Raw genomic sequence first — 57,671 nt, 5'->3', positions numbered from 1 at the left:
GTTATCATATCCAGCATCGGCAGTAACGGTTAAGGTTTCTCCAGGGCAAATAAACACCTCATCTGCGATAGTTAGTACTGGAGATGCTCTTTTTAAGATGTTAAACGAGGTGGTTTGATAACAAGAAGAATTTCCAATGTTTTCTATTCTGGCAAAGATAGTAGTAGAAGTCTGTGATGTTTCTTGATTTAAATCTAATTCATTTGTTCTTGCATCTGCATCTGTTTGTGAGTTGTAGAAACTAATATCAAATAGAGCAGCATCTTGTGTTTCTAAAATTTCAGGAAAACTAAAACTTAAATCATAGTTAATCACATCTGCATTAGTATCGCATAATTCTAAATCTGTTACTGTTCCTGCTGTGGGAATTTCAAACACATTTAAAACAAAACTATCAGTAGCAAAACATGCGGTATTAGTATTACTTTCTATACGAATAAAAATTTCTTCTCCGTCTTGTTGACTCGTATAGTTTTCTGGCGTAGTGATAGCATTGGCATCATTAATAGCATCATCACTTGAAGTATGATAGGTTATAGTTACTGCTATAGTTGATTGATTACCTAATATGTCATCATCATTTTCAGTTAAATTAAAAGTAGCTACTCCCATTGTCCCACAGTTATCCAATGCCAAAGAAGTCGAAGCTATTATTGGAGTAGGAGAAACTGTTAAATTAAAAGAAGATTGATTAAAACAATTAACATCATTGATAGGGTGTATTCTTACAAATATTTGCTCTTGAGCTTGTGTGTTTTGGTAATCAGAAGGTAGTGCGTTAGCATTATTATCTAAATCGGTTTGAGAAGCAAAATATAAAACTTGATAAACTGTAGGATCTTGACCACCTAATGCTTCACTATCTTTAGAAGATAGATCAAAAGTAACAGTACCATCATTATTATCATCACAAACAGTAACATCAGTCAAAGTACCTATAGATGGACTATTGTTAACAATTAGCGTTAATGTAGCATTGATATAGCAATCTGTATTTAAATTATTTTCAATACGGTAAACAATTTGTTCTCTGGTGTTTGTGGTGGAAAAAGCATCCGGAAGTGGATTTTGATCGGCATCAGCATCATTTTCATTAGCGTGATAAGTGACAGTGAAATCAGCAGGGTTTTGAGCACCTAGAATTTCAAGAACATAATCAGAAAGATCGATAGTTACAGTATTATTAACAGTTGGATCTTTACAGACAATAACATCTTGAGGATTTACCGAGAAAGGAGAGTAACTAACACCAATCATGAACGAAGTTTGTTCAACGCAGTTAGGATTAGAAGTATTCTCAATTTTAGCAAATATTTGTTGTTGTGGTTGCGTATTTTGATATACAGTAGGTAGTGGGGTAGCGTTGTTATCTAGGTCATTTTGCGAAGCAAAGAGCGTCACAGAAAAAACATTAGGATCTTGTCCATTCAAAATATCACTAATGGTAGTTGTAAAATCGAAAGATTCCACTCCATCATTGGTATTGTCATCACAAACTATAATATCGTTAGGTGTGGTAACTGTAGGCGCTTGAGAAACAATAAGATTAAAGCTAGTGGTGTCAAACTGAGTAGGATCACTAACAGCTTCTAATCGTGCAAAGATAGGAAGCGGCATAGAAGTATCAGTATATGGATAAGGAGATGTTAAAGGATTAACATTAGTATCAGCATCATCCTGAGATAAATGATAAGAGATATTAAAATCGGCAGGATTTTGTCCATCAAGAGCTTCATCATTCTTAGAATCCAGATCAAAAGTAGCAGTATTAGGAGTTAAGTTACAGATGGAAAAATCAGAAACAGTTCCTATAGAAGAGCTACTTATTACTTCTATTTGAAAAGAACCAGTTTGAAAACAGGTAGTATCGTTAAGATTATGAATACGACTAAAAATAGTTTGAGGATTAGACGTATTAGTAAAAGGAGATGAGATAGGATTGGTATTATTATCAGCATCATCTTGAGTTAAAAAATAGAATACCTCAAAATCAGATGAAGCTTGTCCGTTTAGGATTTCAGTATCTCTAGAAGTTAAATCAAAATCAGCAATACCATCAAAAGGAATCTCTTCGATTTCATAAGTAGCTACAGTATTATGGATAGGAGTTTGATTAATGGTAACCTCAATTTCTTCGTCTATAGGTGATCCTCCTAATGTTACTGTTGCTATCACATTATAGGTGCCTGGATTAGTATACGTATGAGATGGATTCATTTCTGTGGACGTATTTCCATCTCCAAAATCCCATAATATACTATCTATCGTTCCTGTAGGATTTATAGTAAATTGTGTTGGTTCTCCAGAACAAAAACCTTCAGCTTCTAAAGCACTACTAAAAAAAGATTGTACAAAAGTGGGTAGTCCTGCACGAGAGATTCCACCATTTAAAAAAACTCCTTGGCAATCAAATGTTGGTGTTGAAGTGTTAGGGTTTGTAATTATTCCTAAGTATTCATACATAAATAAATTTTCTAGCCCTTGAGCTACATAAATATTACCATCAGGTGCTAATTGTAATGCTGCAAAACTTAAATCATCTTCACAAGAAGATATACTAGTTAATTCAATTCTTGATGCTTCTATTGTAGTCGCATTTCCTGAAGAAATATCATACCTATATAGGTAACCGCTACCTCCGGACCTTATTTCTGAGATATATAGATATCTTGAATTAGGAGAGAATTCAATTCCGTATGGATAATATCCACTTCCATTAACTTCAGGTATAGTAATTAAGTTACTTAGTTCTCCTGTAGTAGCATTAAAATCATAAATTTCTACAGCATCATCTATAGTATTTCCAATTTTAGTACCATTTGGAGATACTTTTAAATAACCTACAGCATTATTGTTATCTGTACTTCCGGCACTATTATTAGTTCCTATACCTGTTGTACTTCCTATTGAAGAAATAACAGGTGTTGTGTCAACTCCACTATCGTTTACCAAATATGCTGTAAAATTATTATTTCCTCTTTCGTGAGCTAACACCCAGAAATCTTTAGTGTTAGTATGTTGTACTGCTGTGACTTTTTCTGTTGATTGTTGATGTAATAAGGTGTTTTTTATAGCAACATTACCTAAACCTCCATTAGCAGTCATGTCTATAGTACTATATCTTAATCCATTAGTTCCACTCCAAGCATCTACTGTAAAAAGGTAATAGATTTCATAACGAATATGTTCATTAAACCTTGGATGAGGGATTACGATACTTGATTGTGTACTAGAAGAATCTCCAAATAAACCTGTTCCATTAGACATTATATTATGATTACGATCCCATACAGTAGATCCATCAGAATATAAATGTAAGTTTCCATCTTTGTCAGAAATAGTACAAACTCCTTCTAAAGTATCAACTTCCCCATCTGTAAGAACTTGTACAGTTCCTCCATTGAAATTAAGCCCTGCATTACTTCCAAAATACCAAATATTGGCTTCGCCCTGTCCAAAGCTAAAGTAGTGTGATAGTAGTAAGAGAAAAATTAGTGTGCGTTTAAGCATTATAAGTTTAATTTTATTATTGGTCAAGCCGACAAAATATGATGCGTTTTTCTTTAAAGCAATAAAGCAGATCACACTTGAGGATGTAATCTGCTTTATTATGGCTATTATAATAAAGAATTAATCTTTTTTAATTATTGAGTTAATGTTTAAGTGGTTGGTTTTTATGGGGATATGTTCAGTGTGTTATGAGTGTGTTTAAATGATATTATTTTTTATCGCTTTAGCGAAAAATGACCTGTTGCAGTTTTTCCATTCTTATGTTTCATTTTAAACCAATAATCTGTGGCAGGCATTTGTCTACCATTATAGGTTCCATCCCAACCCGTATCTTTTGAAGTAAAATGAGTTAATAATCTTCCATAACGATCAAAGATATATACGGTATTTTCAGAATCATTATTTGAATTAAGAATTTGCCAATATTCGTTAAACCCATCTCCGTTAGGCGTAAAAAATGAAGAATATCCTGAAATAGAAATTTCTTGAGACAAAGTGAGACATTGCCCTTGATTTCTAACAAAAATAGTATAATTCCCAGGAGGAATATTAGTAAAAATATTACTTTCTTGAAACGTAATTCCGTCAAGAGAATATTCGTAGGCTTCATCTTCTTGAATAACAACTTCAATGGAATTTCTTGAGTCGGCCATAAAGTCAGTTGTAATTATGTCTATAATTTGTGGAGTTGTCGAATGTTGAACAACAAAAGTTTTAGTGGTAGCACAGGATATAGTGTTATGCATTTCGGTTACAGTAATACTAAATTCTCCAGGAGTAGTGATGTCAATACTTTCTGTGGTTTCTCCTGTAGACCATTCGTAACTATCATATCCATTATCGGCTGTAACGGTTAGTGTTTCTCCTGCACAAATAAAAAAAGTATCTGCTAAGGTTAATATTGGAGGTGTTTTTGTTAAGATGTTAAACGAAGTAGTTTGATAACAAGAAGAATTTCCAATGTTTTCTATTCTGGCAAAGATAGTAGTAGAAGCCTGTGATGCTTCTTGATCCAAATCTAATTCATTTGATCTATTATCAGCATCAGCTTGTGAATTATAGAAACTTACATCAAATAGAGCAGCATCTTGTGTTCCTATGATTTCAGAGAGACTAAATCCTAAGTCATAATTAACTGTTCCAGTACCACATAATTCTAAATCAGTTACTGTTCCTGCTGTAGGTGCTTCAAATACATTTAAAATAAAACTATCTGTGGTAAAACATGTCGTATTAGTATTACTTTCTATACGAATAAAAATCTCTTCTCCATCTTGCTGACTAATATAATTCTCTGAAGTAGTGATAGCATTGATATTATTCATGGCATCATTACTAGAATTATGGTAGGTAATGGTTACGTCTGTAGTTGACTGATTACCTAATATGTCATCATCATTTTCTGTTAAATTAAAAGTAGCTATTCCCGCAGTTCCACAATTATCTAATGCTAGAGGAGTCGAAGCAATTATTGGAGTAGGGGAAACCGTTAAATTAAAAGAAGATTGATTAAAGCAATTAATTTCATTAATAGGATGTATTCTAACAAAGATTTGCTCTTGAGCTTGGGTATTTTGATAGTTTAGAGAGAGTGAGTTAGTATTATTTTCTAAATCATTTTGAGTTGCATAATATAAAACTTCAAAAAGAGAAGGATCTCGACCAGCCAATACTTCAGTGTTTTTTGAAGATAGATCAAAAGAAATGATACCATCATTATTATTATTATTATCACAAAGTGTAATATCTGTAAGAGTACCTATAGTTGGGCTATTATTAACAATTAGCGTTAATGTCGCATTGATATAGCATTCAGTATTTAAATTGTTTTCAATACGGTAAATAATTTGTTCCCTGTTGTTTGTTGTAGAAAAAGTATCAGGAAGCGGATTTTGATCAGCATGAGCATCATTTTCATTAGTGTGATAGGTGACAGTAAAATCAGCAGGATTTTGAGCACCTAGAATTTCAAGAACATAATCAGAAAGATCAACAGTTACCGTGTTGTTAACCACTGGATTTTTGCAAACAATAACATTTTGAGGATGTACAGAAAAAGGAGAATAACTAACGCCAATCATAAAAGAAGTTTGTGCTGTACAATTAGGATTGGAGGTATTCTCAATTTTAGCAAATATTTGTTGTTGCGGTTGTGTATTTTGATAAATAGTAGGTAAAGGGTTAGTATTGTTATCTAAATCATTTTGCGAAGCAAAGAGCGAAACCGAAAAAACATTAGGATCTTGTCCATTTAAAATAGTTCTGATAGCAGTTGTAAAATCAAAAGATTCTATCCCATCATTGGTATTGTCATCACAAACTATAATATCAATAGGTGTGGTAATAGTAGGAGATAAGAACGTAATCAAATCAAAACTAGTAGTATCAAAAACAGTGGGTGTACCAATCATTTCTAATCTTGTATAAATAGTTTGCGGATTAGAAGTATTTGTAAAAGGAGAAGAAAGAGGATTAGTGCCATTAATAGCATCATTATGGGTAGCATAATAAGTAACTAGATGATCGGCAGAATTATGTCCATTCAGTGCTTCTATATCTTTTGTTCTTAAATCAAAAACATCTAAACCATTACTGTTTGAACTACATTGAATAAAATCTGAAATCACACCTATTCTAGAACCTTCAACAACTTCGAGTTGAAAACTTTTTACATCATAGCATAGAGGTACTAAATTATTATGAATACGACTATAGATAGTTTGAGGATTAGAAATATTAGTATAAGGAGAAGATATAGGATTGATATTATTTTCAGCATCATTTTGGGTTAAATGATAACTAATATCAAAAAGAGTATTAGATTGATTTCCTAATATTTCAGTGTTCTTTAACGAAAGGTCAAAGTTGGTAATGCCATCAAAAGGGATTTCGGGAATAACAAAGTCTGTAGCGATATTATTAGATGGCGATTGATGAATAGTAACATCCATAGTATGCTCAACTATAGCACTTCCAGCTGTAATAGTGATCTGTACAGGATAGGTACCTGCATTTGAAAAAGTATGCATGGGATTTTCTTCGGTAGAAGTAGAACCATCAGCAAAATCCCATACTATAGAATCTACAGGACCAGCAGGTAGTAACGTGAAATTTGTAGGATGGTCAGAACAAAAACCTTCAACAGTAAACGTATCTCTAAAAAAATCGGAATAAAAATTAGGCAGCCCTTCTATAGAACCACCAGTGGCAAAAGAAATTACATTACAATTATAACTAGGAGTTGTAGTATTGGAGTTTTCTATAACACCTAATTGATCATGACTATTTCGACTTCTTAATGATTGTGCAACATAGATATTTCTATCAGGAGCTAATTGTAATGCTGCTTTAACAAGAGTAGCACAAGAAGAAGCATCTATTTCTGATCTAGAATTAATAATGACTAATTCATTATTAGAACTAATATCAAATTGATATAGTACAGAAGTACCAACTGTACTATTGATTTCTGTTGCATATAGATAATTAGAATTACTAGAAAAAGCGATACCATAAGCTATCGAATTGTTATCTATATTAGAGATTTCTATAGGAGAACTTAATATTCCGGTTTCATTATCAAAATCCAAAAGTTCTACTTTATCAGATAAAGCAACGGCTATTTTCTCTCCATTAGGAGAGGCTTTCATATATCCCATGCTATCAGTAGTTCCTACTCCAGAGAAAAAACTTCCTACATTAGAAAATATAGGAGAAGTATTTAATCCACTAGGAGTAATCAAATAGCTTCGATATCGATTAGATCCTCTCTCATGAGTAATAATCCAGATGTCCCTACCATTGGCATGTTGAATAGCAGCGATTTTTTCTGAAGGAAAAGAATCAAGTAGTCTATTTTTTGTAGAGGTAATTCCTCCTAAACCATTATCTAATCTCATATCTATAAGGTTATAACTTAAGGGAGCATTGAGAAATCTAGAACTAATAGTAAATAAATAATACAAATTTTCATTTTCTGGATAAGGAACTATAAGAGCAGATTGTGTCGTAAAAGATTGTCCGTTTAAGTTATTTCCATTTTGCATTACTTGGTGATTTTGATTCCAAGCAACTTCACCATTGGAATAAAAGAGTAAGTTACCATCACTATCAGATATAGATGAAGATCCTTCAAGAGAATATAATTGACTATTAGGTAAAGTAGTAGAAAAACTATTACCATTAAAAGCAATTCCAGCATGATCTCCAAAATACCAATTATTGGCTTCTCCTTGAGCATAAGATTTATAAGAATAAAGTAATAATAGAATAAAAGCGATTGTGTGTTTAACCATGGGGGGTATTTGTGTTAAAAAAAAGCAAATATAATGTTAATATAATATTAAGAGTTTGTTCGGAGATAATGTTAAAACCTAACTAATCTTTAAAAAAGTGTTGCAGAATATTTTATTAGCATATTTTTAGAATCGCTAGGGGATTAGTATCTTACCAAAGAATGAGTTAATATCAATGATATGAAAACAATCCAACATGAAGATTTTAAGGTAGATAGTGCTATTAAATTAGAAGTATTACCTACTCATATTGATTTAGAAGCTGATAAAGAAACTATCGAAGATGAATTAAAAGAAGTCAGAAAGAAACTGGGTAAATTTCAAGATAAACTTTATGCACATGGTAAATATGGAGTGTTGATCTGTTTACAAGGAATTGATACAGCAGGAAAAGATAGTTTAATTAGAGAAGTCTTTAAAGATTTTAATACAAGAGGGATTGTAGTTCACAGTTTTAAAGTTCCTACATCATTAGAATTAGGACATGACTATTTATGGAGGCACTATATAGCATTGCCACAACGAGGTAAATTTTCAGTATTTAATAGAACACATTACGAGAATGTATTAGTAACAAGAGTACATCCAGAATATATTTTGGGAGAAAACCTGCCTAATGTTAATAATGTGGCAGATATAGATGATGCATTTTGGGAACAACGATTTGAACAGATTCGTAATTTTGAAAAGCATATAGCTCAAAATGGAACATTGATTTATAAGTTTTACTTACATTTATCAAAAGACGAACAAAAAAATAGACTGTTAAGACGATTAGAGAAAGAAGAAAAGAATTGGAAATTTTCTCCAGGAGATTTAAAAGAACGAAAGTTTTGGGATAAATATCAAGAATATTATGAAGATGCAATAAATGAAACATCAACCCCAGAAGCACCTTGGTATGTGATTCCAGCAGATGATAAACCAACAGCAAGGTATATCGTAGCAAAAACTATTTATGATACTTTAAAAGAATACAAAGACATTAAAGAACCAGAATTAGCACCAGAGATAAAAGCAAATATTGAACTATATAAAAAAGCCTTAGAAAACGAATGAAAAAGATTTTAACAGCATTATGTATACTCTTAACTATAGGAGGAAATGCTCAGCAAGAAGAAGATAAAGCAATTCTTGAAAAAATATATAAAAATGCACTAGTTAACGGAAAATCATACGAATGGTTAGATTATTTATCTAATCAAATTGGAGGGCGATTATCAGGATCACTTAATGCACAAAAAGCTGTAGAATGGGGAGAGAAAGAATTAAAAGCATTAGGCTTAGATCGTGTATGGTTACAACCTGTAATGGTGCCTAAATGGACTCGAGGAGTTACCGAAATCGCTTATATAGAAACAGAGCCAGGTAAGACAACTAGTTTTCCTATCTGTGCTTTGGGAGGATCTGTACCTACACCTATAGGTGGCTTAAAAGCTGAAATTATTGAGGTGAAAGGTTTAGAAGAATTGGCAACTTTAGGAAAAGAGAAGATAGCAGGGAAAGTAGTTTTTTATAATCGACCTATGCAAGCAGATCTTATTCAAACTTTTGAAGCATATGGAGGTTGCGTAGATCAACGTTATGCTGGAGCTGCCGAAGCTGGTAAATATGGAGCAGTAGGAGTAATAGTGAGATCAATGAATCTTAGATTAGATGACTACCCACATACGGGTTCTATGAGTTATGGTGATTTAAAAGATACTCAAAAAATTCCCGCAGCAGCAATTAGTACTAATGGAGCAGAGTTATTAAGTACGTTATTAGCATTGAACAAAAAGGCTAAGTTTCACTTAAATATGAATTGTAGAACATGGAAAGATGTACAATCCTATAATGTAATAGGTGAAATTAAAGGGAGCGAATATCCTAACGAATATATGGTTGTAGGTGGACATCTTGACTCATGGGATTTAGGTGATGGTTCACATGATGATGGAGCAGGAATAGTACAATCTATGGAAGTATTAAGATTGTTTAAAGAAATAGGATATAAGCCTAAACGCAGTATACGCGTAGTAATGTTTATGAACGAAGAAAATGGTTTAAGAGGTGGTAAAAAATATGCAAAAGTAGCTAAGCAAAAAGGAGAAAATCACGTTTTTGCTTTAGAAAGTGATGCAGGAGGATTTACGCCTAGAGGATTTTCTTTTGATTGTAATGATGCTACCTTTACGCAAGTAGAAAGCTGGAAACCTTTATTCGAACCGTATTTAATTCATTATTTTGCTAAAGGTGGAAGTGGAGCAGATATAGGACCGTTAAAAAAAGAAGGAATAACTTTAGCAGGATTACGACCTGACTCACAACGCTATTTTGATTATCACCATGCAAAGAATGATACTTTTGATGCAGTTAATAAAAGAGAGTTAGAGCTAGGAGCAGCTACTATGACAAGTTTGATGTATTTATTTGATAAATACGGAACAAAATAAGATGGAAACCCGATTGTTACAAATACATCCTGTATTACCTGTTGAGGATATTTATAAAACAATAACATTTTATGAAGAGAAATTAGGCTTTAAAAAAGTCTTTGAATCAACACAATACGAAGCAGGAGAAATGAATTATGCTGTAGTAGCACTACAAGAAATACAAGTTCATTTTCAGGTTTTTGAGACAATTAAAGATATAAAAATGCCTCAATTTAGAGTTCAGGTGATTCAAATTGAAGCTATTTATGAACTATATAAAACAAAAGGTGTTTTGCAATGGAATGCGGCACTTATTCAAACTCCTTGGGGAACTAAGGAGTTTGCTTTTTATGATTGTAACCAAGTAGGATGGACTTTCTTCGAAAACAATAAATAAAGCAATAATGGGAATAAAATTAGAAGAAGCATTAAAAACTACTTTTCAAGGAGAGAAATATAAAGGATTACTCAATGTAATGTATACGGCCAATTGGGTTAAAACATTACACGATGATACTTTTCAACAGTATCATATCACGGTATCTCAATTTAATATTCTTAGAATTCTTAATGGAGCATCTAAGAATGGAGAACAATTGACGATGAATCAAGTAAAAATGCGAATGATTGATAAGACACCTAATACAACAAGATTAGTTAAATCTTTATTAAGCAAAGCATATGTTAAACGTAAACAGAGTGAAGATGATCGTAGAGTTGTTTATGTAGACATAACTCCTCTAGGAGTAAAACTTGTAGAAGAAATGACAGTTAAGCTAGAAAATACAATAGCTACTGTTACAACACTTAATCAAGAGGAATATAAACAACTTAACAAACTATTAGATAAACTAAGACCTAATGAATAATACCCGATTTAAATAGGCAATATAGTTTGATCTTTGATTATATAACCATGTTGTAATAAACGTTCTTCCCATTTAAGTTTAGTACCAATATAAGATGCACGATCAAACAGATTGCGATCTTCACAAAAGGTTGTAGTTTTTGCAAAAACAGGAACTCTAGGATCATCTGGGGCTAACATTAACTCTTTTCTATGTAATACAGGCGGATTTTTTCTTGATTGATAATCAATATATTTAAAAGAAGAGTTTTTAAGATTTACAATAGTAGCTTCTAATAAACAAGGGAATAAAACACTATCAAAATTTTCATAATTTAATAACGAGACAGTAGTTAAATCTTTAGCTATTTTAACAAGATTCCAATCATCAAGAGTAGTAATGTCTATTGCTTTTTTTAAAGTTTTCTTTTGATCATCATTGAGATAAGAAATAGCCGATCGATGGATATAATGCATATTTCCTAATTTTCGCCCAACAATTTTACGAGAGTACTTTTTCATGTCAAAAAATAAATTACTTAAAAGATGAGGCAAAATAAAGAATAAATATTTATTTTACGTGTAAAATAAATTAAAATGAGCTATACTTTTAATCCAGAAAAAATAGCAGCTTACTTAAAAGGAATCAAAGCTAATATTACCAAAGTATATAAATGGACAGCAAACATCGAAGGGCTAGTACGTTTAAAAGTAATTACAATTGAAGAATTCTATGAATTAAATCAGCAAACATTATACGATAAAGAAGTAGCTATAAAATTTAAGATAGAAGAAAAATTGAATGAGTATTTCAAAACAGATCTTAAACAATTTGAAGCTTTATCTATGTGGATTATACAAGAGTGGGGCGGAATTAAAGGAGCAAAACCACATACAACCATGCCCAGAATTTATGAGTTTATCAAATCAGAAAAACCTAAATATGAGGCTTTACCTAGTGTATCAAAAGTAGGGATGTTTATGTTTTTGCAAAAGAACATAATATACGATACTAGAGTTATATATGCCCTTAATTGGATCTTATTATCTCAAGAAGCAGGAAGTCATTTTTTTCCGCTTCCAGGAGGGCGTAATAGTAGAATGAATGCTTTTGATATGGAAGTACTCATACGTATAGCGCACTCAAATCAGTATAAACCAGAGAAACGATCAGATCTTAATAAACGAAATTATATAGCAACAATAGATCAAGCTTTTTTTGTAAAAGAAGAAGATGCTTATGCAGAAGCTATTCAATTGATAAAAGCAGTAAATGAATTATTATGGGAAGGAGAGAAAGCTAAATACCCTTTTTACACAGAAATGCTATTGTTTTCGAGTGCAGATATAGAAATCTTTCATGATATAACAAATACACTACAATTGTCTTTTAAAAGTAGAAAAGAGTAACGGTATAAAAAATCCCTAGTAAACTAATTAGCTAGGGATTTTTTTATATGCTGTTATAATTTATAACGCCATCCAAAAGGATCTTCGTTTTTATTATATTGAATTTCCATTAAGGCATTTTTAAGACGAGTAGCATAAGAATCTTCTTGTTTATCGATAGTATAATGCTCCCCTTGATGGCCTAATCCACCAATAGGGCTTACCACAGCAGCTGTACCAGCTCCAAAAGCTTCTTTTAAACTACCATCTTTGGCAGCAGCTATAATCTCGGCTACTTTGATAGGTCTAACCTCTACAGCAATACCTAAATGCTCTGCCAATTGAATTAAGCTTTTTCTAGTAATACCATCAAGGATACGATCACTTACAGGAGCAGTCAATAAAGTATCATTAACTCTAAAGAAAACATTCATAGTACCAGCTTCTTCCATATATTCGTGAGTACTAGCATCTGTCCATATGATTTGTTGGTATCCATCTTTTTTAGCAAGATTAGTAGGATAGAATTGACCAGCATAATTTCCAGCAGCCTTAGCATATCCCGTACCACCATTTGCCGAACGACTAAACTTTTCTGCAACTAATACATTAACATCTCCACTGTAATAAGCAGCAGCAGGTGAACAAATCACCATAAAACGATATGAGTTAGCTTCAGACGCTTGAACACCAGTTTCTGTAGCAATTACAAAAGGGCGGATATATAGAGAATTTCCAAATCCTGGCTGAATCCATTCTTTTTCAAGCTCTAATAAAGCATGAAGCCCATCCATAAAAAATCCTTCAGGTAAAGCAGGCATAGCCAAACGCTCTGAAGATTTATTTAAACGATGAAAGTTTTCGTCAGGTCTAAACAAGAAAATTTCACCTTGATCATCTTTATACGCTTTCATTCCTTCAAAGACGGCTTGCCCATAGTGAAAAACCCGAGTAGAAGGATCTAATGTAAGAGGTCCATAAGGAACAACCTCTGGGTTTTTCCATTTTCCATCTTCATAATCACAAATAAGCATGTGATCAGTAAATAATTTACCGAAGTTTATATTTTCAAAATCAACCTGTCCAATCTTTGAGTTCTCCGCCTTTGTGATTTTGATAGCAGTCTGAAGTGTTTTCTTCATCCGTATATGTTATTTAATAGGTGAAACATAACAATTCAAAATAATTGCTAATCTATAAGAAGTATCATTAGTAGCTTTTTTTGAATTGCAGTGCAAAAATACCGAATTAGATTAAAATAAAAATCTTAAAAATGCTTAATTTTGAGAAAATTAAAGGACTATTGTTTTTTTAGCTTATACCTCTATATAATAAGCCTTTTATTAGACTAAGAAAAGTAATAAAAGTCTGTTAAAATGTTATGAGGTTTATCGTGTAGATCCCCAGAAAATACCAAACTAATAATAAACAACAAATCATGAAGAAAACTTTATTATGCGTCATAGCAATAGCGACGTTATTGAGTTGTAATACTAAAAAGGAAACCCCAAAAGAAGTTAAAGAAGAGGTAAAAGAAGAAGTAGTAATAAAAAAGGAAACAAAAGAAATAAAAAATGCTTTTGGAGAACCGATAACAGCGACATCTTTTTTGGATAAAAATGCCATTGCAGAAAAATACAATACACTTAAAGCTGGAGATACATTATCTATTGCATTTGAAAGTACTGTAAATAGTGTTTGTCAAGCAAAAGGATGTTGGATGAAACTTGCATTAGAAGACGATAAGCACGTAATGGTTAAGTTTAAAGATTACGGCTTTTTTGTGCCTAAAGATATAGCAGATAAGAATGTAGTTGTACAAGGAAAAGCTTATGTTTCTGAAATGTCTGTAGATGAACAAAAACACTTTGCAAAAGATGCAGGAAAAAGTGAAGAAGAAATTGCAGCTATTACAGCACCTAAGCGTACATATTCATTTATGGCAGAAGGAGTATTAGTCAAGTAACATTGACAAAGAGATAAGATATAAAAGCATAACTATTCTAGAATGGTTATGCTTTTTTTAAATTAGCACTATGAAGAGAGAAATAATAACAACAGGAGATGGATCAACAACAATTCACTTACCAGAATGGGAGGAACAATACCATTCAAAACACGGTGCAATTAATGAAGCAAAGCATGTCTTTATTGAAACAGGGCTCTATCCGTTATTAGAAAAACATTCTTTAGAAAAAGTAAAGATTTTAGAGATAGGTTTTGGTACAGGTTTAAATGCATTAATCACAGCATTAGAAAATCAGAAATTGCAAAAAGAGATGCAATATGTAGGTATAGAAGCTTATCCTGTAACGGTAGCAGAAGCTTTAAAAATGAATTATGCAGATGAACTAAAGCAAGAAGAGGCAGAAGAAGTATTTAAAGAATTACATCAAATACCATGGGAAGAAGCTAAACCAATAACACCTACATTTACATTAACCAAGCGAAAACAACTATTTGAAGAAATACAAGATCAAAATGAATACGATTTGATTTATTTTGATGCTTTTGGAGCAAGAGTACAACCAGAGCTTTGGACAGTTGCTATTTTTGAAATTATGTACAAGGCATTAAAACAAGAAGGAATATTAGTGACTTACTCCGCTAAGGGAAGTGTGAGAAGAGCAATGCAAGAAGTTGGTTTTGAGGTGGAACGATTACCAGGGCCTCCGGGGAAAAGAGAAATGTTAAGAGCAACAAAAAAATAAGAGCCTAGAATATTAAAAAAGTATAAAGGAGTGTTAAACCTATAATAAAGAGGTTGTGAATTTGTATTATAGATAATTACCTTTGTAGCATAAAACAATAAAGAACTAGGTGAAAGTTTTAATCACAGGAGGAACAGGATTAATAGGAAGAGAGATTGTATCCTTATGTCATAAAGAGGATATAGTTGTTAATTACTTAACAACAAGCAAAGAGAAGATTAAAAATGAATCTAACTATAAAGGATTTTATTGGAATCCTCAAAAAGGAGAGATTGATAAAGAAGCTTTAAAAGATGTTGAGGTAATAATTAATTTAGCAGGAGCAACTATCGCTAAGCGATGGACAAGAAGCTATAGACAAGAAATACTAGAAAGTAGAGTACAAGCTTTAGCAACACTTTATAAAGGACTTAAAGAAACAAAACACCAAGTAAGACAGCTGATTTCTGCAAGTGCTGTAGGTATTTATAAAGATTCTTTTCAGAATTATTGCGAAGAAAAAGATACGATTTATGGAGATGATTTTTTAAGCGAAGTTGTTCAACAATGGGAACAAAGTGCATTTGAGTTTAAAACTATAGGAATAGAAGTAGCCATACTACGTATTGGTTTAGTATTATCTCCTAACGGAGGAGTATTACCTACCATTGTAAAACCAATAAAATATGGATTAGGGGCTATTTTTGGAACAGGAAAACAATGGCAAAGTTGGATACATATTAAAGATTTAGCAAAAATGTTTATGTATGTATTACACGAAGAACTTGAAGGCGTATATAATGCAGTAGCACCCAATCCAGTATCAAATAAAAAAATGACACAACTTATAGCAGAATACTATAAAAAACAGTTGTGGCTACCTAATATTCCTAAAAATACAATGCGATTACTTTTAGGAAAAATGCATATACTGCTATTCTCAAGTCAGCGTGTATGTAGTGAAAAAATACAAGAAAGAGGGTTTAATTATACATTTGAAAACCTAAAACCAGCATTAATAGACTTATTAAAAGAAGAGCAATAGAATAAATAATCATATATAAAAAGCTTCCGATTTTTATCAGAAGCTTTTATGGGAAAAAATGAACCATAGTATAACTATGGAAAGCGAATCAATATATGATAAAACATCAATAGAATTGGTTAGTTTATTTAATAAACCAAATTCAATGAATGTTCTTGATCAATAGCTTTAGGAAAAAGAATATTATTCTCTAGATGAATATGCTTATGCAAATCCTTTTCAAACTCACTTAGCATTGCATAAGTAACACGATAGGTGGTACAAGCATCTACTGGAGGTGTAAATTGATTTGATAAAGCTGCAATTTTTCTAAAACGTTCCCCTTCATTATCATGTTCATGTTGCATCATTCTAATAGGATTTTCTACTGTACCAAAATGAGGTAACGGAATCTCTGTTTGTTCTGTTATAGCTTGATGCATAGCCCTAACAAAAGGAAATAAAATCATTTCCTCTTTTTGCATATGTTGCATTAGTTCATTTGCAGCCTGAATAAACAAATTATTAATTTGAAATAACTCAGGATGACGCTCTCCATGTACCTTACATAATTTATTGAGATACTGTAATAATACAGGGATTGTTTCTTCTACATAAGAGTGATGCTCGTTAAGAATATGATCTATTAAAACTACAGGAGACCAATCTTTATAAGGTTCTTCTTGTTCATCATAAGAAGTGGAATTTACAACACTTTTTAGACGAAAAATTAATTCTTCTATAGGGACGTTTTGAGTAGTACAAGCATCAAATAATGTACGTTGACCTTTGCAACAAAAATCAATATTATAAGAAGAGAATATAGCAGCTGTTTTATAATTTAAAGCTACAATATCTCCAATTTTATGAGTTGGAAGTATGTCCATAAATATACGATTATGAAGCTTGAACCTCTAACGCCAAAGTCCAAGCTTGGGTTAGAAAATCTACTTTTGTTTTTTATAACGTAAAGCCCCGATTTCGATTTGTATAGCTGTTTTTGATAGAATGGTAAAGATAAAAGCGCCCAAAGCCCAAATACCTAGAGTAACTCCGATTTCAATACCAGAAGGAGTATATTCTGAAATTTTACCATAAGAACCAGGAATAAAACCAGGTACGATTAATCCAAAACCTTTTTCGATCCAGATGGCAAGAAATAGAATAGTACAGGCAAAGAACAGTACTCTAAAATTATTTCTAAGCTTATGAAATGTAAGTAATAATGTAGCGATAACATTCATAGAAATGGCAGTCCAAATCCATGGAAGTAATGCCTTCTTCTCACCTAAACCAAAGAATAAATAATAAGCACTTTCACTATGATGTGTAGGAGCATAAAACTCTTTAAACAATTCAGACACTAACATGATAAGATTAATTTGAGCAGCAACAGTAACTACCAAACTGATCTTTTTGATTGTTTTATCTTCGATTGAGAATGGAGTATAAGCACGAATTACTGCCAAAACTAAGATGATAAGTGCTGGTCCAGCTGCAAAAGCAGAAGCTAAGAAGCGAGGACCTAATAAAGCGTTGTTCCAGAATGGACGCGACTGTAAACCTTGATATAAAAATGCAGTAACTAAATGAATTCCTACAGCCCAAAAAACAGACAATAAAGCTCCAGGAATATACACGCTAGATTTAGCTTCTTTTCCTTGATAATGGCGAAATAAAATGTAAAAAGGAATACTAATATTGATAAACAAATAACCATTAAGAGCAATAACATCCCAAGTTAACATAGAATCAGGAAAGTTAAAAACCCCAATAACAGGAATCATGTGCCATAATACAGAAGGCCCTCCCATATCGGCTATTACAAAAGCAAGACACATAACCAAGGCAGCAACAGCTAAACCTTCACCAATTAAAACGGCGCGTTTAAAATCAATATCTTTTAAAACATAAGTAGGCATTACTAGAATTACAGCTGCAGCAGCAACTCCTACCAAAAACGTAAAATTAGAAATATACAATCCCCAACTTACACTATCATTCATCCCTGTAGCACTAAGTCCTTGATCTAGTTGTATACCATAACAATACATCCCGACTAGCATAACAAAAGTCAAGAACCCCATCCATAGATGATATCCCTTAGACCCTCGAGTAATAGTATCTAAGCTATCTTTAATTAAATTTATAAAAACGAATAATCTCTTCATGAGTATATGATTTATAATGCACGGTAATCTTATTAGAACCGAACATATTCTTTATTTAGATAAAAATCTTTATAGGGCGTGTCCCTTCGGGTCAGGCTTTACACGGTATCTTTTTATAGCTAGAACGTAATAGACATCTAAATGAGTAGTAGATAATGATAGCTATAAAAAGGATGCTGTTGCAATCCTTCACGCATTAATCCATAAAATACCAGAACTTTGGTTCAGTACCCAAATCCTCTTTGAGTCTAAATACTTTTTTGTTCTCTAGAACCCATCTTATAGTACTATCTGGATCTAATAGATTACCAAAAATACGAGCACCTGTAGGGCAAGCTTCTACACAAGCTGGATTCTTACCTGCTCTTGAGCGTTGTACACAGAATGTACATTTTTCCATAACCCCTTTTTTGCGCATACGATTACCTAAGTAATGTTGGTTTTTGTTGATCTCTTCTTCAGGTACTTCAGGTTGAGACCAATTAAATCTACGACCGTCATAAGGACATGCAGCCATACAGTAACGACAACCTATACACCAGTCATAATCAATCACTACAAGACCATCATCTTCTTTCCATGTAGCTTTTACAGGGCAAACTTTGGTACAAGGAGGATTATCACAATGAAAACATTGTGTACCCATATAAAAATGTCCTTCAGCAGGAACTTCGTGATAGTAATTATCATCTGCCTCTCCAAAATTAAACCCATTACCTTCTTTCATTTCATGAATACGTATGTATTGCATTTGAGAATTACGGTCTTGGTTATTTTCTTCAACACAGGCATTGACGCAATCCATATATCCCTGACATTTAGAAATATTAAAGGCATAACCAAATAATACATTTTCCTCTGCATTTTTAGAAGACATATTAATCGTTTTACCAGTACGCAATTGATAAGAACGAACTAAGCGTTCAACTGTAGCTTGCTTTTCTTCGTCAGTCATCAATCGGTAATTACCTTTAAACTGTTCTTCCCAGTCAATTTGTGCTTTTTCTTTTGATTCATCACTAGAAATCACACTACAAGAAGTACTAACTGCTCCCGCACCAATCATTAAGCTAGCTGTCAGTTTTTTAAAAGCCGTACGGCGATCCATCGTTACATCAAAAACCTGTTCAAATCCATCTTTATTTTGTTCGTTATCAATAACCTCAGGTGTTTGTTGAGAAGCACATTGCCCAGAGGTATTACCACAACTACAAGAAGAGGATTGCTCTTTTTTTCGATTAGAAAGGTTGAGCGAAAACCATTTTTTATTATTGCTACTCATACTCATTTAGAATTATATTGTTGTTTCCTAATTTTTATAGGAATTAATCTCTTTCAATTTCTTTTTGGGTGTTATACCTCACAGGCCACTTAGATTTAATTTGTGGTTGATGTGGGTTATGGCAATTTACACAAGTAAGTGAAGCTCTAGGTGGAGCCCAACCTCCAATACGTTTTCCATGAGCACCGCCTTTCCAGTCTTTAAACTGTTGTGTATGACACTGACTACATAAATTATAACTGCGATTAAAATCAATAGCTTCACCAGTTAAACTTTTCAAATTATCCATATCAGCGCTATTATGACAAGTAACACAGTTCATCGTGTGAGCATTTGCATGCTTTAATTTGATATTCCAATGTGCTTTTTTATATTTTGTACTGTCCTGTAATTCGCCTAGGGGTTTAGCGTGACACTCTGTACAAGCATAAGAGGTAATTTGACTCTTACGCTCAGGAATTAAAAAAGTATGTTCACCTTCTGTGATTTCGATAGTATTAGGTTCGATATACGCTTCAGAGGATATAGAAGTACCGTTATATAAGGTACTTTTTGCTTCAATTTTATCTACGATATTATGGTATTCATCTTCATGATGAGATTTACAAGAAAAGAGTAAACTGATCAAAATTAAGCTACACCCTAATAACAATATGTATTTATATTTATTTATCATGATTTGTCTGTCTTAAAAATGAACCCGAAGCAATATTTTCTGTTGTAGCAGGTACGTGACATTGTCTACAGTTAACACGTTCAGGATGTGAAACTCTAATTTCTTTTGGTGCGCTAGGACCAGCATGGCAAGACAAGCAATTTTCTCTCATTTGAATTTGATGAGGAATTACTGGAGGACTCGTCAATAAAGCATTATTAATTCCAGCTTTAGGAGCTTTGATCTTATCAAAACTATTATCAACAAACAAACCTTGAGTTTGTTGAGGAACATGACATTGCCTACAGTTTACCATTTCTGGATGAGGAGTTACAGGTGCATTAGCATTAAACTTAACTACAAAACCACCATTTTGATGACATTGCAAACAAGCTTTTTCTCCCATATTGCGATCATCCTTTACAGGATGAGGAATACTAGGTGGAGCCCCAGGAAAAGCACGATTATCATAATACGTAGCTAGAGAGCGTTGATGCGTTTCATCTATAGGCATCTTAGTATAATCTAATGCAAACTCAGAGCGTTCAAAAACTCCTTGTTCAGATGGAATACGTGGTGTGGTACTCGTATGATTTAAAGGTATATATGCGTCCTCTAATCCTGTTTGATAACTGTAATTCCAGAGGGATATAAAACCTATAAAAAGGAGTATAAATAGTGATATAATACCTAATCTTTTCACGTGTTTATATTTTATTAGTTAACAATCGGCTTTTATAGAGATAAAAGCCGATTTATAATCAGTGTTTTACCTTATGCTTTTTCGATTCTTACAGCACATTTCTTATAGTCCGGTTCTTTAGAAATTGGACAAAAAGCGTCTATAGTGACATCATTAATAAGCATGTTTTCGTCAAAGAATGGTACAAAGACTTGACCTTTGGTTGGTAAACCACGTTCGTTAATAGATGCAGGTAACGTACATTCACCTCTACGAGAAATTACTTTTACGTTTTGACCATTACTTACACCTAGTGCTTTAGCATCATCAGGATGAAATTCTACATAAGCGTTTGGCATAGCTTTATGCAAGACAGGAATTCTTCGCGTCATGGATCCCGTATGCCAGTGTTCTACAACACGACCTGTATTTAACCAGAAAGGATATTCGTTATCAGGTTTTTCTGGTGCAGGTTCAAAAGGACGTTGCCAGATAATAGCTTTACCATCAGGTTTTCCATAAAAATGGAAATCTTTACCATTGTCACAAGCAGGATCATATTGAGCATTAAATCGCCATTGTGTTGACTTTCCGTTTACATAAGGCCAGATCACACCGGATTTCTCTTTTAATACGTCTAGTGGTGCCATACCATGTTTTGCTCCTTCATGAAATTGACGATATTCATTATAAATTTCCTCAACGTGATTTTCTTTGCTATACGGGAATAAATCTCCATATCCCATACGCTTAGCTACTTCGATAGTCATCCATGCATCAGGAGTTGTATCTCCAGGACCTTCTACCATTTGATCCCAGTGTTGTGTACGACGCTCAGAGTTACCGTATAATCCAGATTTTTCGATATGCCATGATGCAGGTAAAATCACATCTGCCACATCAGATGTTGGAGTAGGGAATACATCAGATACCACTACAAAACAAGAATCTTTTTCCATTCCAGGACGATAACGACTCGTTTTGGGTAAAGAAACAAGAGGGTTTGTAACTTGAGTCCAAATAAATTTGATATCACCACGGTCAACAGCTCTAAACATTTCTGTAGCGTGATATGTTGGTTTAGAAGGAATACGCTCATAAGGTACCTTCCATATTTTTGCAGCTAGTTTACGGTGCTTTTCATTCATCACCACTCCCTTAGGTAGTTTGTGAGTAAATGTACCTACTTCACGTGCAGTACCACAAGCAGAGGGTTGTCCTGTAAGAGAGAATGGACTGTTACCAGGTTGAGAAATTTTACCTGTTAAAAGGTGCATATTATAGATGAGGTTATTCATCCATGTACCTCTAGTATGTTGATTAACTCCCATACACCAAAGCGACATAACTTTGATATTAGGATCTCCGTAGATAGACGCTAAAAACTTAATATCTTTTACAGATACCTTAGAATACTTAGCTACTTTCTTAGGCGTATAATCATTTAAAAATGTTTTATAATCTTCAAAAGAAATCTTTGATGGCTTGTCTTTGAATTTGTAATTATCTTCAAGACCATATCCCATTTTTGTAAGACCTTTACTAAAATTAATATGCTCTTCGACAAACTTTTTATTCATCCATCCATTGTTAATGATCTCATAACAAATAGCATTTGCAACAGCCAAATCTGTTTGAGGTTCAAATAAAATAGACTTTGTAGATCCCATACTAGAACGTGAAGTACGTGTAGCAAAATCAATAATTTTTGCTCCTCTACTGTGTTTTTGTTCAAGCATTCTAGAGAATAATACAGGATGCATCTCTGCCATATTATTACCCCAAGTAATAAAATAATCTGCATGCTCTATATCTTCATAACATCCCATAGGTTCATCTGCTCCAAACGTGGTTAAGAATCCTGCTACAGCACTAGCCATACACAAACGAGCATTACAATCTAAGTTATTAGTACCAATTGCACCTTTCATGAATTTTGAAGCGACATAACCTTCAGGAATAGTCGATTGCCCAGAAGTATACATCGCAACACTATCTTTACCATGTTTTTCTATAGTAGATTTCATTTTGTTAGCAACGATATCTAGGGCTTCGTTTATAGGCGTTTTTACATAAGTACCATTTTTCTTTACTAATGCATATTCTAGACGATCAGCAGCTTGGGTACACATGATTTGGTGATACCCTTTAACACATAGTAGACCTTTGTTTACAGAAGATTTAGGATCACCTTTTACAGCAACAGCTTTACCATCTTGTACACCTACTAAGATACCACAACCTACACCACAAAAACGACAAGGTCCTTTTTTCCAATCAATATCTCCGTTATCAGGAATGTTTTTTTCTTGTTCTTCTGCAAACAGTATCCCTGGAAACATGGTAGCTGCAGCAGTCATGGCAGATAAGGTTGCCATTTTCTTTATAAAACTTCTTCGGTTACTTAATGAGGTATACATATGCTAATCGTTTTGAGGTGTATTAAATCCAGAAACCATGGCTAATAATCGTAGACTATCTATAGCTTCTATTTTTTCTTTGATAAGGTCATCTTCTTGTTGAGTAGGCGTATCGGTTACAACAATAACGAGATCCTGATTTTTTGCAGGAATAATGTCACAATCTTCAAAAGCCTTTAAGGCATTGATGAGTTCCTCTTTTTGCCCCTCATGAGGATGTGCTAAATAACTTTTTATAGGCATCTGTTGAGCTAGATTTGATGTGTTATATATAGAGGAGTTTATTTACGGTAAAACTGTAAAAACTCCGTTAATTTCTTATAACAAAAGTGCAGATGTTGGGGGATAAATAATATGATAAATATCATTAATTTTTATGGATATTGCAATTAAATTGTTAAAAAATTAATATATAACCATTCTAAATAGTGTGTTTTTAAGAATAAAAGTGATATATTAAGGCGTTGATTTGTAGTGATTAACAATTTTGAGGCAAGGTAATACAGTAAGAAATTGATAAATATGACGTTTATCATGTTTTAAAGATATGTATATCGGTATGTTTGTGTGGAAATAACGAAAAAGTTATGATTACAGTAAATAAAGCTTTAAGCTATATAACAGATGAGAGTTTATATAGTACCAAAGAGATTAAGAAAGAAATAATAAAAGCAAACGGATGTGCATTAGCAAGTACGATAATGTCACCTATAGCTATGCCTCCTTTTAGACAATCTGCAATGGATGGATACGCGGTTTGTATGCACAATGAAAATGAATATACGGTTATAGGAGAAGTAAAAGCAGGAGACTCACATCATCCTGTATTAAAAGCAGGAGAAGCAATACGTATTTTTACTGGAGCAGCAGTACCCGATACAGCTAATGCTGTAGTAATGCAAGAACGAGTTAGTAGAAAAGAAGATAAATTAATAGTAGAGACAATACTAACTCCAGAAATGAATATTAGACCTAAAGGGGAGCAAGTACAAGAAGGTGCTGTAGCATTAAAAAAAGGAACTAAACTAACACCTGCCTCTATTGGTTTTTTAGTTTCTTTAGGAATAACACATGTACCAGTTTTTGAAAAACCTAAAATAGGAATAGTAGTTACAGGAAACGAATTGGTTACAGCTGGAGAACCATTGCCTTATGGAAAAATATATGAAAGCAATAGTTTGATGCTAAATAGTGCGTTGGATGCATTAGGGTATACAAAAAGCACTATTTATAATGTAGAAGATGATTATCAAAAAACTTTAGAGGTTTTAAAAGATGCTATAGCAACAAATGAATTGGTATTAATTACAGGAGGAATTTCTGTAGGAGATTATGATTTTGTAGGGAGTGCTTTGAAAGCTTTAGCAGTAGAAGAAATTTTTTATAAAGTAAAACAAAAACCCGGAAAACCTTTATTCTTTGGTAAAAAAAAGCAAACGATTATTTATGCATTACCAGGCAATCCTGCGGCTGCACTGAGTTGTTTTTATGTATATGTACAGCAAACCTTGGCAAAATTATCTGGAAATACCACAGCAGTTAAAGAAAGTACAACTGCGATAGCAGTTACTACATATCATAAAAAGGGAGATAGGGCACAGTTTTTAAAAGCGATAGTTAACCAAAATAAAGTCAGTATTCTAGAAGGACAAAGCTCTGCTATGCTACATACATTTGCTTTGGCCAATGCATTGGTATATATACCGGAAGAAGTTGAAAAAGTAGCAATAGGAGATGCCGTTTCTATTATAAGATTACCAGCATAAATAAAAGATGATGAGTAAGTACAAAATTAAGAGTAGAATTTGGTTAGAATTAAATGATCGAGTGGTTTTGGGAGAAGGAAGAGTTCGTCTTTTAAAAGCAATAGAAGAAAAAGGCTCACTATCACAAGCAGCCAAAATGATGAAAATGTCTTATAAAAAAGCATGGACATTAGTAGAAGCCATTAATACAGCTGCAGAAAAAACAATGGTGATAAAAAATAAAGGAGGTAAAGATGGCGGAGGAGCACAATTAACTTCTTATGCCAAAGAGTTGATAATAGTTTTTGATGAAATTAATGCAGAATGTTGGAAAGATCTAGAAGCTAAAACCAAAAAGATAATAGAACTATAACATGAAGAAGGCAGCACTTACAGGAATCATACTAGCAGGAGGAAAAAGTAGAAGAATGGGAAAAGATAAAGGGTTAATTATCTTTAAAGGAAAACCTTTTATCAAATATATAATTGAAGCTTTACAACCTTTAGTAAACGAAATAGTAATTGTGAGTGATGATGAAGCTTATGATGTTTTTATGGAAACAACACGTATTCCAGATCGTATTCCAGTATCAGGACCTTTAGGAGGAATTTACACAGGTTTAGACTATATAAAAACGCCTTATGCAATAGTATTGAGTTGTGACATTCCTAAAATTAAAACAGATAGTTTAGAGAAGTTAACTCGACATATAACTATAGAAAATGATGTGGTGCAATATGAATATGATGGAGAGACAATGCCTTTAATTGCAGTGTATAAAAAAGAATGTAAAATTACGTGTTTATCACTTTTAGAAAAAGATAAACGCAGAGTACGTAGCTTAATCGATGAGTTGCAGGTAAAAACAATTCAAGTACCTGAGTCAATCAAAGATCAAGTCATAAATATAAATACTCCAGAAGAATTAAAATTAGCAGCTTATGAATTTGAAAATTAAATATTTTGGAATGTTAACCGAAGTAACAGGCTGTACAGAAGAACAGTTTCCGTTAATAGAAGGAAATATAGCAGACGTATTACAACTGTTAATGAATAAATATCCACTATTAAAAGAAAAAGAATTTCAGGTGGCACAAGATCAAGTTATCGTTGATATAAAAAAGCCCATAAGTCAAGGTGAAATAGCGCTATTACCACCGTTTTCGGGAGGATAAAAAGAAAATGCTATGGAAGAAAGATATAATAGACATATTATTTTGCCAGAAATTGGAATTAAAGGGCAAGAAAAGCTATTGGCAGCAAGAGTTTTACTTATAGGAGCAGGAGGTTTAGGGTGTCCTATAGCGCAGTATTTGGCAGCGGCAGGAGTAGGAACTATAGGTATTGTAGATTTTGATATTGTAGAAAAATCTAATCTACAGCGTCAGGTGTTATTTGGAGAAAGTGCTTTAGGAAAAAATAAGGCGATCATGGCTAGAGAACGTTTAAAGGATTTAAATCCAGGGATTACTATACATGCGTATCCAGAGCGATTAACACCCAAAAATGCACTAGATTATTTTAAGGAATACGATATTATAGTTGATGGTACAGATAATTTCTTTACAAGATATTTGATTAATGATGCAGCTGTACTAACAAACAAACCACTAATTTATGGTGCTATTTATAAGTTTGAAGGACAAGTAGCAGTTTTTAATTATAAGGGAGGACCTACCTATAGATGTTTATTTCCTAAAGAACCTCAAGAAGGAACGATACCTAATTGCACAGCAATGGGAGTATTAGGCGTGTTGCCTGGAATTATAGGAACCATGCAAGCTAATGAAGTATTGAAAATGATTTTGGGAATAGGAGAACCTTTATCAGGAAAGATTTTGTTTTATGATGCCTTAAAGCATCAAACACAAGTCATGAAACTGAATAAAAATCAAGAAGAAATAGATAAGATATATGCGCAACGAGAGGAGTTCACTGATCGAGAAGAAGTAAATTCATATTGTCAAACAACAACAACAACAGTAGTTGCTATTAAAGATGTCTTAACCTGGGAGGATACACAATTTATAGACGTTAGAAATCAAGAAGAAACTCCCAAAATAAATGAAATAAAAGTTGATCAGATACCACTTGATCAATTGCTATTGCATAAAAATCAATTAGCGAATTCAAAGAAAAAAGTAATATTTTGTCAATCTGGAGTACGTAGTAAAAAGGCAGTAGCATTGCTAGAAGAACAGGGAATTACAAATTGCTGGAGTATAAAAGAAGGAGCACATCAAATCAAAGAAATATTAGCCGAGAGCGTAATGGCTATCGATAAATTATAAAAAATGAAAAAGAAACATAAAAACGTATTTATACAAGGTGCGATTAGTGCAGAATTTATAGGGAATTCTATTGCAAAACATCAAACAAAAACGAGTATAGGTGCTCACAATATATTTTTAGGACAAGTACGAGCAGATGTAATAGAAGGTAAAGAAGTAGCTGCTATTGAGTATACTGCTTATGAAGAAATGGCTAATGCTGCTTTTGACGAAATAAGAGAAATGACCTTTGATAAATATGACCTTACATGTATGCATATTTATCACAGTTTAGGAACTGTAAAAGCAGGTGAGATTTGCTTATTTGTTTTTGTATCATCTCCAAGAAGAAAAGTAGTATTAGAAGCATTGGAGTTTGTTGTGGAAAAAGTAAAAGCTGAAACAGCAATATTTGGTAAAGAAATATTTGAAGATGAGACGCATCAATGGAAAGTAAATAGCTAATATAATGGTAGATATTACACATAAACATAATACATTAAGAGAAGCTACAGCACAGGCCGTTGTAAAAGTAAGTTCACTAGAAACAATAGCAGCAATTCAAGAAGATAGAGTCCCAAAAGGAAATGTCTTTGCAATGAGTAAAGCCGCAGGATTACTGGGAGTGAAAAGAACTCCAGATTTATTGCCAGATTGCCATCCGTTACCAATAGAATATACCGGAATTGATTATGAAATCAATGACTTAGAAATTACGATTTCGATGACAGTCAAAACGATTTATAAAACAGGGGTAGAAGTCGAAGCTATGCATGGAGCTAGTGTGGTAGCCTTGAATATGTATGATATGTTAAAACCTATTGATAAAGGAATTGAGATAGGAAGCATAAAGTTATTGAATAAAAAAGGAGGGAAATCAAGTTTTAAAGATAGATTTCAACGAGATACTAGAGCTGTTGTTATTGTATGTTCAGATACGATTTCGGCAGGAAAAAAAGAAGACCGAGCAGGAAAAGCTATTATCAGTAAATTAAAATCTTGCGAAGTAGAAATACAAGATTATATCATTATACCAGATGAGGTGGCATTGATTCAAGAAAAAGCTAAGCATTATCAAGAAGCAGGAGCTAACCTTATCATATATACAGGAGGAACAGGATTGTCACAAAGAGATGTAACTCCAGAGGCATTACACCCTTTGTTAGAAAGAACAATACCAGGAATAGAAGAAGCTATCCGCAGTTATGGTCAAGACCGTACACCGTATTCGATGTTATCACGTAGTATAGCAGGAACAATAGGAGATAGTTTAGTTTTGGCATTGCCAGGTTCTACCAATGGAGCAAGAGAATCTATGGATGCTATTTTTCCCGCGGTATTGCATGTATTTAGAATTTTGAAAGGAGCACAACACGATTAATGAAAGCTATACAACCGATATTGACAGATGCTTTTGGGAGAGCACACACTTATTTACGTATTTCGTTGACAGAACGATGTAATTTGAGATGTACTTATTGTATGCCTGCAGATGGAATTCAATTATCTCCAAAAGCATCTGTGATGACGGCAGAAGAAATTTATACAATAGCCAAAACATTTGTAGCACATGGTGTTACCAAAATACGTTTGACAGGTGGAGAACCTTTAATTCGTAAAGATGCTGCAAAAATTTTAAAGCAATTAGCAACGCTTCCGGTAACTCTAGGTATAACAACTAATGGAGTGATTGTAGACCAATTTATAGAAGTGTTTAAAGAGATTGGTTTGAATAAGATTAATATCAGTTTAGACTCTTTAGATACCGAAAAGAATTATACCATTACAAGGCGTAATTACTTTGAAAGAGTTTATAATAATATGTTGTTATTAGTTAGAGAAGGATTTGAAGTAAAAGTCAATTGCGTATTGATAAAAGGTGTGAATGATAACGAGATTGCCGATTTTATTAATTTAACTAAAGAATTACCAATACATTTGCGCTTTATCGAGTTTATGCCTTTTGATGGTAATCGATGGAACCTTGATAAATTAGTTTCACTCGAAGATATTTTAAAAGCAGCTGTAGCTACTTTTTCAATTAAAAAGATTCAAAAATTACCGGATCCACCTCACGATACGGCAAAACATTATCAAATTACAAATTATAAAGGAACATTTGCCATTATAAGCTCAGTTACAAATCCCTTTTGTGATCAGTGTAATCGTATTCGTCTTACCGCAAATGGTAAACTTAAAAACTGCTTATTTTCTGCTCAAGAAGTGGACTTGCTTACTCCATTAAGAGCAGGAAAAACTATTACCTCAGTTATTCAAGAACACCTGTATAGCAAACAAAAAGTAAGAGCAGGAATGCCTTCTCTTGAAGAATTCAAGAAAATGGATAAACATAGCTCAAACCGAAGCATGATAGCTATAGGAGGTTAATCAAATCGTTCTAAATTATATAATCTCTTTATTGGTTACTCTTTGCAATAAGATAAGCATACCATAAGGGATAATAAGTACAGTAAATATAAGGAGTGTCATCATAGAAATATCTAAGATATTTACTAATACGTTAGGAACACGCTCACCTATATCAATAATAAAGCCTAGAATGGATAGTGAAAAGGCTAAACAAAATAATAACAGTAGGTTTTTTTTATGATTCATGTCTAAGGGTATAAGAGTTGTTTGTGTTTTTAACGCATACTGTTGTTTTTTAGTGTGTTAAATGTGTTTTTTGCTAAAAATGTATTACAAATAAATGAAATACTATAAGTTTGTGTAAAATAGTATAAGCTATAATACCATTTAAACCTCGATATCATTTGTTAATAATTGTTTTTTATGGAACAATCTCAAAAGTTGTGAATATTCTATTGATGAATAATAAATTAAGAATATCGATTAACGATTTTTGAAGGTGGAATTTTTGAGGACTTCTAAAGTAGAAAAGAGATGATACATTTTTTGATAGGAATGATTTCTTAGTATTAATTATAGAACGAGTATAAAAAAACAACAGTGACTATGAAAATCAAAGCCACTGTTGCATACCGAAATTAAACTTACTATATCCTAGTATTTATTTTTGTTTTAGTTTTTCTTAAAGTTGGATGTAAACAAGTTAGGACGAATAACTAATTGTACCCATGCCCAGTTGTTTACATTGTCACTAGGTCTACCACCTTTGATTAAGCTCATACTATCAGATGCAAACATATGAGAGTATCCTACGCTTAATTTTACATTCTTCATTAATTTTTGATTGTAAACAAGATCGATTTCTGTACCTAGATATTTATCTGCATCTCCTGTAAGATCAGCTTGAGCAGCAAAATAATGACCTTTTAATAATAAGTTAGATTTAGCACCAGTAGTAAAAACTAATTTTGCATAAGCATCATTAAGTCCTACGTTATTAGCATGATTACCTACATAGAAATAATCCATAAATCCGTTAAACTTGTGGTTTGTACCATAAAGAGGGAAGAAAGAGTTATTTTCTGTAGCACCATCTTGATCAGTACCACTTAAAGTCTCAAAACCTAATCCCATAAGTACTTTACCTGTTTTATAAGTACCTTCTATAGAAGCTTGGTAAGCACTTAAATCTGTAGTAGCATTAGCTTTACCAAATTGATAATAAGAACTACCTGTAACATTTACATTTTTGATAGGGAATTTAAAATACACACCAGCTGTTTGTCTATAAAACGTTCCATCAGGAATATCGTTATCATCACCAGTGAATTTCTGGAAACCAGTATTTAAGAATAAAGCACTAAGTGTACTCTTTTCCCAAGACTTATTAAAGTGTAAATATTGCATAGCTTTATAAGTAAAGAATCCAGAGATATTAAACTCAGTACCTTCATTTTTTTGATTTTCTTGACTAAACGCAAAACCTAAATCAGCTTTGATACCATGGTTTTTGTTTTGATATTTGATTAAGGCTGCATCATGAAAACGTCCTTGTAAAGCCCAATCTAATCCACCAAAAATACGTTGATCATCATAAGAAATTACTTGACGTCCAGCTTTAATAGACCATTGTTCGTCAAGAAGTAATTGTGCCCAAGCTTGAAATAATGAAAAAGAATCATTACCATCATTAGGCAAAATTTGTCTAGTGTCTCCCCATGTACTTACATCCTGTACACTTACAAAAAGTTTTAATTTTTCATGAGTATACCCTAAATTAAGACGAGTACGTTGTCCTACAAACGCAGCTGGGTCGGCATCATCTGGAAACAAGTTGTTGAATCCGTGGCGATATTCAAAACGAGTTTTTAAATCGGCATCAATAGTGAACTGGGCATTCATGTTAAAAACCACGAGCATTAAGAATGCTAGGATCACAATACTTCTCTTTTTAATAAACATAGTCTGGAAAGATTAATAATTAGTTATGCAAAATTTGCAGCATTATCTTTTAAATAATATGATAAATATCATAGCATTGATTTTTATTGTTTTTGTTGCTATGTACTGGTAAATATAGATAAATATGATTTAAGTCATATATCATTATGAAGAGAAGGAGTAACTTTATACTATGGCTATAGTAGCTTAATTGAAGCTATGTTTTTTGAAATAAAGAAGTTATTAGTGGAAAGAGAAAAGGGAAAATGAATTAAAAAAAAGGATGATGAAACAGCTTGTATTGTATTTAGGAATAGTATTATGGTGTATAGGGTGTGCACCAGAACAAAAAGAATCAAAAAAAGAAAGTATAAAAGCTTCAGAAAAGATAAACTTAACAGATAAAGGGATTGGGCCAGTAACTACAGTAACACTAGAAACAACTATTAATGAAGATTTAAAAAAAGAAGGACAAGTTTTGTTTCAAACACATTGCTTGAGCTGTCATAAAACCCATAAAAAATTAATAGGACCAGCTATGGTTGGAATTCTAGATAGAAGAACACCAGAATGGACAATGAATATGATTTTGAATCCATATGAGATGACAAAGAAAAATCCTTTAGCAAAAGCTTTATTAGAAGAATATAATGGATCTCCTATGGTAAAACAAATTACTAAGGAAACTCAGGCAAGAGCTATTTTGGAATATTTGAGAACATTAGAATAATTGAGGATGAAAAAGGTGCTGTATAAACAAGCTCATATCGCTATATTATATCTATTTATTGCAGCAGGATTAGGCGCTTTTTTAAGAGTACTCTTTGTTACAGAGATAGCTATAACATATAGATATATAGTACATGCGCATTCGCACATAGCTTTATTAGGATGGGTGTATTTGGGAATGACGACTTTGATTTATCATTTATATCTTAATAATAAGCTAATACAGAAAAAATACAAACAGATTTTTTGGGCAACGCAGATTACATTAATAGGCATGTTAATTAGTTTTCCTATTCAAGGATATGCTTTGTTTTCTATTATATTTTCTACGCTATTCTTGATCGTTTCGTATGTGTTTACATGGTTTTTTATCACGAGAACACCTAAAGAATACAAAGAACAATTCTCTTATAAATGTATTAAAATGGGATTGTACTATATGGTACTTTCCAGTATAGGACCATGGGCATTAGGGATTATAATGACAACCTTAGGATCGACGTCAATCTGGTATCGATTAGCGATATATTTTTATTTGCATTTTCAGTATAACGGATGGATAATTTTGGGATTGATAGGTGTTTTATTCGCTGTTTATGAACGAGCAGGCTTATCCATTCATAAAACTTCGTTTACATCGTTTTTTAGACTTTTAAATTTAGGAATAATTACTACAGTATTGCTTTCGACTTTATGGACTAACCCACCTGCAATATGTTATTTTATAGGAGGGACAGGAGCTATATTACAAATCATTGCTTTATTTAAATTAATAGTAACTCTAAAACTTAAACAACAATTAAAAAGTCGACTAACCAAGTTACAATGGCAAATGCTAATCAGTATTGGAGCTTTGATTTGGGTCAAGTTTATTTTACAAGTCATATCAGCTATACCTTTTATGGCAGAGATAATAGCAAGTACACTAGATTTTACTATTGGGTATTTACATTGGACGTTTTTAGGTGTAATTAGTATTGGACTCTTTTTCTTTTTAGAATATTTTAAAATATTAAAGATGCCTAAATGGGGATGGCATAGTTATGTTTTAGGTTTTGTGTTTACCGAACTGCTTATTTTTTATAAGGGAAGTATACAATTAGCAGCATTACCTTTATTTGAATCTTATTATGAAATATTAGCAATAGTAAGTGTGATACTTTTTTTAAGTATTGCATATATTTTTGGATATAACCTAAAGCAAAAAGGCATTAGAAACATATAATTTTATCATATTTGAATTCTAGACTAATTTTGAGTACATGAAATATGTGGTACGAATACTTATTTTGATAGGATTATATGGCTTTACATCCTGTTCTTCTTCTAATACAGAAGAGAAACTTAATATTGCTGTAGCGGCCAATATGCAATTTACAGTGAAAGCTATAGCTAAAGGATTTACAGCAAAAACAGGAATAGAATGTAATCTTATCATAAGTTCTTCAGGAAAACTCACAGCTCAAGTTGAAGCAGGAGCTCCTTATGATGTGTTTGTTTCGGCTAATATGAAGTACCCCAAAAGTCTTTATAAGAGTGGGAAAACTTATGATACACCTAGAATATATGCCTATGGAAAATTAGTGTTATGGACGATGGATACACTACAATCACCATCATTAGCTTTATTACAAGAAGGTAAAATTGCTCATATCGCTATGGCAAACCCCAAAATGGCACCTTATGGTATAGCAGCACAAGAAGTGTTAGAGAAAAATGGATTAGACAAAATTGTAGAGAATAAGTTGGTTTATGGCGAAAGTATTCTACAAACCAATCAATTTATTGTTACTCAGGCAGCAAATATAGGATTTACATCTTTGTCTACAGTGATCGCAACACCCATGAAAGAAAAAGGGAAGTGGCTACAAATACCCGAAAATAATCATACTCCAATAGCACAAGGTATAGTACAACTTAAAAACGATAAAAGAAAAGCAGCACAATCCAAACAGTTTGTTAACTTTATGTTTTCATCAGAAGCACAAAACCTTCTTAAAGCTTACGGATATGGAATTCCGTCAAACAACTAGCAATTATGGATTGGCAACCACTTATACTAACGTTTAAATTAGCTATAGTTACTACTATTGTACTTATGCTTATAGCGATACCTCTGGCATATAAGTTAGCATATACCAATTCAAAATTAAAACCTGTAATAGAAACCTTAGTGAGTATGCCATTAGTATTGCCCCCTACAGTTTTAGGATTCTATTTATTAATGATTTTTAGTCCATCCAGTAGCATAGGAGGATGGTTAAATGAGTATTTAGGTATTCAGTTTTTATTTTCATTTAAAGGATTAGTATTGGCATCTGTATGTTATAGTTTACCTTTTATGGTACACCCTATACAAGCAGGATTTTCAAAAGTACCATCGAACCTTATCGAAGCATCTTATATTTTGGGAAAATCAAAATTAATGACGTTATGGAAGGTGATATTACCTAATATGAAGCGAGCAATGATTACAGGAATTGTACTTTCTTTTGCACATACGATAGGTGAGTTTGGTGTAGTATTAATGATAGGAGGGAATATACCAGGGAAAACAAAAGTAGCTTCGATTGCAATTTATGACGAAGTCGAAGCACTTAATTATGGAGCAGCTCATACCTATTCACTAATCTTATTTGTGATAAGTTTTGTGATTCTTTTAATGGTTTATGGAGGTAATGCAAAAAATGCAAAACAACTAGGCAAATGGTAAACATACTGTTAGAAAAAGAACTAAAAGGTAAAGGTGGTATGATATCATTAGCTGTTGATTTACAAATACCAAAAGGAGAATGTATTGCATTATATGGAGTTTCTGGAGTAGGAAAAACATCTATCTTAAAAATGATTTCAGGTATTTTAAAACCTGATAATGGGCGTATATCTGTTGAAGATAAAATATGGTTAGATACACAGCAAAAAATTAATTTAAAACCACAACAGCGTAAAATAGGATATGTATTTCAGGAATATGCATTATTTCCTAATATGTCTGTAAGAGAAAATTTATTGTATGCCATGCCCAAAGGAGCTTTAAAGACAGAAATAGATCCAATAATTGATATGATGGAATTGGGTGATTTGCAATATCAAAAACCAGAACAACTATCAGGAGGACAACAACAACGTGTAGCTCTGGGGAGAGCTGTTGCTAGTAAACCAAAATTACTTTTATTAGACGAACCGCTATCTGCTTTGGATATCACAATGCGAAGCAAACTCCAAGACTATATTTTACAGATTCATCAAGAATATAAACTGACGACTATATTAGTGAGTCATGATCAAAACGAAATTTGTAGGTTAGCAAATAAGGTGTACATCATAGATGAAGGCAGCATTTCTACATCAGGAAAACCTGAAGCTATTTTTAGAACGTCAGAAAAGCCAAAAATGAGATTAGAAGGAAAAATAATAAAGCTTAAAAAAGAGCATCCCTGCCATGTGATTTTGGAAGTAGAAGGAACGGCAATACAAATACCAATAACGGATACTGTGGCACAAAAACTAAAAGCTGGAGAATTATTAAAGTTTGAAAGTAAATAGCATTAGCAATCAAGAGTTTCATTACAGAACACAAAAATTACTACAAAAGCTAAAAGACCGATTAAAATCACCAATAACGGAAATGCCATACTAATAAGAGAAGCAAGCGTTTTTTTCTTAGCAAAGAAAATCCAACTCATGGTAATAGAGATTAGAGTAACAGGAGTATAAGCTATAATAGTGATAAATGCTAATAATAATACAGTACTGTTTTCAGAACCAGGGCTATCAAATAACATGGGAGACATCATAGCAGCACCTAAATTAGGAAAAATTAAAGCTCCAAAAATTACAGTAAATACAATTAATACGATTCTTACCGTATTGCGTTTAGAAGTAAGTGAATGTTTCAAAATAAATCAGGATTTTGTCGAACTAAAATAGAGCCTCTAATGATGGATAGCAAATCTTTATACAGTTATAAAGAAATAGATTAGTGAAATGATTGAAAAATAGTATCATTTTTCAAAACTAACCTATACTTTTGTTTGAACAAAAACAGAAAAAGTGCTAAAACAATACACCAGAGAATTTGGATATAATCTAAAATTAGCAATGCCTGTAATGGCAGGAATGTTAGGACATACTTTTGTAGGTTTGATAGATAATATCATGGTAGGACAATTAGGATCGGCAGAGCTGGCAGCAGTGTCACTAGGAAATAGTTTTTTGTTTATTGCAATGTCCTTAGGAATAGGATTCTCTACAGCAATAACACCACTTGTTGCCGAAGCGGATGGAGAAGGTAGTTTTGTCAAAGGAAAATCAGCATTAAAACATGGCTTGTTTTTATGTACGGTATTAGGTATCGCTTTATTTCTTGTTGTAATGGCTGCTAAGCCCTTAATGTATTTAATGAAACAACCAGAAGAGGTAGTAACATTGGCTATGCCATATTTAAATCTAGTAGCTTTTTCTTTAATTCCTATGATAATGTTTCAGGCATTCAAGCAGTTTTCAGATGGAATGTCGATTACAAAATATCCTATGTATGCTACATTGATCGCTAATATTGTGAATGTAGTATTAAACTATTTGTTGATTTTTGGTAAACTAGGATTTCCTCAAATGGGAATTGTAGGAGCAGCTATAGGAACACTAGTTTCTCGTTTTGCTATGTTATTCTTTCTATGGGGAATATTAAGTTATCAAGAAAAAGTAAAAGCCTATGTGAAAAATATAAAACTCTTTGTATTAGAAAAGAGCATGCTATTTAGATTAATTCAATTAGGTTTTCCGTCAGCATTACAGATGTTTTTTGAAGTAGCTATTTTTACTGCTGCTATATGGTTATCAGGTATTTTAGGTAAAAACCCTCAAGCGGCTAATCAAATTGCATTAAACTTATCTTCGATGACATTTATGGTAGCTATGGGAATAAGTGTAGCAGCAATGGTACGTGTAGGAAATCAAAAAGGATTACAACAGTTTAAAGAATTAAGACGGATTGCATTTTCATTATTCTTGTTAGCATTCTTATTAGCAGGAGGTTTTGCAGTTTTATTTATGTTATGTAATACAATTTTCCCCAAAATGTATGTGGATCTAGATGATGCCAAAAACTTGATGGATAATACAGAAGTAATTGCTATAGCAGCAAAACTATTATTGGTAGCAGCTTTATTTCAGTTGTCGGATGGAGTACAAGTAGTTGTACTAGGAGCATTAAGAGGATTACAGGATGTAAAAATACCTACATTAATCACCTTTATAGCATATTGGGTTGTAGGGTTTCCTATATCATTTTATTTAGGATTATATACCGATTTTAAAAGTTCAGGAATTTGGATTGGATTGCTAGCAGGTTTAACAACCTCTGCAGTTTTGTTATTTATACGTTTTAACCATTTAACCAAAAAGCTAATTCTTTCTAAAGAAAGTTGAATAAAATAAATTTATTTCAAAAAAATAGCTTTAAAACCATAAAAACCTTTGTAGTTTTGAGCTTGTAATAACATTAGAAAACATTATTATGGAAATCCCAAAGTTTCTTTTAGGTGATAATACAGACTATCCAGATGCAATATTCATTATACATACAGAGTTTCCTAGATTTATATTGAATCTAGCCAATGATGAGGTAGAATGGTTAGAAGAATTTGATAAACATGACGAGGAAGAACTACAGAATGAAGCCGAAAGTCTTTTTCAAAAGGCTAATGATTTTTATGATAGAGAAATCACTAGATACGAAGATAGTTAACCCTTGATATAATAATATACCATGATAGAGCAATTGTTACAATATGATACCGATTTATTTATTTATCTCAATGGTTTAGGAACTCCGGCCTGGGATGGATTTTGGAAATTCATGTCACATAAATTTTATCAGGCACCTTTGTACGCGATCCTATTATATTTGGTATATAAGAAATATGGAGTAAAAGGAACATTATTTACTTTACTAGCTATAGCATTGTTAATTACAGCTACAGATCAAACAGCTAATTTATTTAAGAATGTTTTATTTAAACGCCCTAGACCTTGTAGAGTAGAAGCCATTAATGAAATAGCTCGTTTTCTAGCAGAACGTTGTGGTAGACATGGGTATTTTTCTGCACATGCAGCAAGCTCAATGGGATTAGCCTTTTTTATAGGAAAACTGTTTAATAGAGATTATAAAATCTTATTTCCGATTATGATTTTCTGGGCGATATTAGTTGGTTATAGTAGAATCTATGTAGGAGTACATTATCCAGGAGATGTAATTACAGGTATGGTAATTGGAGCTATTTTTGGGACATTATTTTATAAATTACAACAATTCTTTATACAAAAATGGGTACTTGAATAGATGTGATGTTATATAGATGTGATGTTATTCATATCTTTTACAAATTAGAAAAACATAAAAAAAGCCTATTAAATGATTATAAAATTCATTTAATAGGCTTTTTTTATGAAGAGTTGGTTTTAAAACACTGTTGTATAGTTGTTTATGGTGTTTGTTTGTTTTGAAAGTATATCATAGAAGAAAAAACTTACATGTAATCTTTTAAACATGCAGTATACACAATTAAATAACTATTTCATGATAATTAGTTAACATTTGATCGAAATAATTTGATAAGAGAGTAATATTTTAAGAGTTTTGGGGAGAATATATAAATTAACTTATTCTTGACACAAACTCAATTTTAAATGAAAAGCAAATACAAGAAAGAGAGTTTCTTTAACACAAGGGTTACCCCAAAATCCAAAGTGTTAAAAAAAGGACTTTTATTAACAATGCTGGGATTATCTGTTGGGGCATATGCTCAAACAAAACAGCAAAAGAATCAGATTACAAAGAGTTATGATAAATCTAAATTAATTTCACTCGCTCAAAAATATAGTAATACCAATGCTGCTAAACGAGCTGAAGCACTTAGAATAGCTGGAGAGAAAGGATGGAAAACAAGTTTTACTACAGAAGATGGTAAATTTTATGACCTTCAAGAAGTAGTAAATGGTAAACCGATCTACTACACAACATATAATGCAGCCGCTGCAAGATCTACAAGAACAAACCATTTACATAATGGAGGATCACTTGGTCTAAGTTTAACTGGAGATGGATTAACAGCTCATGTATGGGATGGAGGAGTAGCTAGAGTGTCTCATAGAGAATATGATGGGGCTGGAGGAAATAATCGTTATTCTATAGGAGATAGAAGTACTAAATTAAGTGCTCATGCTGCACATGTTACAGGAACAATTATGGCTTCAGGTGTAAGTGCTGAAGCAAAAGGAATGGCGCCACATGCCAATGCAGTAGGATATTTTTGGGATAATGATGTTGCAGAAGCTACAAATGCTGCTGCAGACGGAATGTTATTATCTAACCATTCTTATGGTTTTGGATTTAGAGATGATAATAATGTAGTTGTATTACCACAACATAGATTTGGTGGGTATAGTACACATTCTAGAAACTGGGATGAAGTATTATTTAATGCACCTAATTATTTGGCAGTAATAGCAGCAGGAAATGATGGAGATGATAATTCTGCAAATGAAAACCCGACAGGAGGTTTTGGTTATGATAAATTAAATGATTTTGCGACTTCCAAAAATACATTAGTAGTAGCAAATGCCGCAGATGCTTCTGTAGATGCTAATGGTAATTTAGTATCGGTAGCTATAAATAGTACAAGTAGTGAAGGACCTACAGATGATTTTAGAATTAAACCTGATATTACAGGAAATGGTACAGAAGTATATTCTACTTTTGCTAGAACAGATTCTGATTATGAATCTATTTCGGGTACTTCTATGGCATCTCCTAATGTTACAGGATCGTTACTATTATTACAAGAACACTATGATAATTTAAATAATTCATTTATGAAAGCGGCTACTCTTAAAGGTTTGGCGCTTCATACAGCAGATGATGCAGGCGTTAATGGACCAGATGCTGTATTTGGATGGGGATTATTAAATGCAAAAAGAGCAGCAGAAGTAATAACAAATAGAAATACACAATCTAAAATAGAAGAATTAAGACTTACTGCTGGACAGAGTTATACCATTACAGTAAATGCAGATGGTAATAGTCCTCTAATGGCTTCTATTTCATGGACAGATAGAGCTGGTACAGCAAATACAATAGTAAATTCTAGAACTCCAGTATTAGTAAATGACCTTGATATTAGAGTCTTTAAGGATGGAACAGAATATTTTCCATATAAATTAGTAACACCTCTTACTAGTGCAAGAAGAGATAATAATGTAGATCCTTATGAGAGAGTAGATATTGCAGATGCTTCTGGTACCTATACAATAACAATTTCTCATAAAGGAACATTAACAGGCGGGAGTCAAAATTATTCGTTAATTGTTACAGGTATTGTTGATTCTACAGAAGATTGTACTGTAACAGCAGTTCCAGAGAATTTAAGTATAGAAGGAGTTAATGCCTTAGAAGCTACTTTAAAATGGGATACAGTTACTGATAATAAATATGATGTTAGATATCGTGAGGTAGGTAGCTCTTCATGGACAGTAATAGAAACACTTATACCATCTGTAATATTAAGAGGATTAGATCCAGAAACACAATATCAAGCACAAGTACGCAGTAAATGTGACGCAGATAATTCTGCATATAGTACAGCAATAAACTTTACAACTACAGCTATTACTTATTGCGAATCTAGAGGTAATAGTGTAGAAGATGAATATATAAGAAGAGTACAACTAGGTAGTATTGATAATCAGACTACTAATGCTACAGGTTATACAGATCATACATCACTATCAACAAATCTGGCAAAAGGACAAGAGCATAGTATTACTATAACCCCAGGATGGACAGGTAATGCTTTTAACGATGGATATGCTGTATATATAGATTATAATAGAGATGGTGATTTTTATGATGAAGGAGAGACAGTATGGACAAAGTCTCCTTCAAAAACTACACCAGTTAGCACTACTTTTGAAATACCTGCAGATGCTTTAGAAGGAACTACTAGAATGCGTGTAAGTTTAGCCTATAATTCAATAGCTGCTGCTTGTGGTTCTTTTGGTTATGGAGAAACAGAGGATTATACAGTTGTGATTCAAGCTGAAGAAGGAGATACTCAAGCTCCAACAGCTCCAACAAATTTAACTGCTACTAATATAGAACAAACTACAGTGACACTTAGTTGGAATGCTGCTACAGACAATGTAGGAGTTACTGTTTATGATGTGTACAGAGGAGCTGTTCATGTAGCGTCAGTAACAGATACTACCATGAATGTAACTGACCTAACACCTAGTACTGATTATACATTCTCTGTAAGAGCAAAAGATGCAGCAGAAAACACTTCGGAAGCGACAACAGTGAGCTTCACTACAGCTAGTGAAGTAGTTGATGTAACGTATTGTGCTTCGTCCGGAAGTAGTGCTACAGATGAATCAGGGTTTGAATGGATTGACCATGTTTCTCTTGGCGGAATGACTAATTCTTCTGGAAATGATAATGGATATGGAGATTATACAGATCGTATTGCTAGAGTAACTCGTGGTACTGAAACTGAACTAGTGATTAGTGCTGGATTTGGAGGAAGAGCTTACACAGAGTTTTGGGCTATTTGGATTGACTTTAATCAAAATGGAGTTTTTGAATCTGGAGAAAGAGTAGCTTCTGGAGATAGTTCTTCTTCGGGATTACTTTCTGCAAATATTGATATTCCAGCTAGTGCAGTATTAGGAACAACTAGAATGCGTGTTTCTATGAATGATACGGCGCTTGCATCACCATGTGATAGATTTACATATGGAGAAGTAGAAGATTATACAGTAGAAATTAATAATGTAGCTATTACTGTAGCAACTACAGATGCAATCACAAATGAGGATACTGTAGGTTTAGGACATAATGGAGTAGGAATGTCATTCTCTGTTTATCCTAACCCATCAAAGAACAATATTGTTCTTTCTGTTACTAATTTAGAAAATGCTTCATACAGCATTAAAAATATGTTAGGTCAAACAGTATTGGCAAACAAAGTATCTAAAGAAGAAATCAATATAAGTGATTTAAGAGCTGGTTTATATATTATAACAGTAACAGATGGTCAAAAATCATTTACAAAGAAACTTATAAAACAATAAATAATTAATACGTTAGGATAAGTTAATTTATTAAGGGTTGTATCAATATAAACAGTGATACAACCCTTTTTGTTTTATTAAATATCATCAAAAATCTTTAGAATATCTTTGGAGATTTCTTCGGTATAAGCAGCGTTAATAGCTGTGTTTTCTGGGTTGAAAGCTTTGATAAATAAACGAATATAGCTTGTGATATATTCTTTTTGATAGCGATCGTCTACATATGTTTTTCCATCAATGACGATAAAGGAAATTAAATCTTGTATGATTTTTTTTAAGTCTGTTAGCTCTAATTGATTATTCATAACGAGTAAGTTGAGGAATATTACTAGCAATTAAAAATACAGATAGCTTTTTCAAGAGATAGGAAGCTATAGTAAATTAAAACAAAGAAAATCGATTAACGACATGAATATTCTACAGGAGTAAAATGGCTTTGTTTTAATGATAATCTAGTATTAAAAGAAGCAAATAAGATTAATTTGTATTATTACATGTATTTAACTAAGTTGCCATTTGTTTAACAATGAGTAAGATAAAATCAAAGGGGAAATGATATGTACTTTTTGTAGTCAAGAAAATAAAGGAAACTATTGTTCTAATTGTGGAGAACGATATGGGGTAAAAAAAATAACACTTTTATCAATAACTGAAGAAGCAATCTCGACAGTCACCAATATGGATAAAGGTTTTTTATATAACATGAAAACCTTATTTATAAAACCTAAAGAGATTATTAATGATTATATTCAAGGAAGACGAAAAGGTATTTTAAATCCAATTTCTTTTTTAATTATAACGGTTACATTATACCTGTTAATAGTTAGTGCCTTTCCTTCAACAAAAGAAAAGGCAGATGTAAATATGTTTAAAGGAGTAGCTATCTATGAAGTTTCTTATAAAGTAGGTAGGTTTATACATGAATATTTTAAAAACTTTTGTGTACTGCTTATTTTTCCGTTAGGACTAACAACCAAAATGATTTTTAAACGCTATAATTTTATTGAACATTTAACAATTAGTTCTTTTATAATAGGTCAATCCATTTTTATAGGAATTATTAGTTATATGATTTTTAAAAGTCCATTAATATTTGATCCTATATTTTATTTGGCGATAGGGGGAATGATTTTTAGAATATTCGGGAAAAAGAATGATGTATTTGATTCTTCGCTTTCTGCATTTGCAGTATTAATAATGTTTGGTATTCTTTTAATACTTTCAATAGCAATTCCTATAATTATTATGATATAAAGAGTCTACTAATTGATTCAATGATTTCTATTTCAAAAAGTATGAACTATAAAATTATTTTAATAGCAGGGTTAATTTCTAAAATCCTAGATATAAAAGCATCATTTGATTCTGGACTGATATAAATTTCGTTATAAGAATTGTATCTAATAATAAGACCATGATTAGCTGTAGCAGGTTTAAAACCTACCCAAAGTGTTTTTCCTTTTATAATTTCAGAAATATTATCAATACGAATTTTACCTCTTAGAGGTCCGCTCCTATAATGTAGGTGTGTATTAGTGAGTTTGTATGAAGTATCAAAGTATACCCAAAATAATAAGAATATAGCTAAAAGTAAAAGTAAGATAACGCTATAATCATGTGGTTCAAAGACTTTGGATACAACAATATAAATAAGCATACCTATGAAAATGGTATTAAAACCAAAGACAAGTAGTTTAAAGATAAAATCCTTTTTGCTATTGAATTTCATAGGTATGATATTGATTCTCTATAAGATACGATATAAATAGAGAAATTACAAATAAGGATTTTTTATGTAAAGTGTTGCTAGTTAGTTTGTTTAGTGAGTATCATTTTTTTAATTAAAGAAATTTGACCCAAGTGATAATAAGCATGTTCGATCATAGCTTCTATATTCCTTCTATAAGAACCATATTTAGGGTCAACAAATGGTGCTTCTAGTTGCTCAGGAGATAGATGGTTGATATGTGAAGCAAACTTTTCGGCATTAGTGATAAGGTCTGTATATAAGTTATCCCAATCTGTATAAGAAGTGATAGGAGGAGCGTCAAAACTGTATTTATCTTTAATATCTAACGTACCCCCTTCAAGTACTTTAAGAACACCTTTAAGATAGTAATTGATATGAAATGTTAATATGCCAATAGTGTTAAGTGATTCAATCTTGTAAATAGCTTGTTGCCAAGAAACGGTAGCAAGATTTTCTTTATAATTTGTATTAGCAATCCATTTACCGTTAAGAAAGACTTCGCTAAAACGAGCTGCTAGTTGATGAGGAGTTTCCATGATTAAGTTTAAAATATAAAAACTTAAAGTTATTAATAATCATTGAAACAATCCTATGTTTATTATGAAGGGATTTTATAAATAAAAAAAGACTGCTCAAGAAGAACAGTCTTAATATGTCTATTTTTTGAATTTATAGCGGAATATTACCGTGTTTACGTTCTGGACGATGAACCTCTTTGTGTTCTAACATAGCAAATCCTTTTATTAATTTTCGACGTGTATCTTTAGGTAAGATCACTTCATCAATAAAACCACGTTGTGCCGCTTTAAACGGATTAGCAAACTTAGCGGCATATTCAGCTTCTTTTTCAGATAATTTTAATTCTGGATCATCTGCTGCTGCAATTTCTTTTCTAAAGATAATTTCACTAGCACCTTTGGCTCCCATCACTGCGATTTCGGCAGAAGGCCAAGCAAAATTAAGATCAGCACCTATGTGTTTAGAATTCATTACATCATAAGCCCCACCATAAGCTTTACGAGTAATTACTGTAATTCTAGGTACAGTAGCTTCGCTTAATGCATAAAGTAGTTTGGCTCCATGTGTGATGATACCATTCCATTCTTGATCGGTGCCAGGTAAGAATCCAGGAACGTCTACCAATACTAATAACGGAATATTAAAACAATCACAGAAACGTGTAAAACGCGCTGCTTTTTTAGAACTATTTACATCCAATACCCCAGCAAGACTCATAGGTTGATTTGCTACAATCCCTATACTGCGACCAGCTAGACGAGCAAAACCTACAATAATATTATCTGCATAATCTTTATGAATTTCATAAAAAGAATCAGCATCAATGATATGCTCAATCACAGTATGCATATCATAAGGTTTATTAGGACTATCAGGAATAATATTTGATAAGCCTTCACGAACTTCATCTCCTAGAGTATAAGGTAAGTTCGCTACCTTTTCTTTATTATTTTGAGGGATATAACTCAATAAACTTTTAATGTCTTCTAGGCAAACTATATCATTAGCAGCAGTAAGATGTGTTACTCCAGACTTAGTTGAATGTGTACTAGCCCCACCTAATTCTTCAGACGAAACTTCTTCATTAGTTACAGTTTTAACAACATTAGGGCCTGTTACAAACATATAGCTGGTGTCTTCTACCATGATAGTAAAGTCGGTCATTGCAGGAGAATATACAGCTCCTCCAGCACAAGGTCCCATAATTGCAGAAATCTGTGGAATTACTCCAGAGGCTTGTACATTGCGATAAAAAATATCGGCATACCCCCCTAGAGAACGAACTCCTTCTTGAATACGAGCTCCACCAGAATCGTTTAACCCTATTACAGGAGCACCAACCTTCATGGCGTGATCCATTATCTTACAGATTTTTTCGGCATGAGTTTCTGATAAAGCTCCACCAAAAACTGTAAAATCTTGTGCAAAAACATATACCATTCGCCCATTAATTGTACCATAACCAGTAACAACCCCATCACCATAATAGAGTTCATCTTGCATTCCAAAATCGGTAGTACGATGGGTTACCAACATACCAATTTCTTCAAAAGAACCTTCATCGAGTAAGTAAGCAATACGTTCGCGAGCTGTAAGTTTTTTCTTTTGGTGTTGTCGTTCTATTCTTTTTTGCCCCCCACCTAGGTGTGCTTGAGCAATTTTATCGTTTAAATCTTTTAAGATATCTTCTTTCATTACAGTAGGGAATTAATGCGTAGGAACTCGTAATTGTTTTTGATCTTCAAGGTATTGTTTAAGTGCTACCAAAGCTGCAATTTCTGCTTCTTGTTGACTAGCTTGTTCAAGAACCTCTGGAGTATAATACTGTTTGACAAAATGAGTATCAAAGTTTCCAGAAATAAAGGCTTCATGATCACAAACAAAAGTTCCAAAAGGCAAGGTTGTTTTAATACCTTTGATCTGGTAATTGTTAATAGCTTTTTTCATTAAAGCTATAGCTTCTTCTCGAGTATCTCCATAAGTAATGAGTTTGGATAACATAGGATCATAATAGATAGGAACTTCCATTCCTTCTTCATAACCATCATCTACACGAATGCCTTCGCCTTGAGGACGTTGATAAGTTTCTAATAAGCCTACACTAGGTAAAAAGTTATCTGTAGGATCTTCTGCATAAACTCTAAGCTCTAATGCATGTCCTTTTATCGTAAGATCATCTTGTGTAAAACTTAATTTTTCGCCTCGAGCTATACGAATTTGCTGTTCTACAAGATCAACCTGAGTGATTAGTTCGGTTACAGGATGTTCTACTTGTAAACGCGTATTCATCTCTAAGAAATAGAAGTTGTGATTCTCGTCTACCAAGAATTCAACAGTTCCAGCACCTAAGTAATTACAAGATTTAGCTACATTAACAGCTGCAGTTCCCATAGCTTCTCGCAAAGCAGGAGTGAGTATGGCAGAAGGAGCTTCTTCTACAACTTTTTGATGTCTACGTTGTACACTACATTCACGCTCGAATAAGTGAACAAAATTACCGTGACTATCTGCAAGTACTTGGATTTCTATATGTCTAGGTGAACCTACGTATTTTTCAATAAAAACAGAACCATCACCAAAAGCAGAAACGGCTTCGCTTATTGCACGATCCATTTGCTCAGATAAGTCTTCTTCGCGTTCAACTACGCGCATACCTTTACCACCACCACCAGCGGCAGCTTTAATTAAAATAGGAAAACCAATATCTTTTGCAATGGTTTTAGCTTTTTCAGGATCGGTAATAGCTTCATCAATACCAGGAACCATAGGGATATCATAAGCTTTAACAGTTTCTTTGGCAGCAAGCTTATTTCCCATTTTTTCTATAGCTTCGATACCAGGACCAATAAACGTAAGACCTGCATCGGTAACAGCTTTCGCGAAAGCAGCATTTTCACTTAAGAAACCATAACCAGGATGAATTGCATCTACATGTAACTGTTGTGCAACTTCTATAATTTTATCACCTAATAAATACGATTGACTAGATGGAGCTTCACCTATACAAATAGCTTCGTCTGCATAAGTAACATGAGGAGATTGACGATCTGCTTTAGAAAAAACAGCTACAGTTTTAATCCCCATTTTTTTGACCGTTTTCATGATTCGAAGTGCAATTTCACCTCGATTGGCCACTAATATTTTTTTCATTTGTGTTGTAGTATTTCTTTATACAAAAAATAATAAGATGTAGTTAAGACGCTTTGATTATTCAAATTCGATCAATAAAGCATTTTTCTCTACTGTATCGCCAGCTTTTATGGTAATATCCTTAATTACACCATCTCTAGGTGAAGTAAGATTATTCTCCATTTTCATAGCTTCGATGATAATTAAAGAGTCTCCTTCTTTGATTTCTTGTCCTATTTGAGCATTAACACTAAGAATCAACCCTGGCATAGGTGCTTTGATTGAATTTACAACCTTTGTACTTCCTAGTGATAATCCTAACGTCTTAATTAAAATATCTAAATCATCGGCAATGGCGACATCATATGTAGTACCATTAACGGTAACAGCATATTTTTTTTGATGAAAATCTGAGGATACCAATGAGGTAGTATAAGAAGTGTTTTTGTATAAAATATGTTGTTCTTTTGAGGTCGTCTCGATACTGTCTAAAGCATTTGCATCTTGAGTATTAAGATCAAATGTATGAGTATCATTAACCTTAAGGGCATAGGTTTTTTTCACGAGTTTTTGTTTAGAGTGTCTCGTAAATATAAGTTTTATTTAATAAAAAGTAAGTTTTAGCATATTACTTAAGTAAAAAAATAACACAATAAAAATATAGGGAGATTGTATGAAATTAAGTGAAATACTGGTATAAAAATAGGGGATTACCCCTATAAAAATAATGATTTTGAATAGTATTTTTGTAACAAAATGAAGATTTTGTCTTCTTATAGATATAAGTGTAAAGCAAATACAACATTTTAATAAAGTGTGAATAATCCACTTTGATTGATTGATTACAGTGTAAGGATAGTTACGTAAGTGGCTATCCTTATTTTTTATGCATTTCTATTGTTTAAGAAATAGATTGAGCGTATTTGTTTTTGCTATAACATGGCAAATATGAAAAAATAGACGTGTTATGTTATGCCTATGTTATATCAAGAAAAAGTATGTGTTGATACACTATTTTGAAGTTATTTTTGCGTGGTGAAAAATAATTGAATTTAGATTAGAAGACTTAATAACTGATATAAAAAGGCTGGTGACGGCTCTTAAATGACCTAAATTAGATGAAACGAGTAATTGTAGATTACAAAAAATTAACCAAAGAAATTTTAGAATTATTAGTAGCAAAATATCCAGATGGATATGATGATTTAAACGTGATCTCTTTTAAAAACATGCATAACGAAATTGTTGAAGCAATAGAAGTTAGTACAGAAGACACGATTTATCTGGTAAAGGTAAGTAAGCGATTAGCAGCTACTATGGAGAATTTTGATGAAGATACTGGAGAAGAAATAACTCCAGCAGATTCAGAAATACTTTAAACAATAAAAGCCTCAAATTTTAGAATCAAATTTGAGGCTTTTTATTGCAATGATTTGATATGTTCTTTTTTTAAACTAAAAAGTTATATGGAATTGATAGGAAACAAGTACTTTTGGCAATCTTAATGAATAAGCAATTTTACCCCCAAATTGTCTATGAAAAAAATACTGAGTTATTTGATGCCTATAGTATCCAAAACTATTCCATCAAAACATAATGGTTTGCTAGAAATCACTTGGGTTAATGGTACTAAAGTTTTAGATACAGCCAATGCAAATTATTCTTATGGAAGTCTACAGCGAATTTTGCAATATGGATTAAAAAAAATTAACGTAAAACCTGATGCTCATATATTGGTTTTGGGATTAGGAGGAGGGAGTGTGATTCCTACTATTTATCAATGCTATGGAAAAAGGGTAGCTATTACTGCAGTAGAAATTGATGAAGTAATTATTGATGTAGCAGCACATGAATTTGCTATTACATCAAATTCTTCATTTCAAATTATATGCGAAGATGCCTTGACTTTTATAGATAGGGATAAAAATTTTTATGATTTGATTATTATAGATCTTTTTGTAGATGATCAAGTGCCTCAACAATTTTATGAAGCTTCTTTTTTTGAAGCAATTTCGCAAAGATTACTACCTAAAGGAAAGTTTTTGTTTAATGCAGGGATGAATACTCAAATAATAGTTCCAGTAATTAAAAAGCTTCAAATGCATCTAGCAAACCAGATACAGATAGAAAAACATCTTAATGTAGGAAGATCTAATACATTAGTAATAGGAGAAAAAATTAAAGAAGATTGATTACCCTAAGCTAATTCGAATCATAGTAATAAAAATCAATAATAAGGTTAGTATACCTACTATAGTTGTAAAGATGCCTGTTTTTCTTGACTTTACCCAACCAGAAAGTGCTAGAATTCCCGAGATACTGAAGAGCCCAATCATAAAAGTAAAAATACCAATTACTCTAGGTACTAAAAAATCATCTGTCGTTATATTTTTAATATAACCTCCAGGAGTGGTAATCATACTGATCTGTGTCATAGCAAATACTGTAACAAGAAAACATCCTGAAGAAATAGTGGCAAGTTTTAAGATGCGATTTATCACTTTAGAGTCGTTATCAGTGACCAAAATACTTATAACAACAGTAATAGAAAAACCACTTAATAAAGAACTGATTAATAAAGTTTGATTCGCTAGAGCATTCCAGTATTCTAATGTCATTTCCATAGCAGGAATAATATTTTTTTGATGAATTGTATGTTTAAAAATAAGAACTTTTAATTATAAAGCAAATCTGATATAGGATATCAACTGTCTTTATATAAGTTTAATAAAGAATGTGCTGCCGCAAAAGGAGTAATTTTATTTTGTTTTAACTGTGTAGTAAGTTCCTGTAAGGTAGTATGTACTTTGGGGTGTTCATAAAAAGCATTTTTAAGTTGATCTTCTATTGTTTGTATCAACCAAAATTCATTTTGTTGCTTACGGCGATGTTCAAAATATTGATTAGATTGTGTTAACCCAACATACTCTTTAATAAGTTTCCAGATGTCAAGAATTCCTTCATGTTGCAAACCACTACAAGTTAATACCTTTGGGATCCAATTACTCTCTGTAGGAGGATAAAGATGTAAAGCTTTATTAAATTGATTTTTGGCATGTTTTGCTCTATTGATATTATCACCATCGGCTTTATTGATAACAATGGCATCTGCCATTTCTATAATACCGCGTTTAATCCCTTGTAATTCATCACCGGCACCAGCTAGTTTAAGGAGTAAAAAGAAATCAACCATACTGTGTACAGCAGTTTCGCTTTGACCTACACCTACCGTTTCAACAATTATAATATCATATCCTGCAGCTTCACAAAGAATAATAGATTCTCTAGTTTTTTGAGCGACACCACCTAATGATTTTCCAGAAGGAGAAGGGCGAATAAAAGCATGGTCAGAACGAACAAGAGATTCCATTCTGGTTTTATCACCTAAAATACTTCCTCCAGAAATTGAGCTACTAGGATCAATAGCTAATACAGCTACTTTTTTACCTTGTTTGATTAAAAGATTACCTAATGCTTCTATAAAAGTACTTTTCCCTACTCCAGGTACACCTGTAATTCCTATACGAATAGAATTATTGGCATAAGGTAGACATTGTTCAATAAGTTCTTGAGCAAGTTTAAAATGCTTTTGATGTGTACTTTCAATCAACGTAATGGCTTTACTTAATACAGTGGTATTACCATTAACGATATCCTGTGTCATTTGTACTGCCGACTCCATTTTTTTTTGCTTGCGTTTAAATCTATTAATCGCATTGAGATTAGTACTAGGCGGTACTTTTTGAATAGGTTGGTCTTTGGGTGTATGTTTAGTTGATTCGGTCACTATATAAAAGCTTTACAACAAAGGTATGAATAATACATTAAGAAGCGTATCCTATAGGAACTGCTATAGCTGTAGTATCCCAAGTAAGATATAGTATTGAAAAACCATTTGCATCTTCAAAATATATAGTGAATTGCTCTACAGGATCTTTTAAATACGTTACAGGTACTTCGATCGTGAGAGCGTCATATTGTTTTTCTCTAGCAGCTTCTCCACTCATGTTAACACCCCAATCATTTACTTTAGAATTAAAAATAACTTTCCAGGATTTTTCATTTGGTATGGTCCATAGACTATAGGTTCCCGCTTTTAATAAAGAACCATCTATGGTAATATCTTTAGAAGTAGTAAAAGTAGTAGCTTCATTAGCTCCAGTACGCCATACTTTTCCATAAGGGATTAAGTCTCCAAAAATGATACGCCCCTTTTTATATGGACGATTATAAAATACAGAGAAATCAATATTTTCAATAGTGTGTGTAATCGTTTCTTCGGGACTATGTTTTTTGGTATTCATTCTTAAAAAGGAAAAACCTAAATAACCTAAAATAAAGATTCCGACTATAGCGATTAACAGGCGTTTTAAAAGTTTAGACATGACTATGTTTTTAATATTAAAGAAGTTAATAGTAAGAGCTGAGTAAAAATACTAAAAAGAAGAGTGTAAAAAACATTAAAATAAATAAGGTATAGGCTATAATAATTAAAAAGAATTGACAATGAAAAGGTTATAAGACATTACTTTTGTAGTAAGATAGAAGAAAAGATATTTTTTATTAGACAAGTTGCAACATCGATAAGACGAGCACGTCTATATAAATGAATAATAACAATGAGTATTATAACCACTAACTAAATTAAAAGATTTTGTTACAAAGCGAACTGATAGAGCGATGTAGAGCAAATGATCGTAAAGCACAGATGCAGCTATACAATAAGTATTGTGATGCGATGTATTATGTAGCCTTACGATTTTTAAAAGACTCTTTTGAAGCAGAAGAAGCTATGCAAGAATCTTTTATTAAAGCATTTGCAAGATTACATCAATTTACTGGAGATGTGACTTTTGGAGCTTGGCTAAAGCGTATCGTTATCAATAAAAGTATTGATATGCTAAAAGCTAAAAAATTAAACATGGTCGCAATTAATGAACAAGTAATGGCTACTGTAGACGATCAAGAAGATTGGTCTGTAGCAGATTCTGTTACTGTTCAAGAAATTAAGGATGCTATAGAAAAGCTTCCTGAAAAATATAGATATGCCGTGATGTTATTTTTAATAGAAGGGTATGATCATAACGAGATAAGCGAAATATTGGATATAACCCCGGTTTCGTCTAGAACATTAGTACATCGAGGAAAGAAGAAGTTGCAAGAAGAATTAAAACATTTGAGAAATGGCACAAGATATTAGAGAGTTATTAAAACAAGATCGCAGTTTGCCTACAGAGCGTTTAAGAGCAGGTCACGAAGATCGTTTTATGGCTATGCTAGAAAAAGAATTCCCTGTAGAGAAAAAGAAACCAGATTTTAATTGGTTAAAGATAGCTGCTAGTGTAGTTGTTATCTTCTCTATTTCATTTACAGCTATGAAATGGTATCCAGAAGGAGAACAAACAAGACAAGAAATTGTTAATGCAGAAGAAAAAGCTCCTCCTTCTACTGTAATTAAAAAACAATCACACTTGGCTAATATCTCTCCAGAATACGAGAAAACGGAGAATTATTTTCTTACCAGTATCAACTTTGAACTCTCTCAGATTGAAGTTAATGAAAACAATAAAGAATTAGTCGATAGTTTTAAGGTAAGATTAGAAAAGCTTAATAAAGAATATGAGCGTTTGAACACAGAATTAGTAGAGTTTGGTCCTAATGAGTTAAGTATAGAGGCTATGATCGAAAATTTACAAATGCGATTAGAACTATTGAAAAAATTAAAAGATAAATTAAAAGAAATTGAACACTTATCGAATGAAGAATATTATCAAGAACAAACGACATAACGCTCTAATTATATTAGGACTGGTTTGTATCGGTAATGTATTTGCACAGCATTCATACAAGCTTCAAGAAAAGTTTACCGTTAATAAAGATGCAACGTTGAACTTAACAACAAGTTATACCAATGTTATTTTTGAAACATGGAATAAGAACACCATACAGGTAGAGGCTTATGTAGATAGCGAATCACTTAATGATGAGCAAGCTAAATATCTTGAAGATACATGGCAAATAGATGCAGTAGGGAATAGTAGAGAAGTGACGATAAGATCTATTGCAAAGAGCAACCCTAGATGGAGTGAGAATGTGACCCAAATTAACGTTCAGAACGCTAAAGAATTTGAAGCACTTAACCCTAAGATCAAAGAATTATTGGCACCGATAATGAAAGGGATTGATAATAATCCTATGCCTAGTGCTTTAAAAGAAAATTTAGCGAGTCTTAATTTTAATGCTAATGAGTACCAGAAAAATGAAGAGAAGTATGTCGCACAATGGGAAAAGCAGATCAAAGAAAAATTTGGAAACAATGCAAATTCTGTCGTGAAAAATTGGTCTAACCAATTGACAAAAGATGTAAAGAGTATTCCTAATGTAAGTCAACAGGATTTATCAGGAGAAGGACAATGGAGAGGACAATTTAGTCGTGAAATGGAAATTTGGGCATCCCAATTTATTAATCAAATGGCAGCAAATGATGGGAATATTACAATAACCTATACGACAAGAAGTGAAAATAAAAACACAACAAGTAATAGGATTATTAAAGTAAAGATGCCTAAAGATGCATTGATGAGGTTGAATGTAAGACATGGTAAAGTAGCCTTGCCAGAGTATGCAAATAATGTAAAAGCATCATTGTCACATACACAATTAAGTGCAAATGTAGTAGATGGAGCACAAACAGATATAAGGGTATCGTATTCACCTATTGTTATTCAAGAATGGAAACAGGGGAGATTAGTAGCAAACTACGTGAAGAATTGTAGAATCGGAAATGCAAATACGATTCAAGTAAATGCAGATTCAAGTAATATATATATAGAAGAATTAAATGAAAAAGGAGCTATAGCAGGAAGTTTTGGAAATATTATTATAGCTAATATGAGTAAATCCTTTACAGCGCTAGATGTAATATTAGAAAATAGTGATATTAAAATAGCAGCTCCCAAGACAGCATTTAATTTTACATATAGCGGAGGGATGAGTAGAGTGAAGTTACCATCATCCTTAGAAGTTAAAGCGAGAAAGAGTTTTGGAGGAGAAGTGATTAGTGGATTTCAAACTTCTAGAAATACGGAAAAGGCAATTATTATTAATGCCAAGTATAGTGATATTGAATTACAGTAGTGTAATTATATAAATGTGTTAATTAGGGAGAAGTCATTGAGAAATCAATGACTTTTTTTTGTTTTTAAAAAGTTTGTGAAAAAATAAAAGAAAGGCGAATAATATCTTGATTAAGAATAAGGTAATAAAAAAATAAAAAGGAAATGATACATATCATAGATAAAAAAACAGTAGAGAGCCTAAAATGCTGTAAGGAATGCTATGCGTTTGATAACCTATGTTTTAGAAAGTTTTTTTATAATGGATTAGGGGAAAAAAACGGGTTTTTATGACTAAAATTACCTCTAAAAAATGCAGTTTTGTGTTGTTTGTCTAGTATAATTAACAATTGGTCTAAAAGTTGAAATACTTTTTTCTAGAAGTAGATATAGCTAATATATTTGTAGGGTAAAAACGTATTATTATTACAGTTTAAATATTTGGGGAATGAAAAAAATTGCTATTATTTTATGTTTGATCTTTACTACAACAATGTTTGCAGCAGATAAAGATCTATTAATTGAAAGAGAAGGAGATGTAGTTACTGTTGTTGAATTTAAAAGAGGTGACAGTATCAAACTTTTTGAATTAGAATCAGGAGATATTGTTCTTATGAAAACTACAGCAAAAATAGACTTAAGTTTATTACCAGCTGGTAGATATGTTCTAGAGCACTGTAAAGGAGAAAAGATAGTGATAGAAAAAGAAGAAGAATACGATTTTTAAAAATCGATTAAATCTTAAATAAATAAAAAGGGTGTTTGATTTTCAAACACCCTTTTCTTATTCTTTTATAAGTATAGTTTAATCTAAATTCTGGGTAATTTTAAAACCAGTAAATAATCCGATACCAGCCATAAGAAAGATAGTACCAGGATAAGCAATATCTTCTCTTACTCCAAAAGTATAGTGTAAAAGACCACCTATAAAAATACCTAGACCAATACCGATTAATAGTAATGATAAATTAGGAATTATGATTTTCCATATAGGATGCGATTTTCTATTCTTACTATTGTAAAATATAGAAGCATCACCTCCTTTTTCAATTAAGGCTAAACGTTCTTTATGTCTAGAAGAAATATAAAGGTAGAAAATCCCAAAAATTGCTCCAAAGATGATAGGTAATACGATAACTTCAGCTCCCATAATGTATATTTTTAAAAATTAAAACTTGTTGACTTTCTTTCTATGACCAGAAAAGACAAAAAGTGGTTACAAAAAAAGTGAAAAAGTTTAAAAAAAGTAAACTAGTATTAGAGAAGTGTTTTGTTAACTTGTTTGTTTTTAGTTTTTTATGTGTTTTTTAGAATAAAAAATAATCTTTTTGTATTTTAAGTGTAACCAAAATGCTTGAAGGGAAGTCATAAGAGAAATGAACCAACCATCAGACACATATTATATTAATGAAGTACTAGACGGTAATGTCAATGCATTTTCGGTATTGGTGAATCGATATAAAAGTTTTGTATTTACTATAGTATATCGTTTAGTAAAGAATAGAGATGAAGCAGAAGAAGTAGCTCAAGATACTTTTATCAAAGCATATCAATCATTAAAAAGTTATAGAGGAGATGCTAAATTTTCTACATGGTTATATACTATAGCGTATCGCAAAAGTCTAGATCAGATCAAAAAGAATAAAGTACACTATACATATACATTGATAGAAGAAGTGAATGAAGGAGATGCACAGGAGATAGAAAATGGATTAAGTTACTTAGAACAAAAAGAACGTACACAGATTATAAAAGAAGGAATTTTAAAACTACCTCCAGAAGCAGCTGCAATAATAACATTTTATTATTTTGAAGATAAAAAAGTAAAAGAAATAGCAACAATAACAGGTTTAACTGTAGATAATGTTAAAATTAAGTTGCATAGAAGTCGAAAACAATTATATTCGATACTGAAACATAATGTATTACCCGAAATAAGTAGAAAAAATGGAAGAGCAATATGACCCTTTAGAAAAACTTACTGAAGATTTGGTGAAAGATGCAGGACTAGAAAAGCCTTCTGTTGATTTTACTTTTCAAGTAATGCAAGAAATAGAAGAAATTAATGCTGTAGAAAAACAACCTATAGAAATAGTGTATAAACCATTAATCTCAAAAATGGTTTGGGGAATGCTAATAAGCGCTTTTATTGGATTTGTTATAGTAGCAAAATATATGGGATTGTCGTTTTTGGATGTATCTTGGTTAAATGCATATAAAGAAAGAATGAGTGTAAATAAATTAGAGTTTTCTAATATAGTTGTATATGGTGCATTAAGTTTTGGAGTGTACTTTTTAATACAGTTTACAATCATTAAGCGAAATTTAGATAAACAATATTCATTATAAGAAAATAGAAATCATTAAATTAGGAGAAATCAAAAGCTTACTCCTTTTTAATGAACTTAAATAAAAGCTCGAATGTAGCTTATATACAAGATTTAATTGCTACTCATGCAAGCAAAATTTCTTTTATGGTAGGTAATGGTATTAATCGTTATTATCATGAAGCTTCTGTTTCGTGGAGTGATTTATTACTCAACTTGTGGAATAATAACACAGAAGAAAATAAGATAACTTATATTCCTG

59 protein-coding genes (2 of these 59 cut by a window edge) are annotated in these 57,671 nt (G+C 32.3%); 35 read left to right on the top strand and 24 right to left on the bottom strand.

What is annotated here, in order from left to right:
- Both ACYEKI_RS13545 and ACYEKI_RS13540 read right to left on the bottom strand, forming a co-directional pair.
- Positions 1-3,510, bottom strand: the 5' portion of a protein-coding gene (locus tag ACYEKI_RS13545; protein ID WP_459211736.1) for a T9SS type B sorting domain-containing protein. It extends 609 nt beyond the left edge of the window; the window shows 3,510 of its 4,119 coding nt (coding positions 1-3,510); it begins with the start codon at positions 3,508-3,510; its stop codon lies beyond the left edge, outside the window.
- A gap of 215 nt (positions 3,511-3,725) precedes the next feature.
- Positions 3,726-7,805, bottom strand: a complete 4,080-nt coding sequence (locus ACYEKI_RS13540) for a T9SS type B sorting domain-containing protein (RefSeq protein ID WP_459211735.1) — start codon at positions 7,803-7,805, stop codon at positions 3,726-3,728.
- A 180-nt stretch (positions 7,806-7,985) separates the two neighbouring features.
- On the opposite strand from ACYEKI_RS13540, the gene ACYEKI_RS13535 reads away from it, so the two are divergent.
- From ACYEKI_RS13535 to ACYEKI_RS13520, 4 genes are read left to right on the top strand one after another with little or no spacing between them, the layout of a single operon-like run.
- The gene (locus tag ACYEKI_RS13535; RefSeq protein ID WP_459211734.1) at positions 7,986-8,864 is read left to right on the top strand and encodes a PPK2 family polyphosphate kinase; all 879 of its coding nucleotides are present in this window, start codon (positions 7,986-7,988) and stop codon (positions 8,862-8,864) included.
- Entirely contained in the window at positions 8,861-10,240 is a 1,380-nt protein-coding gene (locus ACYEKI_RS13530; RefSeq protein ID WP_459211733.1) for a M20/M25/M40 family metallo-hydrolase, read from the top strand. The genes ACYEKI_RS13535 and ACYEKI_RS13530 overlap by 4 nt, the downstream gene beginning before the upstream one ends.
- A 1-nt stretch (position 10,241) precedes the next feature.
- Positions 10,242-10,619 carry a VOC family protein gene (locus tag ACYEKI_RS13525; RefSeq protein WP_459211732.1) on the top strand — a complete coding sequence of 126 codons (378 nt, stop codon included), beginning with the start codon at positions 10,242-10,244 and terminating at the stop codon, positions 10,617-10,619.
- A 7-nt stretch (positions 10,620-10,626) separates the two neighbouring features.
- On the top strand, positions 10,627-11,091 hold the full coding sequence (locus ACYEKI_RS13520; protein ID WP_459211731.1) for a MarR family winged helix-turn-helix transcriptional regulator: 465 nt from the start codon (positions 10,627-10,629) through the stop codon (positions 11,089-11,091).
- Positions 11,092-11,099: 8 nt separating this feature from the next.
- Here ACYEKI_RS13520 and ACYEKI_RS13515 read toward each other — a convergent pair whose 3' ends face one another.
- Positions 11,100-11,591, bottom strand: coding sequence for a hypothetical protein (locus ACYEKI_RS13515; RefSeq protein WP_459211730.1), 492 nt, complete (start codon positions 11,589-11,591; stop codon positions 11,100-11,102).
- Positions 11,592-11,666: 75 nt separating this feature from the next.
- Between ACYEKI_RS13515 and ACYEKI_RS13510 the strand changes: the two genes are divergently transcribed.
- Positions 11,667-12,479 (top strand): hypothetical protein, encoded by an 813-nt coding sequence (locus tag ACYEKI_RS13510; RefSeq protein WP_459211729.1) that lies wholly within the window; start codon positions 11,667-11,669, stop codon positions 12,477-12,479.
- 53 nt (positions 12,480-12,532) lie between these two features.
- Here the strand turns inward: ACYEKI_RS13510 and ACYEKI_RS13505 are convergent, their stop codons facing one another.
- Positions 12,533-13,600, bottom strand: a complete 1,068-nt coding sequence (locus tag ACYEKI_RS13505) for a branched-chain amino acid aminotransferase (RefSeq protein WP_459211728.1) — start codon at positions 13,598-13,600, stop codon at positions 12,533-12,535.
- 296 nt (positions 13,601-13,896) lie between these two features.
- Between ACYEKI_RS13505 and ACYEKI_RS13500 the strand changes: the two genes are divergently transcribed.
- From ACYEKI_RS13500 to ACYEKI_RS13490, 3 genes are all read left to right on the top strand, one after another.
- Positions 13,897-14,424, top strand: coding sequence for a DUF4920 domain-containing protein (locus tag ACYEKI_RS13500; protein ID WP_459211727.1), 528 nt, complete (start codon positions 13,897-13,899; stop codon positions 14,422-14,424).
- Between the two features lie 70 nt (positions 14,425-14,494).
- A complete protein-coding gene (mnmD, locus tag ACYEKI_RS13495) occupies positions 14,495-15,169 on the top strand; it encodes a tRNA (5-methylaminomethyl-2-thiouridine)(34)-methyltransferase MnmD (RefSeq protein WP_459211726.1) in 675 nt (224 codons plus the stop codon).
- Between the two features lie 109 nt (positions 15,170-15,278).
- Positions 15,279-16,193 carry a TIGR01777 family oxidoreductase gene (locus ACYEKI_RS13490; protein WP_459211725.1) on the top strand — a complete coding sequence of 305 codons (915 nt, stop codon included), beginning with the start codon at positions 15,279-15,281 and terminating at the stop codon, positions 16,191-16,193.
- A gap of 128 nt (positions 16,194-16,321) precedes the next feature.
- On the opposite strand, the gene ric is transcribed toward ACYEKI_RS13490, so the two are convergent.
- From ric to ACYEKI_RS13455, 7 genes are all read right to left on the bottom strand, one after another.
- Positions 16,322-17,059: an iron-sulfur cluster repair di-iron protein gene (gene ric / locus ACYEKI_RS13485; protein WP_459211724.1), complete on the bottom strand. Its 738-nt coding sequence runs from the start codon at positions 17,057-17,059 to the stop codon at positions 16,322-16,324.
- A gap of 60 nt (positions 17,060-17,119) precedes the next feature.
- The gene (gene dsrP, locus ACYEKI_RS13480; RefSeq protein ID WP_459211723.1) at positions 17,120-18,343 is read right to left on the bottom strand and encodes a sulfate reduction electron transfer complex DsrMKJOP subunit DsrP; all 1,224 of its coding nucleotides are present in this window, start codon (positions 18,341-18,343) and stop codon (positions 17,120-17,122) included.
- A gap of 196 nt (positions 18,344-18,539) precedes the next feature.
- A complete protein-coding gene (locus tag ACYEKI_RS13475; RefSeq protein WP_459211722.1) occupies positions 18,540-19,625 on the bottom strand; it encodes a 4Fe-4S dicluster domain-containing protein in 1,086 nt (361 codons plus the stop codon).
- A gap of 43 nt (positions 19,626-19,668) precedes the next feature.
- On the bottom strand, positions 19,669-20,301 hold the full coding sequence (locus ACYEKI_RS13470; RefSeq protein WP_459211721.1) for a cytochrome c3 family protein: 633 nt from the start codon (positions 20,299-20,301) through the stop codon (positions 19,669-19,671).
- Positions 20,291-20,983, bottom strand: a complete 693-nt coding sequence (locus tag ACYEKI_RS13465) for a multiheme c-type cytochrome (protein ID WP_459211720.1) — start codon at positions 20,981-20,983, stop codon at positions 20,291-20,293. The genes ACYEKI_RS13470 and ACYEKI_RS13465 overlap by 11 nt, the downstream gene beginning before the upstream one ends.
- A gap of 71 nt (positions 20,984-21,054) precedes the next feature.
- On the bottom strand, positions 21,055-23,382 hold the full coding sequence (locus ACYEKI_RS13460) for a molybdopterin-dependent oxidoreductase (RefSeq protein ID WP_459211719.1): 2,328 nt from the start codon (positions 23,380-23,382) through the stop codon (positions 21,055-21,057).
- A 3-nt stretch (positions 23,383-23,385) separates the two neighbouring features.
- Positions 23,386-23,625: a hypothetical protein gene (locus tag ACYEKI_RS13455; RefSeq protein ID WP_459211718.1), complete on the bottom strand. Its 240-nt coding sequence runs from the start codon at positions 23,623-23,625 to the stop codon at positions 23,386-23,388.
- A gap of 344 nt (positions 23,626-23,969) precedes the next feature.
- Here ACYEKI_RS13455 and ACYEKI_RS13450 point away from each other — a divergent pair, with 344 nt between their 5' ends.
- From ACYEKI_RS13450 to moaA, 8 genes are read left to right on the top strand one after another with little or no spacing between them, the layout of a single operon-like run.
- Positions 23,970-25,148, top strand: a complete 1,179-nt coding sequence (locus tag ACYEKI_RS13450; protein ID WP_459211717.1) for a molybdopterin molybdotransferase MoeA — start codon at positions 23,970-23,972, stop codon at positions 25,146-25,148.
- A 10-nt stretch (positions 25,149-25,158) separates the two neighbouring features.
- The gene (locus ACYEKI_RS13445; protein ID WP_459211716.1) at positions 25,159-25,500 is read left to right on the top strand and encodes a winged helix-turn-helix domain-containing protein; all 342 of its coding nucleotides are present in this window, start codon (positions 25,159-25,161) and stop codon (positions 25,498-25,500) included.
- 1 nt (position 25,501) lies between these two features.
- Positions 25,502-26,086: a molybdenum cofactor guanylyltransferase gene (mobA, locus tag ACYEKI_RS13440; RefSeq protein ID WP_459211715.1), complete on the top strand. Its 585-nt coding sequence runs from the start codon at positions 25,502-25,504 to the stop codon at positions 26,084-26,086.
- Positions 26,070-26,303, top strand: coding sequence for a MoaD/ThiS family protein (locus tag ACYEKI_RS13435; protein WP_459211714.1), 234 nt, complete (start codon positions 26,070-26,072; stop codon positions 26,301-26,303). Before mobA ends, ACYEKI_RS13435 begins: the two co-directional genes overlap by 17 nt.
- Positions 26,304-26,315: 12 nt before the next feature.
- Positions 26,316-27,419, top strand: a complete 1,104-nt coding sequence (gene moeB / locus ACYEKI_RS13430; RefSeq protein WP_459211713.1) for a molybdopterin-synthase adenylyltransferase MoeB — start codon at positions 26,316-26,318, stop codon at positions 27,417-27,419.
- A gap of 3 nt (positions 27,420-27,422) precedes the next feature.
- Positions 27,423-27,863 (top strand): molybdenum cofactor biosynthesis protein MoaE, encoded by a 441-nt coding sequence (locus tag ACYEKI_RS13425; RefSeq protein WP_459211712.1) that lies wholly within the window; start codon positions 27,423-27,425, stop codon positions 27,861-27,863.
- A gap of 4 nt (positions 27,864-27,867) precedes the next feature.
- Positions 27,868-28,779, top strand: a complete 912-nt coding sequence (gene moaCB / locus ACYEKI_RS13420; protein ID WP_459211711.1) for a bifunctional molybdenum cofactor biosynthesis protein MoaC/MoaB — start codon at positions 27,868-27,870, stop codon at positions 28,777-28,779.
- The gene (gene moaA, locus ACYEKI_RS13415) at positions 28,779-29,786 is read left to right on the top strand and encodes a GTP 3',8-cyclase MoaA (RefSeq protein ID WP_459211710.1); all 1,008 of its coding nucleotides are present in this window, start codon (positions 28,779-28,781) and stop codon (positions 29,784-29,786) included. Before moaCB ends, moaA begins: the two co-directional genes overlap by 1 nt.
- Positions 29,787-29,801: 15 nt before the next feature.
- Here moaA and ACYEKI_RS13410 read toward each other — a convergent pair whose 3' ends face one another.
- A complete protein-coding gene (locus ACYEKI_RS13410) occupies positions 29,802-30,014 on the bottom strand; it encodes a hypothetical protein (protein ID WP_459211709.1) in 213 nt (70 codons plus the stop codon).
- 426 nt (positions 30,015-30,440) lie between these two features.
- A complete protein-coding gene (locus tag ACYEKI_RS13405) occupies positions 30,441-31,706 on the bottom strand; it encodes an alginate export family protein (protein WP_459211708.1) in 1,266 nt (421 codons plus the stop codon).
- 289 nt (positions 31,707-31,995) lie between these two features.
- On the opposite strand from ACYEKI_RS13405, the gene ACYEKI_RS13400 reads away from it, so the two are divergent.
- Genes ACYEKI_RS13400 through ACYEKI_RS13380 form a run of 5 tightly spaced genes read left to right on the top strand, consistent with a single transcriptional unit; the run spans position 31,996 to position 35,984 of the window.
- Positions 31,996-32,439 carry a c-type cytochrome gene (locus ACYEKI_RS13400; protein ID WP_459211707.1) on the top strand — a complete coding sequence of 148 codons (444 nt, stop codon included), beginning with the start codon at positions 31,996-31,998 and terminating at the stop codon, positions 32,437-32,439.
- Positions 32,440-32,445: 6 nt separating this feature from the next.
- Positions 32,446-33,663 carry a hypothetical protein gene (locus ACYEKI_RS13395; RefSeq protein WP_459211706.1) on the top strand — a complete coding sequence of 406 codons (1,218 nt, stop codon included), beginning with the start codon at positions 32,446-32,448 and terminating at the stop codon, positions 33,661-33,663.
- 37 nt (positions 33,664-33,700) lie between these two features.
- The gene (gene modA, locus ACYEKI_RS13390) at positions 33,701-34,471 is read left to right on the top strand and encodes a molybdate ABC transporter substrate-binding protein (RefSeq protein WP_459211705.1); all 771 of its coding nucleotides are present in this window, start codon (positions 33,701-33,703) and stop codon (positions 34,469-34,471) included.
- A gap of 5 nt (positions 34,472-34,476) precedes the next feature.
- Entirely contained in the window at positions 34,477-35,151 is a 675-nt protein-coding gene (modB, locus tag ACYEKI_RS13385; protein WP_459211704.1) for a molybdate ABC transporter permease subunit, read from the top strand.
- Complete coding sequence (locus ACYEKI_RS13380) at positions 35,145-35,984, top strand: ATP-binding cassette domain-containing protein (RefSeq protein ID WP_459211703.1); 840 nt, start codon at positions 35,145-35,147, stop codon at positions 35,982-35,984. Before modB ends, ACYEKI_RS13380 begins: the two co-directional genes overlap by 7 nt.
- Positions 35,985-35,986: 2 nt before the next feature.
- Here ACYEKI_RS13380 and ACYEKI_RS13375 read toward each other — a convergent pair whose 3' ends face one another.
- Complete coding sequence (locus tag ACYEKI_RS13375) at positions 35,987-36,337, bottom strand: hypothetical protein (protein ID WP_459211702.1); 351 nt, start codon at positions 36,335-36,337, stop codon at positions 35,987-35,989.
- 202 nt (positions 36,338-36,539) lie between these two features.
- Between ACYEKI_RS13375 and ACYEKI_RS13370 the strand changes: the two genes are divergently transcribed.
- The 4 genes from ACYEKI_RS13370 (at position 36,540) to ACYEKI_RS13355 (ending at position 42,569) form a co-directional block, all read left to right on the top strand.
- Positions 36,540-37,868: an MATE family efflux transporter gene (locus tag ACYEKI_RS13370; protein ID WP_459211741.1), complete on the top strand. Its 1,329-nt coding sequence runs from the start codon at positions 36,540-36,542 to the stop codon at positions 37,866-37,868.
- A gap of 88 nt (positions 37,869-37,956) precedes the next feature.
- Positions 37,957-38,187: a hypothetical protein gene (locus ACYEKI_RS13365; protein ID WP_459211701.1), complete on the top strand. Its 231-nt coding sequence runs from the start codon at positions 37,957-37,959 to the stop codon at positions 38,185-38,187.
- Positions 38,188-38,208: 21 nt separating this feature from the next.
- Positions 38,209-38,781 (top strand): phosphatase PAP2 family protein, encoded by a 573-nt coding sequence (locus ACYEKI_RS13360; protein ID WP_459211700.1) that lies wholly within the window; start codon positions 38,209-38,211, stop codon positions 38,779-38,781.
- Between the two features lie 347 nt (positions 38,782-39,128).
- Positions 39,129-42,569, top strand: coding sequence for a GEVED domain-containing protein (locus ACYEKI_RS13355; protein ID WP_459211699.1), 3,441 nt, complete (start codon positions 39,129-39,131; stop codon positions 42,567-42,569).
- A gap of 77 nt (positions 42,570-42,646) precedes the next feature.
- On the opposite strand, the gene ACYEKI_RS13350 is transcribed toward ACYEKI_RS13355, so the two are convergent.
- Complete coding sequence (locus ACYEKI_RS13350; RefSeq protein WP_459211698.1) at positions 42,647-42,874, bottom strand: hypothetical protein; 228 nt, start codon at positions 42,872-42,874, stop codon at positions 42,647-42,649.
- Positions 42,875-43,121: 247 nt separating this feature from the next.
- Here ACYEKI_RS13350 and ACYEKI_RS13345 point away from each other — a divergent pair, with 247 nt between their 5' ends.
- Positions 43,122-43,823, top strand: a complete 702-nt coding sequence (locus ACYEKI_RS13345; RefSeq protein WP_459211697.1) for a DUF3667 domain-containing protein — start codon at positions 43,122-43,124, stop codon at positions 43,821-43,823.
- Between the two features lie 46 nt (positions 43,824-43,869).
- Here the strand turns inward: ACYEKI_RS13345 and ACYEKI_RS13340 are convergent, their stop codons facing one another.
- The 5 genes from ACYEKI_RS13340 to ACYEKI_RS13320 all read right to left on the bottom strand — a co-directional run bounded on the left by ACYEKI_RS13340 (position 43,870) and on the right by ACYEKI_RS13320 (position 48,531).
- On the bottom strand, positions 43,870-44,298 hold the full coding sequence (locus ACYEKI_RS13340; RefSeq protein ID WP_459211696.1) for a PH domain-containing protein: 429 nt from the start codon (positions 44,296-44,298) through the stop codon (positions 43,870-43,872).
- Between the two features lie 77 nt (positions 44,299-44,375).
- A complete protein-coding gene (locus ACYEKI_RS13335; protein WP_459211695.1) occupies positions 44,376-44,855 on the bottom strand; it encodes a DinB family protein in 480 nt (159 codons plus the stop codon).
- A gap of 133 nt (positions 44,856-44,988) precedes the next feature.
- On the bottom strand, positions 44,989-46,533 hold the full coding sequence (locus ACYEKI_RS13330) for an acyl-CoA carboxylase subunit beta (protein WP_459211694.1): 1,545 nt from the start codon (positions 46,531-46,533) through the stop codon (positions 44,989-44,991).
- A 12-nt stretch (positions 46,534-46,545) separates the two neighbouring features.
- Entirely contained in the window at positions 46,546-47,988 is a 1,443-nt protein-coding gene (gene accC, locus ACYEKI_RS13325; protein ID WP_459211693.1) for an acetyl-CoA carboxylase biotin carboxylase subunit, read from the bottom strand.
- Between the two features lie 57 nt (positions 47,989-48,045).
- Entirely contained in the window at positions 48,046-48,531 is a 486-nt protein-coding gene (locus ACYEKI_RS13320) for an acyl-CoA carboxylase biotin carboxyl carrier protein subunit (RefSeq protein WP_459211692.1), read from the bottom strand.
- A gap of 554 nt (positions 48,532-49,085) precedes the next feature.
- Between ACYEKI_RS13320 and ACYEKI_RS13315 the strand changes: the two genes are divergently transcribed.
- Positions 49,086-49,346 carry a hypothetical protein gene (locus ACYEKI_RS13315; protein ID WP_459211691.1) on the top strand — a complete coding sequence of 87 codons (261 nt, stop codon included), beginning with the start codon at positions 49,086-49,088 and terminating at the stop codon, positions 49,344-49,346.
- A 156-nt stretch (positions 49,347-49,502) separates the two neighbouring features.
- Entirely contained in the window at positions 49,503-50,159 is a 657-nt protein-coding gene (locus ACYEKI_RS13310) for a spermidine synthase (RefSeq protein WP_459211690.1), read from the top strand.
- Here the strand turns inward: ACYEKI_RS13310 and ACYEKI_RS13305 are convergent, their stop codons facing one another.
- The 3 genes from ACYEKI_RS13305 to ACYEKI_RS13295 form a co-directional block, all read right to left on the bottom strand.
- Positions 50,160-50,591 (bottom strand): hypothetical protein, encoded by a 432-nt coding sequence (locus ACYEKI_RS13305; RefSeq protein WP_459211689.1) that lies wholly within the window; start codon positions 50,589-50,591, stop codon positions 50,160-50,162. It abuts the gene before it with no gap.
- Positions 50,592-50,671: 80 nt separating this feature from the next.
- Positions 50,672-51,754 carry a methylmalonyl Co-A mutase-associated GTPase MeaB gene (gene meaB / locus ACYEKI_RS13300; RefSeq protein ID WP_459211688.1) on the bottom strand — a complete coding sequence of 361 codons (1,083 nt, stop codon included), beginning with the start codon at positions 51,752-51,754 and terminating at the stop codon, positions 50,672-50,674.
- Positions 51,755-51,791: 37 nt separating this feature from the next.
- On the bottom strand, positions 51,792-52,352 hold the full coding sequence (locus ACYEKI_RS13295; RefSeq protein WP_459211687.1) for a DUF2911 domain-containing protein: 561 nt from the start codon (positions 52,350-52,352) through the stop codon (positions 51,792-51,794).
- Positions 52,353-52,675: 323 nt separating this feature from the next.
- Here ACYEKI_RS13295 and ACYEKI_RS13290 point away from each other — a divergent pair, with 323 nt between their 5' ends.
- The 4 genes from ACYEKI_RS13290 (at position 52,676) to ACYEKI_RS13275 (ending at position 55,809) form a co-directional block, all read left to right on the top strand.
- Complete coding sequence (locus tag ACYEKI_RS13290; protein ID WP_459211740.1) at positions 52,676-53,167, top strand: RNA polymerase sigma factor; 492 nt, start codon at positions 52,676-52,678, stop codon at positions 53,165-53,167.
- Positions 53,151-53,756: a hypothetical protein gene (locus ACYEKI_RS13285; RefSeq protein ID WP_459211686.1), complete on the top strand. Its 606-nt coding sequence runs from the start codon at positions 53,151-53,153 to the stop codon at positions 53,754-53,756. The genes ACYEKI_RS13290 and ACYEKI_RS13285 overlap by 17 nt, the downstream gene beginning before the upstream one ends.
- On the top strand, positions 53,725-55,104 hold the full coding sequence (locus ACYEKI_RS13280; RefSeq protein WP_459211685.1) for a hypothetical protein: 1,380 nt from the start codon (positions 53,725-53,727) through the stop codon (positions 55,102-55,104). Before ACYEKI_RS13285 ends, ACYEKI_RS13280 begins: the two co-directional genes overlap by 32 nt.
- Positions 55,105-55,530: 426 nt before the next feature.
- Entirely contained in the window at positions 55,531-55,809 is a 279-nt protein-coding gene (locus ACYEKI_RS13275; RefSeq protein ID WP_459211684.1) for a hypothetical protein, read from the top strand.
- 78 nt (positions 55,810-55,887) lie between these two features.
- Here the strand turns inward: ACYEKI_RS13275 and ACYEKI_RS13270 are convergent, their stop codons facing one another.
- Positions 55,888-56,232 (bottom strand): DUF6249 domain-containing protein, encoded by a 345-nt coding sequence (locus tag ACYEKI_RS13270; protein ID WP_459211683.1) that lies wholly within the window; start codon positions 56,230-56,232, stop codon positions 55,888-55,890.
- A gap of 226 nt (positions 56,233-56,458) precedes the next feature.
- Between ACYEKI_RS13270 and ACYEKI_RS13265 the strand changes: the two genes are divergently transcribed.
- The 3 genes in view from ACYEKI_RS13265 to ACYEKI_RS13255 are tightly spaced (at most 50 nt apart) and all read left to right on the top strand, a layout consistent with a single transcriptional unit that may run on beyond the window.
- Positions 56,459-57,046: an RNA polymerase sigma factor gene (locus ACYEKI_RS13265; RefSeq protein WP_459211682.1), complete on the top strand. Its 588-nt coding sequence runs from the start codon at positions 56,459-56,461 to the stop codon at positions 57,044-57,046.
- Complete coding sequence (locus tag ACYEKI_RS13260) at positions 57,030-57,431, top strand: hypothetical protein (RefSeq protein ID WP_459211681.1); 402 nt, start codon at positions 57,030-57,032, stop codon at positions 57,429-57,431. Before ACYEKI_RS13265 ends, ACYEKI_RS13260 begins: the two co-directional genes overlap by 17 nt.
- Positions 57,432-57,481: 50 nt before the next feature.
- Positions 57,482-57,671, top strand: the 5' portion of a protein-coding gene (locus ACYEKI_RS13255) for an SIR2 family protein (RefSeq protein WP_459211680.1). 728 nt of this gene lie beyond the right edge of the window; only the first 190 of its 918 coding nucleotides appear in the window; it begins with the start codon at positions 57,482-57,484; its stop codon lies beyond the right edge, outside the window.

Source organism: Aquimarina rhabdastrellae, from assembly GCA_947387485.1.
Classification (GTDB): Bacteria; Bacteroidota; Bacteroidia; order Flavobacteriales; family Flavobacteriaceae; genus Aquimarina.
Note: the sequence above shows the minus strand (reverse complement) of the source record. Positions and strands in the feature narration are given on the sequence as shown.

Coding starts and splice junctions, on each gene's coding strand:
- ACYEKI_RS13540 (WP_459211735.1), bottom strand. CDS start 7,805: ATGGTTAAACACACAATCGCTTTTATTCTATTATTACTTTATTCTTAT.
- ACYEKI_RS13535 (WP_459211734.1), top strand. CDS start 7,986: ATGAAAACAATCCAACATGAAGATTTTAAGGTAGATAGTGCTATTAAA.
- ACYEKI_RS13530 (WP_459211733.1), top strand. CDS start 8,861: ATGAAAAAGATTTTAACAGCATTATGTATACTCTTAACTATAGGAGGA.
- ACYEKI_RS13525 (WP_459211732.1), top strand. CDS start 10,242: ATGGAAACCCGATTGTTACAAATACATCCTGTATTACCTGTTGAGGAT.
- ACYEKI_RS13520 (WP_459211731.1), top strand. CDS start 10,627: ATGGGAATAAAATTAGAAGAAGCATTAAAAACTACTTTTCAAGGAGAG.
- ACYEKI_RS13515 (WP_459211730.1), bottom strand. CDS start 11,591: ATGAAAAAGTACTCTCGTAAAATTGTTGGGCGAAAATTAGGAAATATG.
- ACYEKI_RS13510 (WP_459211729.1), top strand. CDS start 11,667: ATGAGCTATACTTTTAATCCAGAAAAAATAGCAGCTTACTTAAAAGGA.
- ACYEKI_RS13505 (WP_459211728.1), bottom strand. CDS start 13,600: ATGAAGAAAACACTTCAGACTGCTATCAAAATCACAAAGGCGGAGAAC.
- ACYEKI_RS13500 (WP_459211727.1), top strand. CDS start 13,897: ATGAAGAAAACTTTATTATGCGTCATAGCAATAGCGACGTTATTGAGT.
- mnmD (WP_459211726.1), top strand. CDS start 14,495: ATGAAGAGAGAAATAATAACAACAGGAGATGGATCAACAACAATTCAC.
- ric (WP_459211724.1), bottom strand. CDS start 17,059: ATGGACATACTTCCAACTCATAAAATTGGAGATATTGTAGCTTTAAAT.
- dsrP (WP_459211723.1), bottom strand. CDS start 18,343: ATGAAGAGATTATTCGTTTTTATAAATTTAATTAAAGATAGCTTAGAT.
- ACYEKI_RS13475 (WP_459211722.1), bottom strand. CDS start 19,625: ATGAGTAGCAATAATAAAAAATGGTTTTCGCTCAACCTTTCTAATCGA.
- ACYEKI_RS13470 (WP_459211721.1), bottom strand. CDS start 20,301: ATGATAAATAAATATAAATACATATTGTTATTAGGGTGTAGCTTAATT.
- ACYEKI_RS13460 (WP_459211719.1), bottom strand. CDS start 23,382: ATGTATACCTCATTAAGTAACCGAAGAAGTTTTATAAAGAAAATGGCA.
- ACYEKI_RS13455 (WP_459211718.1), bottom strand. CDS start 23,625: ATGCCTATAAAAAGTTATTTAGCACATCCTCATGAGGGGCAAAAAGAG.
- ACYEKI_RS13450 (WP_459211717.1), top strand. CDS start 23,970: ATGATTACAGTAAATAAAGCTTTAAGCTATATAACAGATGAGAGTTTA.
- ACYEKI_RS13445 (WP_459211716.1), top strand. CDS start 25,159: ATGAGTAAGTACAAAATTAAGAGTAGAATTTGGTTAGAATTAAATGAT.
- mobA (WP_459211715.1), top strand. CDS start 25,502: ATGAAGAAGGCAGCACTTACAGGAATCATACTAGCAGGAGGAAAAAGT.
- ACYEKI_RS13435 (WP_459211714.1), top strand. CDS start 26,070: ATGAATTTGAAAATTAAATATTTTGGAATGTTAACCGAAGTAACAGGC.
- moeB (WP_459211713.1), top strand. CDS start 26,316: ATGGAAGAAAGATATAATAGACATATTATTTTGCCAGAAATTGGAATT.
- ACYEKI_RS13425 (WP_459211712.1), top strand. CDS start 27,423: ATGAAAAAGAAACATAAAAACGTATTTATACAAGGTGCGATTAGTGCA.
- moaCB (WP_459211711.1), top strand. CDS start 27,868: ATGGTAGATATTACACATAAACATAATACATTAAGAGAAGCTACAGCA.
- moaA (WP_459211710.1), top strand. CDS start 28,779: ATGAAAGCTATACAACCGATATTGACAGATGCTTTTGGGAGAGCACAC.
- ACYEKI_RS13410 (WP_459211709.1), bottom strand. CDS start 30,014: ATGAATCATAAAAAAAACCTACTGTTATTATTTTGTTTAGCCTTTTCA.
- ACYEKI_RS13400 (WP_459211707.1), top strand. CDS start 31,996: ATGAAACAGCTTGTATTGTATTTAGGAATAGTATTATGGTGTATAGGG.
- ACYEKI_RS13395 (WP_459211706.1), top strand. CDS start 32,446: ATGAAAAAGGTGCTGTATAAACAAGCTCATATCGCTATATTATATCTA.
- modA (WP_459211705.1), top strand. CDS start 33,701: ATGAAATATGTGGTACGAATACTTATTTTGATAGGATTATATGGCTTT.
- modB (WP_459211704.1), top strand. CDS start 34,477: ATGGATTGGCAACCACTTATACTAACGTTTAAATTAGCTATAGTTACT.
- ACYEKI_RS13380 (WP_459211703.1), top strand. CDS start 35,145: ATGGTAAACATACTGTTAGAAAAAGAACTAAAAGGTAAAGGTGGTATG.
- ACYEKI_RS13370 (WP_459211741.1), top strand. CDS start 36,540: ATGCCTGTAATGGCAGGAATGTTAGGACATACTTTTGTAGGTTTGATA.
- ACYEKI_RS13365 (WP_459211701.1), top strand. CDS start 37,957: ATGGAAATCCCAAAGTTTCTTTTAGGTGATAATACAGACTATCCAGAT.
- ACYEKI_RS13360 (WP_459211700.1), top strand. CDS start 38,209: ATGATAGAGCAATTGTTACAATATGATACCGATTTATTTATTTATCTC.
- ACYEKI_RS13355 (WP_459211699.1), top strand. CDS start 39,129: ATGAAAAGCAAATACAAGAAAGAGAGTTTCTTTAACACAAGGGTTACC.
- ACYEKI_RS13350 (WP_459211698.1), bottom strand. CDS start 42,874: ATGAATAATCAATTAGAGCTAACAGACTTAAAAAAAATCATACAAGAT.
- ACYEKI_RS13345 (WP_459211697.1), top strand. CDS start 43,122: ATGATATGTACTTTTTGTAGTCAAGAAAATAAAGGAAACTATTGTTCT.
- ACYEKI_RS13340 (WP_459211696.1), bottom strand. CDS start 44,298: ATGAAATTCAATAGCAAAAAGGATTTTATCTTTAAACTACTTGTCTTT.
- ACYEKI_RS13335 (WP_459211695.1), bottom strand. CDS start 44,855: ATGGAAACTCCTCATCAACTAGCAGCTCGTTTTAGCGAAGTCTTTCTT.
- ACYEKI_RS13330 (WP_459211694.1), bottom strand. CDS start 46,533: ATGAAAGAAGATATCTTAAAAGATTTAAACGATAAAATTGCTCAAGCA.
- accC (WP_459211693.1), bottom strand. CDS start 47,988: ATGAAAAAAATATTAGTGGCCAATCGAGGTGAAATTGCACTTCGAATC.
- ACYEKI_RS13315 (WP_459211691.1), top strand. CDS start 49,086: ATGAAACGAGTAATTGTAGATTACAAAAAATTAACCAAAGAAATTTTA.
- ACYEKI_RS13310 (WP_459211690.1), top strand. CDS start 49,503: ATGAAAAAAATACTGAGTTATTTGATGCCTATAGTATCCAAAACTATT.
- ACYEKI_RS13305 (WP_459211689.1), bottom strand. CDS start 50,591: ATGGAAATGACATTAGAATACTGGAATGCTCTAGCGAATCAAACTTTA.
- ACYEKI_RS13295 (WP_459211687.1), bottom strand. CDS start 52,352: ATGTCTAAACTTTTAAAACGCCTGTTAATCGCTATAGTCGGAATCTTT.
- ACYEKI_RS13290 (WP_459211740.1), top strand. CDS start 52,676: ATGCAGCTATACAATAAGTATTGTGATGCGATGTATTATGTAGCCTTA.
- ACYEKI_RS13285 (WP_459211686.1), top strand. CDS start 53,151: ATGGCACAAGATATTAGAGAGTTATTAAAACAAGATCGCAGTTTGCCT.
- ACYEKI_RS13280 (WP_459211685.1), top strand. CDS start 53,725: ATGAAGAATATTATCAAGAACAAACGACATAACGCTCTAATTATATTA.
- ACYEKI_RS13275 (WP_459211684.1), top strand. CDS start 55,531: ATGAAAAAAATTGCTATTATTTTATGTTTGATCTTTACTACAACAATG.
- ACYEKI_RS13270 (WP_459211683.1), bottom strand. CDS start 56,232: ATGGGAGCTGAAGTTATCGTATTACCTATCATCTTTGGAGCAATTTTT.
- ACYEKI_RS13265 (WP_459211682.1), top strand. CDS start 56,459: ATGAACCAACCATCAGACACATATTATATTAATGAAGTACTAGACGGT.
- ACYEKI_RS13260 (WP_459211681.1), top strand. CDS start 57,030: ATGGAAGAGCAATATGACCCTTTAGAAAAACTTACTGAAGATTTGGTG.